A 55,623-nucleotide genomic window follows, 5' to 3' on the forward strand; every position below is an offset into this window, starting at 1 on the left:
ACCTCACCCTGGGCATCACCATGCTGGTCGGGCGCTTCCTGGTCATCGTGCCTGCGCTCGCTATCGCCGGCTCGCTCGCCGCGAAGAAGTCGGTGCCCGCCTCCGCCGGCACCTTCCCGACCGACGGCCCGCTCTTCGTCGGGCTCCTCGTCGGCGTCATCGTGATCGTCGGCGGCCTGACCTTCTTCCCGGCGCTGGCGGTCGGCCCGATCGTCGAGCATCTGGCGATGCTCGCCGGGCAGAGCTTCTGAGGAGGCCGCCATGTCGAGCTGTCTTCGCAATCTGCGCCGCGATGCCCTGCCGCCCCACCGTGCCGACGGCGCGGGAGCCGGCAAGGCCGGCCTACGTCCCTCCACCCTCATCCTCGCCGCCACGGCCGGGCTCGCGCTCTTCGTGCTGGTCGCCCGGGCGCTGGCCGCGCTGCTTGCCGGCGCCTGACCGGCAGCCCCCTTCTTCGCTGGAGTCTCTCATGAGCCAGTCCAAATCCGCGAGCCTGATCGACGCCCGCATCCTCGTGCCGGCGCTGGGCGACGCCCTCCGCAAGCTCGATCCGCGCAGCCTCGCCCGCAATCCGGTGATGTTCGTCGTCGCCGTGGTGTCGCTGCTCACCACCATCCTCTTCCTCCGGGACCTCGTCACCGGCGGCAGCCATCTCGGCTTCTCCTTCCAGATCGTGATCTGGCTGTGGTTCACCGTGCTCTTCGCCAATTTCGCGGAAGCGGTCGCGGAAGGGCGAGGCAAGGCGCAGGCGGATTCGCTGCGCAAGACCCGCGCGGAAACGCAGGCCAAGCTGCTTTCGGGCGAGGATCGCAGCCAGTTCCGGCTCGTGCCCGGCACCTCGCTCAAGGTCGGCGATGTCGTGCTGGTCGAGGCCGGCGACATCATCCCCTCGGATGGCGAGGTCATCGAGGGCGTCGCCTCGGTGAACGAGGCCGCGATCACCGGCGAATCCGCCCCCGTCATCCGCGAATCCGGCGGCGACCGCTCCGCCGTGACCGGCGGCACGCAGGTGCTCTCGGACTGGATCCGCGTGCGCATCACGGCGGCCGCCGGCTCGACCTTCATCGATCGCATGATCGCGCTGGTCGAGGGCGCCGAGCGCCAGAAGACGCCCAACGAGATCGCGCTCAACATCCTGCTCGCCGGCATGACGCTGATCTTCGTGCTCGCCACCGCGACGATCCCGAGCTTCGCCGCCTATGCCGGGGGCTATATCCCGGTCGTGGTGCTGGTCGCGCTGTTCGTGACGCTGATCCCGACCACCATCGGGGCGCTGCTCTCGGCCATCGGCATCGCCGRCATGGACCGGCTGGTGCGCTTCAACGTACTCGCCATGTCCGGCCGCGCCGTCGAGGCCGCCGGCGATGTCGATACGCTCCTGCTCGACAAGACCGGCACGATCACGCTCGGTAACCGCCAGGCGACGGAGTTCAAGCCGGTCTCCGGCGTCAGCGAGCAGGAGCTTGCGGACGCCGCCCAGATCGCCTCGCTCGCCGACGAGACGCCGGAGGGCCGCTCGATCGTCGTGCTCGCCAAGGAGAAATACGGCATCCGCGCCCGTGACATGGGCGCCCTCCATGCCAGCTTCGTGCCCTTCACCGCGCAGAGCCGGATGAGCGGCGTCGATCTCGAAGGCTCGCAGATCCGCAAGGGCGCCGTCGATGCCGTGCTGAACCATGTCGAGGCCGGCGCCATCGGGRCACGCCCCGCGGCCGGCGTGGTGCGCGAGGTCCAGGCCAGTGCCGCCGAGATCGCCAAGGCCGGCGGCACGCCGCTCGCCGTGGCGAAGGATGGGCGCCTGCTCGGCGTCATCCACCTCAAGGACATCGTCAAGGGCGGCGTCCGCGAGCGCTTCGCGGAACTGCGCCGCATGGGCATCCGCACCGTGATGATCACCGGCGACAACCCGATGACCGCCGCCGCCATCGCGGCCGAGGCCGGCGTCGACGACTTCCTTGCCCAGGCCACGCCGGAGAACAAGCTCACTTTGATCCGCGAGGAGCAGGCCAAGGGCAAGCTTGTCGCCATGTGCGGTGACGGCACCAACGATGCGCCGGCGCTGGCGCAGGCCGATGTCGGCGTCGCCATGAACACCGGCACGGTCGCGGCGCGCGAGGCTGGCAACATGGTCGATCTCGACTCGGACCCGACCAAGCTCATCGAGATCGTCGAGATCGGCAAGCAGCTCCTGATGACGCGCGGCGCGCTGACCACCTTCTCGATCGCCAACGACGTCGCCAAGTACTTCGCCATCATCCCGGCGATGTTCCTGGCCTTCTAYCCRCAGCTYGGCGCGCTCAACATCATGGGTTTGCAGACGCCGCAGAGCGCCATCCTGTCGGCCATCATCTTCAACGCGCTGATCATCGTCGCGCTGATCCCGCTCGCGCTGAAGGGCGTGAAGTACCGGGCCGTCGGCGCCGGCGCTTTGCTTAGCCGCAACCTGCTCGTCTACGGGCTCGGCGGGCTCGTCGTGCCCTTCATCGGTATCAAGGCCATCGACATGGCCGTGACCGCGCTGCACCTCGTCTAAGGAGCCGCCACCATGCTCAAGCAGATCCGCCCCGCTCTGGTGATGATCCTCGCCCTCACGGCGATCACCGGCCTCGTCTACCCGCTGGCGATGACCGGCATTGCCCAGATCGTCTTCCCACGCCAGGCCAATGGCAGCCTGATCGAGAAGGACGGCAARATCGTCGGCTCCAGCCTGATCGGCCAGAATTTCACCGGCGAGCGCTATTTCCACGGCCGCCCCTCGGCGACGGTCGCGACCGATCCGAACGACAGCACGAAGACCATCGACGCGCCCTACAATGCCGCGAGCTCCGGCGGTTCCAATCTCGGCCCGACCAGCCAGAAGCTGATCGAGCGCATCAAGGCCGATGCCGAGAAGCTCAAGGCCGAGAATCCCGGCGCCCCGGTGCCGATGGATCTGGTGACGACCTCGGGCAGCGGGCTCGACCCGCATATCTCGCCGGAAGCCGCCTATTTCCAGGTCGCCCGCGTCGCCAAGGCGCGCAATGCCGACCCTGCGGGCATCAAGGCGCTGGTCRACGCCCATGTCGAACCGCGCAAGCTCGGCTTCCTCGGCGAGCCCGTCGTCAACGTGCTCGCGCTCAACCTCGCCCTCGACGGCGCCGCTTCGCGCTGACACAAAGGCAATGGCGGCTCCCGATCCGCCATTGCCCCGCGATACCGACATGCCAACCGCCGAGAATCATCGCGAGATCAGGGCCAGGCCCTCGCCCGAGGCGCTGCTCGAAAGCGCCCGGCGGGAGGGGCGCGGCCGCCTGAAGATCTTCCTCGGCGCGGCGCCGGGCGTCGGCAAGACCTATGAGATGCTGACCTCCGGCAGGGCCCGGAAGGCCGAGGGCATCGATGTCGTCATCGGCATCGTCGAAACCCATGGCCGCAAGGAGACGCAAGGGCTGGTCGACGGCTTCGAGATCGTCCCGCGCCGGAGCGTCGACTACAAGGGGCGCGCGCTCGAGGAGATGGATCTCGATGCCATCCTGGCCCGGCGGCCGGCGCTCGTGCTGGTCGACGAGCTCGCACACACCAATGTGCCCGGCAGCCGCCATCCGAAGCGCCATCTCGATGTCGAGGAACTGCTCTCGCAAGGCATCGACGTCTACACCACGCTGAACATCCAGCATGTCGAGAGCCTGAACGACGTGGTCGCGCAGATCACCCGCATCCGGGTGCGCGAAACCGTGCCGGATTCTGTTCTCGACCGCGCTGACGATATCGAGGTCATCGACCTGACCCCGGCCGACCTGATCAGGCGGCTCCAGGAGGGCAAGGTCTATCTCGGCAACACGGCCCGGCGCGCCATCGAGAACTACTTCTCGCCCGGCAACCTGACGGCCCTGCGCGAGCTGGCGCTACGCCGCACGGCGCAGCGGGTCGACGAGCAACTGCTCAGCCATATGCAGAGGCACGCGATCCCCGGGCCCTGGGCGGCGGGGGACCGCATCCTCGTCTGCATCGATGACGGTGCCGGCTCCGCTGCCCTGGTCCGCCTCGCCAAGCGCCAGGCCGACCGGCTGCGCGCGCCCTGGAGCGCGCTCTATGTCGAGACGCCGCGCGCCGCCGCGCTGACGGAGGCGGCCAAGACGCGTGTGGCCGGCGCGTTGCGGCTCGCCGAGCAGCTCGGCGGCGAGGCGGTCACCCTGCCGGGACAGGACGTCGCCGGCGAGATCATTCGCCATGCGGCGGCGAACAACGTCACGCAGATCGTCGTCGGCAAGCCGGCCAAGCCGCGCTGGCGCGAGCTGTTCAGCGGCTCGGTCTCGCATGACCTGATCCGCCGCGCCGGCGACATCAGCGTGCATGTCGTCTCGGTCGCGGAAGGCGAGAAGGACGCCCGCCCGCTCGCAGCCGACGGCCCGCGCCCGTTCAGCCTGCGGCCCTATCTCGGCGTGCTCGTCTCGGTCGCGATCGCGCTCGGCGTCGCCGAACTGCTCAGCCAGGTCATGGACCTTCGCAATATCGCGCTGGTCTTCTTGATGAGCGTGCTGATCTCGGCCGTCACCGGCGGCTTCTGGCCGGCGCTCCTCGCTTCGGTCCTGAGCGCGCTGGCGCTGAATTTCTTCTTCATCCCCCCGCTCTACACCCTGACGATCAACGACCCGGAGAACGCGGTCGCGCTGGCCTTCTTCCTGCTCGTCGCCGTCATCGCGAGCAATCTCACCGCGCGCGTCCAGCGCCAGGCCGATGCCGCCCGCCAGCGCGCCCGCACCACGGAGGATCTCTATCTCTTCTCCAAGAAGCTCGCCGGCACGGGCACGCTCGACGACGTGCTCTGGGCGAGCGCCTTCCAGATCGCCTCCATGCTGCGGGTGCGCGTCGTGATCCTCATGCCCGAGGAGGGCTCTCTCGCGGTCCGCGCCGGCTATCCGCCTGACGACACGCTGGTCGATGCCGATATCGCCGCGGCGCGCTGGGCCTGGGAGCATAACCGTCCGGCCGGGCGCGGCGCCGATACGCTGCCCGGCGCGAAGCGCTTCTATCTGCCGTTGCGCACGGGGCGGACCGCTGTCGGCGTGATCGGCCTCGACGACGACCGGGAAGGCCCGCTGCTGACGCCCGAGCAGCAGCGCCTGCTCGATGCGCTGGCCGATCAGGCAGCCGTCGCCATCGAGCGCATCCAGCTCGTCGCCGATGTCGACCGGGCCAGGCTCGCAGCCGAGGCCGACCGCCTGCGCTCGGCGCTGCTGACCTCGATCTCGCACGATCTCAAGACGCCGCTGGCCTCGATCATGGGCGCCGCCGGCACCTTGCGCGACTATCGCAACGCCTTGCCGGAGGACGACCACGCGGCCCTGCTCGCGACCGTGATCGACGAGTCCGAACGTCTCAACCGCTTCATCGCCAATCTGCTCGACATGACCAAGATCGAATCCGGCGCGATGGAGCCGAATGCGGCGCCGGTGGATGTGGCGGAGGTGGTCGGCAGCGCGCTGCGCCGCGCCGCGAAGATCACCGCCGGCCATCGCGTCGAGACCGGGCTTCCCGAAGATTTGCCGATGCTCAGGCTCGATCCCGTGCTGTTCGAGCAGGTGCTGTTCAACCTCGTCGACAACGCCGCCAAATACGCGCCGGCCGGCAGCACGATCGCGATCAGCGCCCGGCAGGATGACGGCGCGGTCGCCATCGAGGTCGCCGATGAGGGCCCGGGCCTGCCGCCCTCCGATCTGGAGCGCGTCTTCGACAGCTTCTACCGGGTCAGGAAGGGCGATCAGGTTCGCGCCGGCACCGGGCTCGGCCTCTCCATCTGCCGCGGTTTCGTCGAGGCGATGGGCGGCACGATCAAGGCCGGCAACCGGCAGGACCGCATGGGCGCGGTCTTCACGATCCGGATGCCCAGCGAGGCGCGGCAGGACAGGTTGGAGCCGCTGACATGACGACATCGGATATCGAGGTTCTGGTCGTCGACGACGAGCCGGCGATCCGCCGCCTGCTGCGCGTCGGCCTCTCGACCGAGGGCTATGCCATTCGCGAGGCCGCCACGGCGCGCGAGGCGATCGAGCGGATCGCGGAGCAATTGCCCGATCTCGTCATCCTCGATCTCGGCCTGCCGGACATGCCCGGCCAGGAGCTGCTGCGGAGATGGCGGGAGGAGGCGCTGGCGCTGCCGATCGTGATCCTGTCGAGCCGCACCGACGAGGCCGGCATCGTCGAGGCGCTCGAGAACGGCGCCGACGACTACGTCACCAAGCCTTTCGGCATGAAGGAGCTCGCGGCGCGGTTGCGGGTCGCGCTGCGTCACAAGCTGCAGCAGCAGGGCGAGAAGCCGATCTTCCAGACCGGCGAGCTCTCGGTCGATCTGGTCAAGCGCATCGTCAGGCTGGGCGACAGGGAGGTGAAGCTCTCGCCGAAGGAATACGATATCCTGCGCATCCTCGTGCAGCATGCCGGCAAGGTGCTGACCCACCAATATCTGATGAAGCAGGTCTGGGGCGCTTCGGCCGACGTGCAGTATCTGCGGGTCTATGTCCGGCAGCTCAGACAGAAGATCGAGCGCGTCCCCGACCAGCCGCAATACATCACCACCGAAACCGGCGTCGGCTATCGCCTGCGCGAGGCGGAGTGAGCCGGCCTCCGGCCCGCCCGAACGTGACGAAGACCAAAGCATGACCCCGTCCGACATCATCCTCCCACGCTCCATCATCGCGCTTTCGGCGCGCTCGAAGGGCGCGCTGCTGCAGGCGCTCGCGCGAACGGCCGCCGAACGGCTCGCGCTGCCGCAGGCCGCCATTCTCGATGCGCTGATCCGGCGCGAGGCTCTCGGATCGACCGGGGTCGGCGGCGGGGTCGCCATGCCGCATGCGCCCGTTCCCGGGCTGGAGAAGCCTTTCGGCCTGCTGGCGCGTCTCGAACGGCCGGTCGCCTATGAGGCGATCGACGGCAGGCCGGTCGATCTCGTCTGCCTCGTGCTGACGCCCGAGAACGGCGGCAAGGGGCGGATCGACGCGCTCGCCTGCATCGCGCGGCGGCTGCGCTCGCCGGAGGCTTGCGATCGGATTCGCGGCGCCGCGAGCAGCGAAGACATCTATGCCATGCTGCTGGAGGGAAGCTGACGGAAAGGCGCGGCGGCGCCGTTACGAGGCCGCGCTCTGCGGCGGCTCCGGCACGTCGTAGCCTTCGGCGGCGTAGAGGTTGATCTTGTTGCGCAAGGTGCGAATGGCGATGCCGAGCAGATTCGCGGCATGGGTCCTGTTCCCATCCGTTTCCCGCAAGGTCGCCAGAATCAGATCCCTTTCCACCTCCGCAACCGGCAAGCCGACAAGTTGGTCCATGACGGCCTGCTCATGTTCGAGGTCGTGCATTTGATCGTCCTTTCCGAGCCCCCAGAAGCCCCGCCGGACAGGTCAAGGGGAGGACGACGTGGTTAAGAAACCGTAAATCCATGCCGTGACGGGGCCTCAGCCCCGATGGCGCCGTGCCTTCCGGGGCTCCGCGGATGGGGTCTCCACGCATCGATTTGTCGGCATGGGATCGAAATGCCCACTCGCGCGTTGAGTCGTCGGCGCTGCTACCGGCGCGCGGAATAGGACGATGACGATGATCAGACAGACAGCAGTTTCCTTGGCCGCCATGATGATGCTGGCCACGCCGGCACTGGCGCAGCAGCGCAATCTCGGTCCCTCGACCGGCACGGTGCGGATCGAGCAGGTGCAGGCCGGCTTCATCGCCGGCGGCGAGGCCGGTGGCGGCACGCTGCGCTATCATGGCCCGCTTGGCGCCGACGGTGTCCTGATCGGCTTCAAGCAGTAGAGCCCGTTGATTTGGACGGAGCCACGCGGTGGTCATCCCGGGCTTGACCCGGGATCCATGCCGGAGCGCTTCCGATCAAGGCTCAGACATGGATTCCGGATCTCCGCTTCGCTGCGTCCGGGATGACGCTGCTTTCTGTGAAAACACGGCACGTTCCAGCAAGGGTACTGCGCGATAGCCTCTAGGTTTTTGGGCCGCCTCGATTATGGTGCGGCCACCTTGGCTATCGTGCTCGTCCCCTTCGCGATCTCTGTCGCCGCCGCGTTCGCGGCGGCGCTGTTCTGCGTGCTGCTGCGTCCGCTGCTGCAACGCTACGCGCTGGCGCGCCCCAACGCCCGTTCGAGCCACACGGTGCCGACACCGCAGGGCGGCGGCATTGCCGTGCTCGCCGGCGCTTTCCTGGCCATCGCGCTGGCCTTCGGCCTGAGCCCCGTCGAGGCCGAAGCCGGGCGCGCGCTGCTCGTCGTCGCGATGGGAGCGACGGTGCTCGCCCTGGTCGGTGCCTGGGACGATATCCGTCCTCTGCCGGCGAGCCTGCGATTGGCGCTGCAGGCGGCCTGCGTCGGATTCGTGCTGTTTCGGGCCGCGCCGGAATTGCGGTTGTTTCCCGAGTTCCTTCCGCTTGCCGCCGAGCGGGCCTTGGCGCTCGTCGCCGGCATCTGGTTCGTCAATCTCGTCAACTTCATGGATGGGCTCGACTGGATCACCGTCGCCGGCATCGTGCCGCTTGCGGCGGCCCTCGCATTGGCCGGCAATGCGGGCGTGATCGATCCGGCGACGGGCTGGCTCGCGGCTGCCCTCTGCGGCGGGCTCATCGGCTTCGCGCCCTTCAACCGGCCGGTGGCGAAGCTCTTTCTCGGGGACGTCGGCTCGCTGCCGATCGGCTTGCTGACCGCTGCCTTCGCGACGCCACGGGCTGGCCATGGCTGAGGGAACCGTCCTCCTCACCGGTGCCAGCGGCTTTGTCGGGCCGCATGTCGTGGCGGCGCTGACGGGTGCGGGCTGGCGCCTGCGGCTCGCATTGCGGCGACCGGTTCCGCTGCCTGCCGGCGTCGAGACGGTTAAGATCGGCGATCTCGCCCAACCGCTGGATTGGAGCGAGGCGCTGCGCGGCGTCGACCATGTCGTGCATATGGCGGGTCTCGCCCATGCAGGGCCGGGGCTCGACGAGGCGCTCTACGGCCGTGTCAACACGCAGGCGACGCTGGAGCTGGCACAGGCGGCGGTTACGGCGGGGGTGCGCCGCTTCGTCTATCTCTCGTCGATCAAGGCGCTGTCGGGTGCCTTCGACGGGCCTCCGCTGACCGAGGATGCGGCGCCCGCTCCCGACGATGCCTATGGCCGCTCCAAGCTGGCTGCGGAGCAGGGCCTCGCGGCGCTCGCTCTCGACTGGGTCGCCTTGCGCCCGGTGCTGATCTACGGGCCGGGCGTCAAGGCCAATATGGCGGCCCTGCTGAAGCTGGCGAAGCTGCCGCTGCCCCTGCCGCTCGGCGGGCTTCAGGCGCCGCGCTCGCTGCTCGCCGTCGAGAACCTCGCTGAGGCCATCCGCTTCGCCCTGACACCGGCTTGCCCGCCCCGGCGGAACTACATCGTCGCCGATCCGGAGCCGGTCAGCGTCGCCGGGATGCTCACGGCCTTGCGCAGCGGCCTCGGCCGTGGATCCGGCTTGCTGCCGGTGCCGGAAGGCTGGCTGCGGCTGGCGGCGCGGCTGGCGGGGCGGGAGGAGACCTTCCTCAAGCTCGCGGGCAGCCTCGTGGCGCGCCCCGAAGGCCTGCTCAGCGCTGGATGGCGGCCGCCGGTAGAGACCGGGGCGGCGCTGGCGCGGCTGGCGGGCTCTGCTCGCGCCGGCTGAAATCCGGGATCGCCTCGTCGAGCACGGCGTTGGCGGCGGCGCGGTCATTCGCCTTGATGGCTTCGTCCAGTTGCGCGAGCCAGCTCTGGATCTTCGCCCGCCCGGCGAAGCTGGGCTTGGCGGCCATCACCCCGTCGAGGCCGGTCTCGGCCATGGGCTCGTCGCGGGCGAAGAGGATCTCGTTGAGCCGCTCGCCCGGCCGCACGCCGCTGACGACGATCTCGATATCCTCGCCGGGCTCGTAGCCCGCCAGCCGGATCATCCGCTCGGCCAGGTCCATGATCCGCACGGGCTGGCCCATCTTGAGCACATACACGGCGGCCCGCTCGGAATCGGTATCCTCGGCCCCGGTATGGGACGCTGCCGTCAGCACGAGATCGCAGGCTTCGCGGATCGTCATGAAATAGCGGATCATGTCGGGGCTGGTGACCGTGACGGGCCCGCCGCGCGCGATCTGCGCCTTGAACTTCGGCACGACCGAGCCGGCCGAGCCGAGCACATTGCCGAAGCGCACCGCGACCAGGCGCACGCCCGAGGCGGCCGCGACGAACTCGGCATCGCGCGACTGCGCATACATCTCGGCGAAGCGCTTCGTCGCCCCCAGCATCGAGACGGGCTCGATCGCCTTGTCGGTCGAGATCATCACGAAGGTCTTCGCCCCGGCGGCGATCGCCGCGTCGGCGACGTTCACCGAGCCGAAGATATTGGTCTTGATGCCCTCGCTCCAGTCGGCCTCGAGATAGGGYACRTGCTTCAGCGCGGCGGCATGGACGACGATGTCGGGTTGGAAACCGGCGAAGAGCGGCATGATGCGCTCGCGGTCGCGGACATCGGCGAGCACGCCGGAGACGACCGTGTCGCGCTCCTGCACGGCGAGCAGCTCGGTGATCTGGAACAGGGCGGGCTCGGAGCTCTCGACCACCAGCAGCTCGGCGGCGCCGAAGGCGGCGCAGCGCAGGCAGATCTCGGAGCCGATCGAGCCGCCGCCGCCGGTGACGATGACGCGCTTGCCTTTCAGGAAGGCGCCGAGGCGCCCACGGTCGATGGTCACCGTCGAGCGCACCAGCAGATCCTCGATCTCCAGCGGCGCGACGTCGGTGTCGCGCGTGCCTTCGCCGGAGGCGTCGATCCGGGAGATCGGCACGGCGAGCCGGCGCGTCTGGCTGAGCCATTTCTCCGGATGGGCCTCGGGCACCAATGCGGAGGGCGTCGCGACGATGCGGCGATAGCCCTCGCCACGGTCCGCCGCCTCGCCCGCGACCGTCCCGATCTCCGAGAGCAGGCCGAGCACCGGCACGCCACGGATCGACTGGCCGAGATCGTCGTGACGCGGCGAGAGGATGCCGGCGGGGCGCAGCCGGCGCATCGTCCCGGCTTCCATGGCCCGGATCACCATCTCGACCTCGACGCCGCGGCCGAGCAGCAGGGCCGGCAGCACCGCCTCGCGCTCGGCATTGGTCCGGCCGCGGGCATATTTGAAGTAGCGATAGGCCAGGCGCGGGCCGCCGAGCAGGGCGATCTGGACCAGCCAGTAGAGCGCGATCGAGATCTTGCCGAAATAGAAGGCGCCGTAGAAATCCGGGGCGACGAGGAGATAATCGACCGCAAGCAGCGTCACCGTCAGGACCGAGACGGCCTTCACGATGTTGGAGAGGTCCGGCAGCGAGGCGAAGCGCCATTTCGAGCGGTACAGCGAGAAGAACCAGTAGACCAGTCCGGCATAGGCGACGAAGAAGGGCAGGAAGCGCGGCAGATAGCGCAGATGCTCGGTGAGCTGGCGGCCCTCGAAGCGCACGACGAAGACGAGCCAGATCGCCAGCGCCGTCATCACCAGATCGTGCAGGACGATGGCGGACTTCTTCAGGTTCTGTTTGGGCAGGATGGCCATGTCAGCGGGGGTATCCCGCTCCCTCGGCGGCTTGTCAACGCGCGAGCCGGTCTAAAACGGGTCAGGCTCGTGGCGGTCGGGCTTCGAGCCCGCTCAAGACGAAGGAGATCATCTCGTCGGCCGAGGGGCCCGGCAGACATTCGAACTGGTTGATGAGCAGCGGGTGCATGAAGCGGGTCATCGCCGTGCGGATGCAGCCGGTCGCCTGGACCGGGTCGATGTCGCGGAACTCACCGTTGGCGATGCCATCCACCACCACGCGGCGCAGCACGGCATCGAAGCGCTCGATATGGGCGATGATCGCGTCCCAGCTTTCCTCCATCGCGGCGCAGACCATCTCCTGCATCCGCACATGGCCGGCGAAGCGAGCGACATTGAGCCGGAACGAGGTCTCCAAGATATCGCGCAACCTGTCAGCCGCCGGCCGGTCCTGACCGGCGATGACGATCATCGCCTCTTCCTGCTCGCGCTTGTAGCGCTCCAGCACCGCCTCGTTGATCGACTTCTTGGAGTCGAAGAAGCGGTAGACATTGGCAGGACTCATCCGCAGGGACTTGGCGATGTCCGCAACGGTCGTCTTCTGGTAGCCGATGTCGCGAAAGAAGCGCTCGGCGGTGTCGACGATGGTCTGCCTGGTATCGCGTTCGGCGTGGGTCACGGCGCGGCCGCTTTGTTTGCTTTCTAGTGTAGGCGGTGAGTATTGATCGCTATGACGAATTTCGTCATTCGTCAACGCTATGGCGAATAAAAGTTTTTCTCCCATGTGGCAACAATCGCGCGCGGCTCGATAAGTTCCGCGCGGCGCGCGGGACGTACGATTTCGGCGGGATGGGAGCTTCTCCTCAACGGGGCAGGAACAGGATCCTCACTCAAATCGCAGCGCCCCGGTGCCGGCGCGCGATCTCCAGCAAGGCTTCGACATCGAGATGCCCCGCGAGATGGGCGGCGAGATCATCGAGGGTCTGCTCGACGAGCACGTCGAACCGGACATCCGAGCCTTGCGTGCCGCCGCCGATCGCGCCGAGCCAGGCCGCCCGCATCGCATCCGACGCGAAGGCGCCATGAAGATAGGTGCCGGCGACGCGGCCGTCCGGGCTGGCCGCACCCTCGGCCCGGCCATCGACCGCGAAGGGCGCGCGCCGGGTGTCGGGGCCTTCGGTCCGGCCGAGATGGATCTCGTAGGCGCGTCCCCGCGCAGCGCTGGCCGCATGGGTGAAGCGGGTCTCGCGCACCGTCTTGTCGGCGTCGAGCACCGTCTCGACATCGAGCAACCCGAGGCCGGGCGCCTCTCCGGCCGGCCCCTCGATGCCCGACGGGTCGCGGACGACGCGCCCCAGCATCTGGTAGCCGCCGCAGAGCCCGAGCACATGCCCGCCGCGACGGCGATGCGCCAGGATGTCGATGTCCCAGCCTTCGGCGCGCAGCGCGGCGAGGTCCCGCAGCGTCGTCTTGGAACCGGGCAGGATCACCACATCGGCGATCGGCAGGGGCTGTCCCGGTGGCACCAGCACCAGATCGACCTCCGCTTCGAGCTTGAGCGGATCGAGATCGTCGAAATTGGCGATGCCGGGCAGGATGGGCACGGCGATGCGGATGCGGGCACCGGGCTTGCGCTCGGAACGCAGATCGAGGCCGTCCTCGGCCGGCAGCCGGTGCGCCGCCGCGAACCAGGGCACCACGCCGAGGCAGTGCCAGCCGGTGGCTGTGGCGATGGTCTCGACGCCCGGCCGGAACAATTCGACCGCGCCGCGGAAACGATTGACGGCGAAACCGTGGATCATCGCCCGGTCGGCGGGGTCGAGCACCGCATGGCTGCCGACGAGGCTGGCGATCACGCCGCCGCGGTCGATGTCCCCGATCAGGATGGCAGGCACGTCCGCGGCGCGGGCGAAGCCCAGATTGGCGATGTCGCGGGCGCGCAGATTGGTTTCCGCGGCCGAGCCGGCGCCCTCGACGATGACGAGATCGGCATCGGCGCAGAGCCGCTCGTAGCTTTGCAGGACCTGCGGCAGGAAATCGCCGCGCCGGGCGAAGTCGCGCGAGGCGAGGCGGCCGGCGACGCGGCCTTGCAGGATGATCTGGCTGCCCTGCTCGCCCTCGGGCTTCAGCAGGACCGGGTTCATGTCCGGATGCGGCGCGACCCGCGCGGCCCGCGCCTGCAGCGCCTGCGCCCGGYCGATCTCGCCTTCGGCGGTGGCGGCGGCATTGTTGGACATGTTCTGCGGCTTGAACGGGCGCACCCGCATCCCGCGATCGGCGAAGAGCCGGCACAAGCCGGCGACGATCAGCGACTTGCCGACATTCGAGCCGGTGCCGAGAATCATGATGGCGGGCGTGCGGGCGCGGTCCATGCGCCTGCTTAGATCATCTGCGAGGGAAAGGGAGAGGCTTTGCGAACAAAGCAGGGCGTTTGCGCCGACGGGCCAGATGTCGCGAGGCCCCTGACATATTTCGCCGGCCTACTGCGGCATCCTGCTGCGCCAAAGGGGCGAAGTCGCAACGGGCGTCCGCCGTAGACCGGCTGAAAGTGAATAGACACTGACCGGTGATGAATGTCAACATTCATCATTCGATATTTTCAGGCGCCGGAACGACGACCCCGAACGGGGATGCACACGTTCCCACGGCATGGTAGAGCCGGGCCCAGCAAAAGCCTGCCGGACGCCGAAATCCCGATGAATCCGATCTTTTCCGCCCTTCAGACCAGTGTCTTCGAGGTCATGTCCCAGCTCGCGCGCGAGACCGGCGCGGTCAATCTCGGGCAGGGCTTTCCGGATGATCCCGGGCCGGAGGATGTCCGGCGCAAGGCGGCCGAGGCGGTGATCGATGGCTGGAATCAGTATCCGCCGATGATGGGCCTGCCGGAACTGCGGCAGGCGGTTGCGACCCATTACAAGCAYTGGCAGGGGCTCGATCTCGATCCCGACAGCGAGATCATGGTGACCTCCGGCGCGACCGAGGCCATCGCCGGGGCGCTGATGGCGYTGRTSACGCCSGGYGACGAGGTCGTGCTGTTCGAGCCGATGTACGACGCCTATGTGCCGCTGGTGCGCCGGGCCGGCGGCATCCCGAAATTCGTGACGCTGACGCCGCCGCATTTCGGCCTGACCGAGGAGGCGCTGGCGAAAGCCTTCTCGCCGAAGACGCGCGTCGTGCTGTTCAACAACCCGCTCAACCCGACGGCGACGATCTTCAGCGAGGCCGATCTCGACCTGCTCGCCTCCTTCTGCAACCGCTATGATGCGATCGCGGTCTGCGACGAGGTCTGGGAGCATGTCGTCTTCGACGGCCACCGCCATGTGCCGGTGCTGGGGCGGCCCGACATGCGCGAGCGCACCGTCAAGATCTCGTCGGCCGGCAAGATCTTCTCGCTAACGGGCTGGAAGGTCGGGCTGGTCATGGCGGCRCCCGCGATCATGCGSGTGCTSGCCAAGGCGCATCAATACATCACCTTCACCACCCCGCCGAACCTGCAGGCCGCGGTCGCCTACGGGCTTGGCAAGGAAGACGGCTATTTCGAAGGGATGCGGGCCGATTTCCAGCGCTCGCGCGACCGCTTCGCCACGGGGCTTCGCGACCTGGGATTCCAGGTTCTGCCGAGCGCCGGCACCTATTTCCTCAATCTCGATATCGCGCCGCTCGGCGAGAGCGACGATGTCGATTTCTGCCGCCGTCTCGTCATGGAGAACGGCGTCGCCGCCATCCCCGTCAGCGCCTTCTATGCGGAAGGCGCGGTGAAGAACGTGGTCCGTTTCTGCTTCGCCAAGCGCGATGCGACGCTCGACGCGGCGCTGGAGCGGCTCGCGGAGCGGCGCCCGCGCGGCTGATTCGGGACTATTCCGAGAGCAGGCGCGTCGCCAGCTCTCCGGCCGCGGCCAGGCGTTGCYGGAGACCCGCGGCGGCGCCGGGGTCGGCCTTGCACGCGGTTTCCACGGCCTCGACCAGCTGCGCCAGAGCTTTTTGGGCGAGGTCCTTGTCCTTGCCGCGGCGTGCGAGCTGCAGCATGGCCTCGGCCTGGGCCGCGCGCGTCTGGGCCCAGAGCAGCGGCACGGTCTCGCGTCGGCGCTCTTCCAGCGCGGCCGCAAATGTCGCAATGGCCTCTTCGATCACCACCGGTTCGGTGTAGCGTTCGGCCATGGCGCCGAGAACGCTGCCCATCTGGTCTTGAAGTTCGGCCCAGCGCAGCGGCTCCTTTTCGCGGTCGACGGCCGCGGCGACCCGGGTGAGGCTGTTGAAGGCGCGTTCCAGCAGGGCCAGATCGTTGCGGCGGCTGCCGAGCACCGCGCGTGCGCGCGCGATCATGTGCTCGGCCTCGAGCCAGCGCGTCTCGTCGCTGCTGCGGTCCCAGGCGGCAAGCACGGTCGCGAAGGCGGAAATCGCCTCTTCCAGCAGGGCCTCGTCCTGTTGTCTCTTGCCGAGAATGAGCGCGAGCCGGCCGAAGCGGAGCTTCAGCGCGCGCCAGAGCAGCGGAGCTTCATCGCGCTGGAGATGCTCCAGCGCGCGCCGGCAATGCGCCAGGGCCTCGCTGCGAAGCGACTTCTCATCCGTGACCTGCGCAAGCCCTTCGAGGGCGCCGGCCAGCGCTTCCTCGGCTTCGGCGAAGGCGGTGGTATCTTCCAGGCTGTCCAGCCCTTCGAGTTGGCGACGCAGCACTGCCGCGGCGGCGTCATAGCCCTCGCGGCCGCCGAAATCCTCGCTGATGCGGGCGAGCGCGCTGGCTTGGTCGAGCGCGGCCCGGCGGCTGTGTTCGATATCGACGAGCCCGATCAGCGCTGAAGCCTCGCCATAGCGCGCCGCTGCTTCGCGGTAGCTTTCCGGCGCGGCGCGCAGGAAGCTGAGTGCTGCGCGGTCGGCCCGGTTTTCGCCGATCCGCACCCGGCTTCCCGCCGACAGGGCGGTGAGGTCGGTGACTTTTCCGATCAGATGGAGTTCGGCCTTCGCCAGAGCCTTGTCGGCTTCGGCGAGCCGGCCGGCGGCGATGGCGGCCGCCGCTTCGGCGCGCAGCCGCCGGATCTCCGCATCGTCGAGCGGCGATGTCAGGCGACGGGCCAAGGTCAGAAAGTCCTGGGCCTTGCGGTCGAGCAGCGTCTCGTTCGGCAAGGCCTTGCCGGCATCGGTGAGCCAGTCGCCGACCATCGCGGCCAGCGCGACCGGCGGCAATCCGTGGCGTCCGGCGACCCGGGCCAGAAGCGGTGTGATCTCGTCCAAACGGCCGATAGCCGCCTCCCGCCAGGGCTACCGCCATGCTCCCGCTGGGCTCATGGCGGCGATGCATGTCCCCGGGCCGGAAGCGGCTTCCGCTGCCGGCCCGAGGCGTCCAATCTCACTTCGCGGCGATGACCGCGATCTCGACCGTGAACTGCGGCGCGGCGAGCTTGGCCTCGACCGTGGCGCGGCCCGGCGTGGCGCCCGCAACGACCCACTTGTCCCAGACGGCGTTCATCTCGGCGAAGGTCGACATGTCGGCGAGCCAGATATTGACCATCAGCAGCTTCGACTTGTCCGTGCCAGCCTCGGCCAGCAGGCCGTCGATGATGCCGAGGATGTCGGCCGTCTGCTCCGCCACGCTCTTGCCCGCTGCGGCGCCAGCGACCTGGCCGGCCAGATAGACGGTGTCGCCGTGCACGACGGCCTTGGACATGCGGGGACCGGGCTGGATACGCTGGATGCTCATCGTGTAATCTCCTTGAACGGATAGCTTCGCTGGTAGCCCGGCCGGCTCGGTTGCGCAATTGCCAAGGATGCAGGAGCGTTTTCTTCGTGCGAACCGGCATCCGTTTCGCGCCAAAACGCTTCAGGCGAGGCTCGTCCAGCCTGCCCAGAGCGCCGCATAGCGCGCCGCCTTGCCGATCAGCACCAGCAGGATGAAGCGCCCGAGCGGGAAGTTCAGCGTGCCCGCGACGAAGGTCAGCGGGTCGCCGACGACCGGCAGCCAGGCGAAGAGCAGCGAGGGCCAGCCGAAGCGCCCGAACCAGCCTTGTGCCTTGGCGAGGCGGGCCGGGTCGGGCCGCAGCCGCACCGGCAGCGCCTCGACGCCGCGTTGTGCGATGAGCCGGCCGAGCCACCAGTTGAGGAGCGAGCCGGCGGTATTCGCCAGGCTCGCCGTCAGGAAGAGTGCGAGCGGATCGACGCTCTTCGCCGCCAGCAGCCCGACGAAGACGGCTTCCGACTGCGCCGGCAGCAGGGTCGCGGCAATGAAGGCCGCGCTCGCCATGCCGGCGAGCGACCAGAAGGCTTCCATCAAGATGCGGAGCCGGAGAGGGCGGGCCGGGGCGGGAACGACATCGCGGCTGGATTCTACAGCCGCCGTAAGGCGACCTGCTGGATGCGGTGGCTCGCGCCCTTGGTCAGGATCAGGCTGGCGCGCTGGCGCGTCGGCAGGATGTTCTCCTGCAGGTTCGGCAGGTTGATGCCGGTCCAGAGCTTCTCGGCGATGGAGAGGGCTTCCTCCTCCGCGATCTCGGCATATTTGCGGAAGAAGGAGCGCGGATCGCGGAAGGCGGTGTGGCGCAGCGTCATGAAGCGGTTGACGTACCAGCGGTGCAGATCGTTCTCGTCGGCGTCGAGATAGACCGAGAAGTCGAAATAATCCGAGACGAAGGGGATCACCGTGCCGTCCTTCGGCATGCGGCTCGGCTGCAGCACGTTCAGCCCCTCGAGGATCAGGATGTCCGGCCGCTCGACCGTCACCGTCTCGCCCGGCACGACGTCGTAGACGAGGTGCGAATAGACCGGCGCCGACACTTGCGGCTTGCCCGCCTTCACATCGGAGAGGAAGCGCAGGATCGCCTGGCCGTCATAGCTCTCCGGGAAGCCCTTGCGCTGCATCAGCCCGCGCCGTTCCAGCTCGGCGTTGGGAAGCAGGAAGCCGTCGGTGGTGACGAGCTCGACCTTCGGCGTATTGGGCCAGCGCGAGAGCAGGGCCTTGAGCACGCGCGCCGTCGTCGACTTGCCGACCGCGACCGAGCCGGCGACCCCGATAATATAGGGCACCTTGGGCTCGGATTCGGCCAGCAGGAAGCGCTGTGTCGCCTTGAACAGCCCCTGCGTCGCCGCGACATAGAGCGAGAGCATGCGCGACAGCGGCAGGTAGATCGCGACAATCTCGTCGAGCGAGATCGGATCGTTGAGCGATTGCAGCTTGGTCAGGTCGTCGACCGAGAGTGTCAGCGGCTGATCGGCGCGCAGATGCGCCCACTCGTCGCGCGAGAAGATGCGATAGGGCGAGACGAGGTCGCGTTCCGGCGGGGTCGAGATGAGGCGCTGGTCCATGACGCGACCCGCAATCCAGGATTCGAGGTTCAAAGGGAGATCATCCTCGCCGGGTCTTCGACGCTACTCAACCGGATCTGGCCGCCTTCTCCGCCAGTCCGGACCGGGCCGTACGGGCTTCAAGCTGGCTCAAGACGTCTTGCAATGCAATATCGCGGCTCTTGAGCACGACCAAAAGATGATACAGCACGTCGGCGCTTTCGGCGATCARCTCTGCGCGATCGCCCTTCACGGCCGCGATGACGGCCTCGACCGCCTCCTCCCCGAACTTCTTGGCGGCACGCTCGGGACCGGCGGCGATGAGCTTTGCCGTCCAGGATTCCTCGGGCGAGGCGCTGGCGCGTTCGGCGATGCGGGCTTCGAGATCGGCGAGGGTGAAGCCGGTCATGTCAATCGAGCCTCATCCTGAGGCCCGCTTCCGCCATATGCGCCTTGGCCTGACCGATCGTGTAGGTGCCGAAATGGAAGATCGAGGCGGCGAGCACGGCTGAGGCATGGCCTTCGCTGACGCCGGCGACGAGATCGTCGAGGTCGCCGACACCGCCCGAGGCGATCACCGGAACCGAGACCGCATCCGCGATGGCGCAGGTCAGGCCGAGATCATAGCCGGACTTGGTGCCGTCCTTGTCCATCGAGGTCACCAGCAATTCGCCCGCACCCAGCGAGACGACCTCGCGCGCGAAGGCGACGGCCTCGATGCCGGTGGCGTTGCGCCCGCCATGGGTGAAGATCTCCCAGCGGCCGGGCGAGACCTGCTTGGCGTCGATCGCGACCGTGATGCACTGGGCGCCGAATTTCTCCGCCGCTTCCTTGACGAAGAGCCGGTTGGTGACGGCGGCGGTGTTGATCGAGACCTTGTCGGCGCCGGCCAGCAGCAGCGCGCGGATATCCTCGACCTTGCGCACCCCGCCGCCGACGGTGAGCGGCATGAAGCAGGCTTCAGCCGTGCGCGTCACCACGTCGAACAGGATGCCGCGATCCTCATGGCTTGCGGTGATGTCGAGGAAGCAGAGCTCGTCCGCGCCGGCCGCGTCATAGGCCTTGGCGGCCTCGACGGGATCGCCGGCATCGACCAGGTCGACGAACTTGACGCCCTTGACGACGCGGCCGTCCTTGACGTCGAGGCAGGGAATGATGCGGGTCTTCAAGGTCATCGTCGACAGGGCCCAGGCCGTTGGAAAAAGCCGCCGGAAACCGGCTCCTCTAAACCATTGCGGCGCCGGTTGACAGTCCGTCGCGCACGTTCCTTGCTTGGCCTGCGGTTTCGACAGCTCCGAGGTCATYCGATCATGCGCCTGTTCTCCCTTCTCCGCCCCGGCCTGCTGCTGCCGGCCTTGTCCTTCGGCCTGACGCTGGCCGGCGCCGTCCACGCGCAGACGCCCGCGAGCCTGCTCGACACCGTGCAGAGCCGAGGCAGCCTGCAAATCTGCACCACCGGCGACTACAAGCCCTTCACGCTGGCCAAGGACGGCAGCTTCGAGGGCATCGACATCGAGCTGGCGAAATCGCTCGCCAAGGCGCTCGGCGTCGAGGCCAAGTTCGTCCAGACGAAATGGGCCGATCTGCTGACCGACATGGGCTCGGGCAAATGCGACGTCGCGATGGGCGGCATCTCGGTGACGCTCGACCGGCAGAAGAAGGTGTTCTTCTCCGCGCCCTATCTCGTCAACGGCAAGGCGCCGATCGTGCGCTGCGCCGACAAGGACAAGTTCCAGACGGTCGCGGCCATCGACAAGCCGGAGACCCGCGTCATCGTCAATCCCGGCGGCACCAACGAGCGTTTCGTGCGCGCCAATTTCAAGCAGGCCAAGATCGAGGTCTTCCCCGACAACGTCACGATCTTCGACCAGATCCTCGCCGGCAAGGCCGATCTGATGATCGCCGAGTCGATCGAGGTGAAGGTGCAGGAGAAGGCCAAGCCCGGCCTCTGCGCCGTCAATCCGGACGAGCCGCTGCAATATGGCGAGATGGGCTACATGCTCCCGCGCGGCGACGTGACCTTCAAGGCCTTCGTCGACCAGTGGCTGCATCTCGCCAAAGCGACCGGCGAGTTCGCCAAGATCTACGACCAGTTCGTGCGCTGAGGATGTTCGTCGCGCTGCCGGGGCTGGAACCGGCGGCGCGGTGACGGGGCGACCCGGTCGGAGCTGACCGGCGGGGGCGAGCTCGATGTCCGCCCCGATAGTCATTCTTCATCACTTGCCGATACGGTGGCCGCGCAAGGCGGAAGCTCCGCCGGGCTTCCGGGGGGAATGCTGCCATGTGCGAGAATTGCGTCGCTCGTCATCTGTCGTCGCCTCCGTCGCGTCGCTCCCTCCTCGGCCTGGGCGCCGCGCTTGCGCTCGCGGGCGGGATGGCCGGCGGCGTCTCGATGGCCTCCCCACAGGCCGCGCGCCCGGCTGCGGATGTGCCGACCGGGGAAGAGGCGTTGAAGCGGCTGATGGCGGGCAATGCCCGCTACGTGGCCAACCAGCCCCGGCATCGGGATTTCTCGGCCGGACGGGCGGCCCGCGCCAGTTCGCAGCATCCCTTCGCCTCGATCGTCGGCTGTGYCGATTCGCGCCTTGCTCCCGAGCTGACCTTCGACCAGAGCGCCGGCGATCTCTTCGTCGTCCGGGTTGCGGGGAATTTCGTCAACGAGGATGGGCTGGCGAGCCTCGAATTCGGCGCGGCCGTCCTGCAGTCGCCCTTGATCCTGGTGCTCGGGCATACGCGCTGCGGCGCGATTTCCGCGACCATCGATGCAGTGAAGAACGGGACGCAATTGCCCGGCCACCTGCCCGCTCTGGTCAATGCGATCCGGCCTGCCGTCGTCGAGGCGCAGAAAGCCGGCGCCGCCGATATGCTGGAAGCGGCGACGGAGGCGAATGTCCGGCTCAATGTCGAGCGGCTGAAGACGGCAGCTCCGATCCTCGCCCAGCGCGTCGCCGAGAAGAAGCTGACGGTCGTCGGCGGCGTCTACGACCTCGCCACCGGCAAGGTGAAGCTGATCTGAGGCTCAGGCGGCCCGGGCCAGCCGGTCGAGTGCTGCCGTCGGATCGATCCGGCCGTCATAGAGGGCCCGGCCCGTGATCGCGCCTTCGAGGATCGCGGCGTCATCAGCGCAAAGGCGCTCGATATCGGCCATGGAGGCCAGGCCGCCCGAGGCGATCACCGGGATCGAAACCGCCTTCGCCAGCGCGATCGTGCCGTCCCAGTTGATGCCCTGGAGCATGCCGTCGCGGGCGATGTCGGTGTAGACGATCGCGGCCACGCCGGCATCCTCGAAGCGCTTGCCGAGATCGGCGGCCGCCAATGTCGAGGTCTCGGCCCAGCCTTCCACGGCCACGAAGCCGTCGCGCGCGTCGATTCCGACCGCGACCTGGCCCGGAAAGGCCTTCGCCGCCTCGCGCACGAAACCGGGATCGCGCACCGCCGCCGTGCCGATGATGACGCGCCTTATGCCCTTGTCGAGCCAGCCGGCGACCGTCTTCATGTCACGGATGCCGCCGCCGAGCTGCACGGGAAAGGCGACGCGCTTCAGGATGGCTTCGACCGCCGCCGCGTTCATCGGCTTGCCGGCGAAGGCGCCGTCGAGATCGACGACATGCAGCCACTGGAAGCCCTGGGCCTCGAAGGTCGCAGCCTGCGCGGCCGGATCGTCGTTGAAGATCGTGGCCTGCGCCATGTCGCCCTGCTTCAGGCGGACACAGCGGCCTTCCTTGAGATCGATCGCGGGAAAGAGGATCACGGCTTCCAGCTCAGGAAATTGGCGATGAGCTTGAGGCCGAGCGCCTGGCTYTTCTCGGGGTGGAACTGCGTGCCSGCGAYGTTGCCATGCGCAACCATTGCGGTCACCGGGCCGCCATGGTCGGTCAGTGCGACCACGTCCTSSGCCCGYTCCGGCGTCAGCGCRTAGGAATGSACGAAATAGGCATGCAGKCCSYSCGGGCCGGTCTCGATGCCGGCGAGCARCGGRTGCTCGTTCTGCCGGTGCAGCGTGTTCCAGCCCATATGCGGGATCTTGAGGCTCTCGTCGCGCGGCTTGATCAGGGCGACATCGCCCGGAATCCAGCCGAGCCCCTCGGTTATCGTGTATTCGAGCCCGCGCGAGGCGAGGAGCTGCATGCCGACGCARATGCCGAGGAAGGGTCGGCCCTTACCCCGCACCACCTCTTCCAGCGTCTCGACCATGCCGGGAACGGCGTCGAGCCCGCGCCGGCAATCGGCGAAGGCTCCGACGCCCGGCAGCACGATGCGGTCGGCCGCACGCACGACATCGGTGTTGCTGGTGACATGAATGGTCGAAGGAATGCCGGCCTCGGCCGCCGCCCGCTCGAACGCCTTGGCGGCCGAGTGCAGGTTGCCCGAGCCGTAGTCGATGATCGCGACGGATTGGCTCATCGCCCCTGCGCCTCCGGGAAGAGGCCGATGATCGGCAGCGCGCCGCTCGGTCGTGCTGCCGTGGCGGGCGTTGTGGTGACGATCCGCGGCGCGACGGGCTCATCGGCGAGCGCGCGTTCGAAATAACGGCGCTCGGCCTCGGCCAGCGAGCGCGCCTCGACGACATCCGCCAGGCGCCAGCCCTTGCGGGTGAGCTTGCGGATGACGAGGTTGCGCCCCTCGACGCCGAGGAAGAACGCGATCGTCCAGTAGATCAGCCCGAGCGCGGTCGGGTGGAAACCGAAGCGCGTCTGGAGAAAGAAGATCGCACCCCAGGCCAGCACGAGCAGCAGCGTCGCAAGCCAGAGCCGTTGGCCGAGCAGCCAGAGTCCGTGAAGCAGGAACGCGCCCCAGGAGAAACGGTCGGGAACGAGGCGTGCCCGCTCGACCGCTTCGCGCTCGCCGCCTTCGGCCGAGGGCGGCGTCATCACCGTGTAGAATGCCATCCTCGCCTCCTCAGAGCGCGCCCTTGGTCGAGGGCACGCGGCCGCCTTCGCGCGGATCGACCTCGAGCGCCTGCCTCAGCGCCCGCGCCAGCCCCTTGAAGCAGCTCTCGGCGATATGGTGGGCATTGTCGCCATAGAGCGTCTCGACATGCAGCGTGATGCCGGCATTCATCGCGAAGGCCTGGAAGAATTCGCGCACCAGCTCGGTGTCGAAGGTTCCGATTTTCTGCGCCTTGAACTCGGTGCGGAACACCAGGAACGGGCGGCCGGAGACATCGAGCGCGACGCGCGTCAGCGTCTCGTCCATCGGCAGTTGGACATCGGCATAGCGGCGGATGCCCTTCTTGTCGCCGAGCGCCTGCCTGAGAGCCTCGCCGAGCGCGATGCCSGCATCCTCGACCGARTGGTGRTCRTCGATATGGGTGTCGCCYTTCACCKTGACCTTGAGGTCGATCAGCGAATGGCGGGCGAACAGGTCGAGCATATGGTCGAAGAAGCCGACGCCGGTGGCGATCTCGGCCTTGCCGGTCCCGTCGATGGTGAGCGAGACCGCGATATCGGTCTCGTTGGTGCGACGCTTCACTTCGCCCGAACGCATGCTGGCCTCTCAGGGCAGGCTGGAAAACGGCTTCGCTTTAGCAGGGGCAAGCGGGGATGGCCACAGGCGCGGTGCCCCGGCTGTCACACGCGTCATGCTCGGCCTGACCCGAGCATCTCGTGACGGATGAGGCTCCCGCGCTGAGTCCTTCCAGAGATTCTCGGGTCTGCGCTGCGCTTCGCCCGAGAATGACGGCCGAAGCCTCAAACCTTCGCCAGCGCCTGCTCCAGATCGGCGATCAGATCGTCGGCATGCTCCAGCCCGATCGAGAGGCGGATCATGCCGTCGGTGACGCCCATATCGGCCCGGACTTCTGGGCTGAAGCGCTGGTGCGTCGTCGTCGCGGGATGGACGATCAGGCTCTTGGCGTCACCCAGATTGTTCGAGATGCGGATCAGCTTGCAGGCGTTGAGCAGGCGATAGGCGGCGTCCTTGCCGCCGGGCACCTCGAAGGCGATCAGCGTCGAGGGGCCGCTCATCTGGCGTGCGATGATCGCGGCCTGCGGATGGCTGTCATGGCCGCAGAAGATGACCTTTGAGGGCTTCGGGTGAGCGGCGAGCCAATCCGCGACCTTCGTCGCATTCTCCGCCTGCTTGGCAACGCGCAGCGGCAGCGTCTCCAGCGCCTTCAGCATCACCCAGGCGTTGAAAGGCGAGATCGCCGGGCCGGTCTGGCGCAGGAAGGTCTGGATATCGCCCTCGATCAGCGCCTTCGAGCCGACGATCAGGCCGCCGAGGCAGCGCCCCTGCCCGTCGATATGCTTGGTGGCGGAATAGACGACGAGATCCGCCCCGAGCTCGAGCGGGCGCTGGAAGAGCGGCGTGGCGAAGACGTTGTCAACGACGAGCGTCGCGCCCGCTGCCTTCGCGATCTCGGCGACGGCGGCGATGTCGATGATCTCCAGCGTCGGGTTCGAAGGGCTTTCGAGGAAGAGGACTTTGGTGTTCGGCCGGATCGCCTTGCGCCAGGCCGCGAGATCGGTGCCGTCGACCAGCGTCGACGCGACGCCGTAGCKCGGCAGATGGTCCTCGACGACGTAGCGACAGGAGCCGAAGAGCGCGCGCGCCGCCACGACATGGTCGCCGGCGCGCACCTGCGCCATCACGGCGGCGGTGACCGCGGCCATGCCGGTCGCGGTGGCACGGCAGGCCTCGGCGCCCTCGAAGGCCGCCATGCGGCCTTCCAGCATCGCGACGGTGGGATTGGAGAAGCGGGCATATTGGAAGCCCGGATCCTTGTTCAGGAAGCGCGCCTCGCATTGCTCGGCGCTGTCATAGACATGGCCCTGCGTCAGGAACAGCGCCTCGGAGGTCTCGCCGAACTGCGAGCGCATGGTGCCGGCATGGACCAGACGCGTCTCGGGATGCAGCTTCGCTGCGGCGTTGTCCGATGTCGACATGATCAGCCTCAATCCGTTCTTTATAACGGACAGAGCCAGTAGCAGCTTCCCTTCTGTTCGTAAAGAAGAACAGAAATTCCTTTTCGGGAAACGCGCGGCGCGGCAATCCTTCCGCCGGGTTCAGCTCCTGCGTTCGGCAGGCCGTCCGAGCGGCTTGAGGAAGCCGGCGAGATCCGTCGTGACATGGTGGACATGGCCGGCCTCGACCGCGACCTGCTCCCAGGCCTCGCGGAAGGGGTCGGGCGTCCGCGGCACGATCAGCACGGTCTTCATGCCGAGCGCGCTCGGGACGACGAGATTCTTCTCGATGTCCTCGAACATCGCCGCCCGCCCGGGATCGACGGAGTGCTTGGCCAGGAAATTCTCATAGGTCGCGCGTTCGGGCTTGGGCAGGAAGCCGGCCTGCACGATGTCGAAGATATCCTCGAAATGGTGGAGGATGCCGAGCTTGCCGGCGACGTTCTCGGCATGGCCGCGCGAGCCATTGGTCAGGATCAGCTTGCGGCCGGGCAGAGCGGCGATGGCCTCGCCCAGTTCCGGGTTGGGGTCGAGCAGCGACAGGTCGATCTGGTGGGCGAAGTCGAGGAAGTCGTCGGGATCGACGCCATGCTCCTCCATCAGCCCCTTCAGCGTCGTGCCGTAGCGCTGGTAGTAGTATTTCTGCAGGGCCCGTGACGAGAGGCCGTCGAGGCCGAACAGCTCGGCGAGGAACAGGGTGATGCGCTCGTCGACCTGCGGCCAGACCTTGGCCTCGTGCGAATAGAGCGTGTTGTCGAGGTCGAAGACCCAGTGATCGACATGCGCGAAGCCTTCCGCCGTCAGGGGCGGGGTCGCGACCGGGATGTCAGGAAGTGTTTTCATCGGACTCCGAGATGTGGCGAGCCGGAGTCTGCGCTGCAAGTCCTTGGCCAAGGCTTAATCGCGGGCGCGCTCGACACCCTCCAACCCGTCATTCCGGACAAGCCGCGGTAGCGGCGCTGATCCGGAATCCATCATAAGGCTCGGTGCTCTACGATGGATTCCGGGTCTCCGCTACGCTCCGCCCGGAATGACGGGCTGGAGTCGTGACGTCACCGCCGGATGATCGTGCCGGCGCCGGTGTCGGTGAAGAGCTCGATCAGTGCCGCATGCGGCACCTTGCCGTCGAGGATGACCACGGCCTCGACGCCCTTCTCCAGCGCGTAGATGCAGGTCTCGATCTTCGGGATCATGCCGCCCGAGATCGTGCCGTCCGCGATCAGATGGCGGCATTCCTCGACCGTCAGCTCCGGGATGAGCTGCTTGTCCTTGTTGAGGACGCCCGGCACGTCGGTGAGCAGCAGCAGGCGCTTGGCGTTGAGCGCTCCCGCAATGGCGCCGGCGAAGGTATCGGCGTTGACATTGTAGGTCTGCCCGTCGGCGGCGGCGCAGACCGGCGCCAGAACCGGGATCAGCTCGGCTTTCAGCACGGCGTCGAGCACGGTCGTGTTGACCTTCTCGGGCTCGCCGACGAAGCCGAGGTCGAGCACCTCCTCGATCTTGGAATCGGGATCGACGATGGTGCGGGTCACCTTGCGGGCGGTGACCATGTTGCCGTCCTTGCCGCAGAGCCCGATGGCGCGCCCGCCTTCGCGGGTGATGTAGCCGACGATCTCCTTGTTGACCGAGCCGGCCAAGACCATCTCGACGACCTCGACCGTGGCCTCGTCGGTGACGCGCAGGCCCTGCCTGAACTCGGACTGGATGCCGAGCTTCTTCAGCATCGCCGCGATCTGCGGCCCGCCGCCATGGCAGACGACGGGCTTCAGGCCGGACTGCTCGAGCAGCACGATGTCCTCGGCGAAATCCTCGGCGGTGGCCGCGTCGCCCATGGCGTTGCCGCCATATTTGATGACGATGACCTCCTGATCGTAGCGCTGCATATGCGGCAGCGCCTGCACGAGCAGCTCGGCGGATTGCGACGGCGTCAGAAGGGGGTGGTCGGTCATTCGGGCAGGCTCCGCACGGCCGCGAGGAAGGTGCGGCGCGCTTCTACCCGAAGTTTCCCGGCGGCGGAAGGATGCTTGACGTCGTTCAGTCGCGCTTCGCCATCACGGTCGCGACGGCAAGCCCGAGCCAGCCGCCCAGCATGAACCAGCCGCCGATCGGCGCGGCGCGCGGGAACAGCGCCTCGTTGGCGAAGCCGCGGCGCGCCAGATCGGCCGCGAAGAGAGTGGCGCCCAGGATCAAGGCCGACAGCGCGATCCGGGCGAGCGCGTCATGGAGATAGCCGCCCTTGCGGGCAACCGTCGCTCCGAACACGATGGGAGCGTGGAACAGCAGGATCTGCCCGGCGGTCTGGACATTGGCCGTGCCGGTGATGTGCGCCGCGGCGGCGAGCAGTGCCACGCCGGAGACCCCCATCAGGGCGGCGAGGAAGAGGTGAATGCGCGTGGCGGTCATCGGGACTCGCTGTCGTCGGTTCGCTCGGTTGCTGTCATGGCGCATCGGCCGGCAGCGATCCATCGGCTTTGGCTCCGATGCCGCGCGACATGGTGAAGCGCTGCGACCCGTCCGTCAGCTCTGCGCGCGCAAGGTCCTGATGAATTCCGCCAGCGGGTGGATGCTCGGCGTTTCCGGCAGCAGGGGCTCGAGCGCATCGGCAATGGCCGGATAATCCTCCGGCGAGAGTGTCCGCAAGCTGGAGGAGACTTTGTTGTAGCTTGCCGAGCCGCGGCTCGCGATCGAGCGATCGATGACGAAGGTCTCCACCGCCCCGTCCAGCCGTTCGACGAAAAGGGCGAGCGAGCCGCCATCGGCGGCTGCGGCGCTGTCCGAAACGGATGTGAACATCGACCCTCCGGCGGCTTCTTCTGCGGAGCGCGGCCCGGCCTATGTCCGCTCGGACAGCACGCGCGCGATGGTGGCGCGCAAATCGGGGATGCCGAGTCCCTTTTCGCTCGAGGTCAGCAGCACCTCGGGATAGGCGGCGGGGCGGCGCTTGATCTCGTCATAGGTCGCTTCCGCCATGAACTGCTGCTCGGCGGGCTTCAGCGCATCGCCCTTGGTCAGCACGACCTGATAGGACACGGCGGCCTTGTCGAGCGTCTCCAGCACGGCGCCGTCGACATCCTTGATGCCGTGGCGGGCGTCGATCAGCACATAGACGCGCATCAGATTGGAGCGTCCGCGCAGGTAATCGTGGATCAGCCGGGTCCAGGCCGCGACCTTCTCCTTGCCGACGGCGGCATAGCCATAGCCGGGCATGTCGACGATGGTCAGCCGCTCGTCATGATCGACCTGGCGGAAGAAGTTGAGCTGCTGCGTCCGGCCCGGCGTATGCGAGGTGCGCGCCAGCGCGTTGCGCCGCGTCAGCGCGTTGATCAGGCTCGATTTGCCGACATTGGAGCGGCCGGCGAAGGCGATCTCCTGCCCCACCATCGGCGGCAGGTCGTCGATCTTGGTCGAGGCCCAGACGAAGTCCCACGGCCCCTCGAAGAGCTTGCGGGCGGATTCGATCTCGTCCTCGGTGAACGGCTTGGTCGTGCTGGATGTCATGGCCCCTGCCTACACGGCCGCGCGCAGCGCGTCGATGTCCGCGCCCTGGATCGCGTCGACGTTGCGGCCGATCTTCGCCGCATCCCAGTCCCACCAGCGGATCGTCAGCAGTTCCGCGACGATCTCGGGCGGAAAGCGCATCTTGACGATTCCTGCGGGATTGCCGGCGACGACCGCATAATCAGGCACGTCCTTCGTCACCTGCGCCCGCGTGCCGATGATCGCGCCGTCGCCGATCGTCACACCCGGCATGATCACGGCCTCGCGCCCGATCCAGACATCGTTGCCGATCACCATGTCGCCGCGATTGTTAGGGCCGGGCCGCTTCAGCGCCGCGGGATCGCCGAGGCCGAACATCTGGAAGGGGAAGGTCGAGAAGCCGCCGAGCGGATGGTTGGCGCCGTTCATGATGAACTGCGCGGCCTGAGCGATGGCCACGAATTTCCCGATGATCAGCCGGTCGCCGATGAAGTCGAAATGGTAGCGCACGCAGCGCGCGACGAAATGCTCCGGCCCGCGCGAGTCGTCGTAATAGCTGTAGTCGCCGACCGCGATCAGCGGATGGTCGACGATCGCCTTCAGGAAGGCCGTGTCCTTCCAGCCGGGAATGGGATGGCGCGTGGTCGGATCGGGCAAAGGCATCGCGCGGGCTCGCCGAAAAAGGCGAAGGGCGGGAAACCCGCCCTTCGCTGTCTCACTTCTTGTTGCCGTTGGCGGGCTTTGGCGGTGCGGGCACGGCGGGTGTGGTCGCCGGCTTCTTGCCGAACATGCCCTTGAGGTTGTCGAATAACTCGATCTTCACCCCGTTCTTGCGCATGATGAAGCCCTGCTGGGTCACCGAGAGCAGGTTGTTCCAGCTCCAGTAGATCACCAGGCCGGCCGGGAACGAGCCGAGCAGGAAGGTGAAGAACACCGGCATCCAGGTGAACATCATCTTCTGCACCGGGTCCGGCGGCTCCGGGTTCATCTTCATCTGGATGAACATCGTGATGCCCATGATGATCGGCCACAGGCCGAGATGCAGCATGGCGGGCGGCGTGAACGGCAGGGCGCCGAACAGGTTGAACAGGTTGGTCGGGTCCGGCGCCGCGAGGTCGTGGATCCAGCCGAAGAACGGCGCGTGCCGCATCTCGATGGTGATGAACAGGATCTTGTAGAGCGCGAAGAACACCGGGATCTGCAGCAGCACCGGCCAGCAGCCGGCGACCGGGTTGATCTTCTGCGTCTTGTAGAGCTCCATCAGAGCCTGCTGCTGCTTCATCTTGTCGTCCGCGTAGCGTTCGCGGATCGCCGTCATCTCCGGCTGCATCGCCTTCATCTTCGCCATCGAGGCGTAGGACTTGTTGGCGAGCGGGAAGAACAGSGTCTTGAGCAGCACGGTGACGATCAGGATCGCCACGCCGAAATTGCCGACATGCTTGTAGATCCAGTCGAGCACGACGAAGAGCGGCTTGGTGAAGAAATAGAACCAGCCCCAGTCGATCAGCAGGTCGAAGCGCTTGATCTGCTGGCTTTCCTCATAGCCGTTGATCGCCGCGACCTCCTTGGCGCCGGCGAAGAGCCGGGACTGCGAGGCGGTCGAGGCGCCGGGGGCGACAGTGACGCCTTCGCCGAGGAAATCGGCCTGATAGGTCCGTTCCGTGCCGGTCTGGACCGAGGAGAAGCGGCCTTCATATTTGCGCTGCTGGTCCGGGATGACGGTCGCGGCCCAGTATTTGTCGGTGATGCCGACCCAGCCGCCGACAGCATCCTTCCAGGTCCGGCCGACGGTGCCGGGCGCCAGCGCCGGCTCCTTGTCGAGCTTGTCGTAGGTCCATTCCTGCAGGCCGTTCTGCTCGCCGAGATAGCCGACGAGGCCCTCATGCAGCACGTAATAGCCGAGCGTGTGCGGCTTGCCCTGCCGGACGACCTGTCCGTAGGGAAAGAGGGTGGCTGCCGCCGAACCCTTGTTCTCGACCTCGTCGCGGATCGTGAAAATGGCGTTGTCGTCGACGCTGAGGATGCGCTTGAAGGTCAGGCCCTGGCCGTTGTCCCAGGAGAGCGTCACCGGCTTGGCCGGGGTCAGCGTCTGGTTGTCGGCCGTCCAGACGGTCTTGGCATTCGGGACAGCGACAGTGCTGCCGGGCGCCGCGACCCAGCCGAAATCCGAATAATAGGCGTCGGGGCCGCCGGCCGGCGAGAGCAGGACGATGATCGGGCTCTTGGGGTCGACCGTCTCGTGATAGGCCTTGAGCGAAACGTCGTCGATGCGTCCGCCCGCGAGCGAAATCGAACCGGCGATCTTCGGCGTGTCGATCTTGATGCGCGGGCTCGCGGCCAGGGCCTGCTCGCGCGTGCCGGCGACCTGCGTTCCGGCGGTGCCGGGCACCGTGCCGGGAGCGGCCGAGCTGGCGGCCGAACCGGGTGGGGCAGCGGTCGCGGCGGGATTGGCGGCGCCGGCCGGAGCGGACTGGCTCTGCGCCTGCTGGTTCTGCCGGGCAATCTCCTGCTGCTTGTCCATCTGCGGCTTGGCATAGAAGAACTGCCAGCCAAGCAGGATGACCACGGACAGGACGATCGCGAGAAGCAGATTGCGGTTGTCTTCTTTCATCATGAYCGGAAACGGRTCTCGCTCGGGTCCGGCTGGTTCAGGCGGAAGAAACGGAAGACGAAGGCGGCGTGCCGCGCGCAGTGCCTGCACGGCGCCGGTCGGCCTGCGGCTTTTGCGGCCTTGCCCTGTCGATGGCAATAGAAAGATCGGCGACCAGATGCCCGAAATCGGCGCCGAGCACCTCGGCGCGGGCGATAATCACGACATCGCAGGGGCGGTCGGTCTGCGCGGCGAGCGCTTTTGCCGCAGCTGCGCGCAGGCGGCGGCGGATCCGGTTGCGCTTCACGGCATTGCCGGTCTTGCGCGAGGCGGTGAGGCCGAGGCGCAGGCCGCGGGCCGCTTTGCCGTCCCGTCCATCCTCAGCCGCGGCGTCGCGCACCTGCACGGTGAAGACGGACGAACGAAAACGGCGGCCGTGCTCGGCCGCCGCGAGAAATTCCTTGCGTTGCGTCAGACGGGCGAGGCGCATGGCGGTTGGCCAGTCTTCCGGAACGGGCGCGTGATCGTCACGCGCCGCTGTCGTCAGGCCGACAGGCGCTTGCGGCCATGCGCGCGGCGGGCGGCGATGACCTTGCGGCCACCCTTGGTCGCCATGCGGGCGCGATAGCCGTGGCGGCGCTTGCGAACCAGCTTGCTGGGTTGATAGGTTCTCTTCACGGTCCGTCTCCGGGGGCCTTGGTCAGCGCGACGACTGCGGCTTTCCGGGGAAAGCGTGGCCGATCGAGCCTGTCATGCAATAGGGTTCGGCGCCGCCCTGAGGCTGCGCAGGTCGCGGGCTTATGACGGATGGGCGACACCGAGTCAATGCCGAATGATCCGTGAAACGGCTGTCTGCGAGCTTCACGGATCATTCAATGGGGTTTGCGCCTCGCGCCCTGCCGGACGCTGAACGCCAGGATCACGATCGAGCCCGCCGTCAGCACCGCGGCGATCCCGGACGCGGGGCCGTGCAGGCCGAACGCCAGCACGGTGCAGAACGCGACCAGCGCGAGAATGGCGAGCGCAAGCCGCCCGTCATCGACGAACAGCGCGGCAATTTCGCGCAGGATCATGGCGATGGTTTTCATGCCGTCATCTCCACGGAGCGCTTGCGAAAGGCCGCGACGAGGGTGAGCGCGCTGGCAAGCAGCAGCGCCGCCAGCGCGAGGATTGCCAGATCGGCGCCGGGCCAGCTCACGCCGAGGCCCTCGCCCGTCCAATAGATGCCGAAGGCCGAGATCATCACGCCAACCGCGAATTTCAGGGTGTTCTCGGGAACGCGGGCGAGCGGCTTGCGCAGGATGAGGCCGAGCGCCAGCACGAGCGCGCAGGCCGCCAGGGCTCCGAGGCTGGCGGGCCAGAGCAGACCCCGGCCGGCGCCGACGGCCAAGACGATGAAGACGACCTCAATGCCTTCGAGCATCACCGCCTTGAAGGCGGTGAGCCCGGCCAGCCAGTCGCGGCGGCTCGCCGTTCCGCTGTCGCCGGCTTGCAAGGCCCCGGTTTCCTTGGCGAAAGCCGCCTCCTCGTCATGGAGCGCGATGAAGCCGGCGGCCCGCAGGATGGCCTTTCTGAGCCAGCGCAGGCCGAACATCATCAGCAGCACGCCGATGACGAGCTGCAGGGCTTGCAGCGGGATCAGCGTCAGGGCCGGGCCGAGCAGCAATACCAGCAGGGCGAGGGCCCCGAGCGCGCAGCCCGTGCCGATCAGCGCCGGCCGCCAGCCGCGCACGGTGCCGACGGCGAGAACGATGGTGAAAGCCTCGACGACCTCGACCAGCGAGGCGAGGAAGGCGGCGGAGAGAGCCGGAGCGGCCATGGTCCAGGTCACGGGAAACCTCGCGTGAACGATCGAGCTTGCAGGCGACAGCGACAGCTTTTGCTGTCACGATGGCAGCAGCATCAAACGACTTTGATGCTATCATATTTGTAACGATGGTAACATTCAAGGAGTTCCATGGCGTCGCTCGAATGGTTGCTGCTGACCTACAAGGTTCCGGCCGAGCCGGCGCGCAAGCGCGTCTCGATCTGGCGCAAGCTCAAGGGGATGGGCGCGGTCTATCTGCAGGGCGGTGTCTGCCTGCTGCCCAAGACGGACGACCATCTGCGGCGGCTCAAGATGCTCGAGAACGAGATCGCCGAGGCCGAAGGCGAGGCACTGCTGCTGGCGACGGTCGGCCTCGACCAGAAGCAGCAGGAGAAGGTCGTCGCGCGCTTCAACGCCGACCGTGACGACGAGTACAAGGAGTTCATCGAGAAATGCCTCGCCTTCGAGGCCGAGATCGACGACGAGACGCGCAATGCGCATTTCACCTTCGCCGAGCTCGAGGAGAACGAGCAGGAGCTGATGAAATTCCGCAACTGGATCGAGAAGATCCGCAAGCTCGATTTCTACGGCGCCCCCCGTGCCGGGGAGGCGGCCGAGCGCCTTCAACGCTCGGAAGCGATTCTCGACGCCTATGCGCATAACGTCTTCGCGGCGCAGGAGGAGAATCGCCCGCCCGAGGCGGCGAAGCGGTCCTGAGGTCGCGGATCTCTCGCCGGCAGGCTTGCGCTTCGCACGGACATCCCCGATATAGCGCCCGGGAGGTTGGCGAGGGACGTCTCACTCGCCAACCGGGTCAGGTCCGGAAGGAAGCAGCCCTAACGAGACCGAACGGGTCTTCGTCCAGCCTCCCACCTCATGCGAGTCGCGTGTAACCGGGCCTTCTGGCCCGCGGCGGCATTGACCCTCGCCTTCCGATTGGCGAAACCAGTTTTCATGACCGACGAGATCGACGCCGCCACCGCAGACGAGCCGGGCTTCGCCGGCTTCGACCCCGCGCCTGTGCCGGCCGTCGCGGCGCCGACGCCCTATCGCGTGCTGGCCCGCAAATACCGCCCGGCCCATTTCGGCGATTTGATCGGCCAGGATGCGATGGTGCGCACCCTGACCAATGCCTTCGCGGCGGGGCGCATTCCGCAGGCCTGGATGCTGACCGGGGTGCGCGGCGTCGGCAAGACCACGACCGCCCGCATCCTCGCCCGCGCCCTCAACTTCCAGACGGCCGATGGCGGCGGCGCGCCGACCACCGATCTGCGCGAGTTCGGCATCCATTGCCGCGACATCATCGAGGGCCGGCACATCGACGTGATGGAGCTCGATGCCGCCTCGAACAACGGCGTCGAGAATGTCCGCCAGCTCATCGAGGGCATCCAGTACGCGCCGGTCTCCGGCCGCTACAAGGTCTACATCATCGACGAAGTCCATATGATGTCGACGGCCGCCTTCAACGCGCTGCTCAAGACGCTGGAGGAGCCGCCGGCCCACGCGAAATTCATCTTCGCAACCACCGAGATCCGCAAGGTGCCGATCACGGTGCTGTCGCGCTGCCAGCGCTTCGATCTGCGCCGCGTCGAATCCGACGTACTGGTGAACCATCTCTCCGGCATCTGCCGCACTGAGAGTGTCGAGGCCGAGGACGAGGCGCTTGCCGCCGTCGCCCGCGCCGCCGAGGGCTCGGTGCGCGATTCGCTCTCGATCCTCGACCAGGCCATCGCCCATGCGGCGGGCCGGATCACGCTCGACGACATCCGCTCCATGCTCGGCCTCGCCGATCGGGCGCGCGTCATCGACCTGTTCGAGTCGGTGATGAAGGGCGACATCGCCGCTGCGCTCGGCGAATTGCGCGCGCAATACGATGCCGGCGCCGACCCGGTCGTGGTGTTGAACGACCTCGCCGAATTCACCCATCTCGTCACCCGTCTCAAGCTCGTGCCGGACGCCGTGAAGGACGCGACGCTCGCCCAGGCCGAGCGCGTGCGCGGCGGCGACTTCGCCCAGCGCCTCTCGCTGCGCGTGCTCGCCCGCACCTGGCAGATGCTGCTCAAGGGCATTGCCGAGGTGAAGCAGGCCGACCGGCCGGTAATGGCGGCGGAAATGGTGCTGGTGCGCCTCGCCCATGCCGCCGACCTGCCGACGCCGGACGAAGCCTTGAAGATGCTGCGCGACGGCGCGGGCGCCATCCCCGGCGGCAATGGCCAAGGAAACGGCCATGGTGGCGGCGCGCCGCGTCCGCCCTCCGGCGGCGGCAACACCGCGCTGGCCGCACGCCCGATCCTCGCCAGCGCCAATCCGGCGCCTGTCGCCGCACCGCGCGCCGTGGCGGCCCCGCAGGCGATCGTCGCCTCGATCGAGGATGTGGTGGCGCTGGCCTCCCAGCATCGCGAGATCACCCTGAAGATCGCGCTCGAGCGCGATATCCGCCCGGTGCGGTTCGAGCCCGGCCGCATCGAGTTCTCGCTGGTCGAGGGCGCCTCGCGCACGCTGGCGCAGGATCTGTCGCGCAAGCTCAAGGAATGGACCGGCCAGACCTGGATGGTCGCGGTCGTCAACGCCGAGGGCGGCGCGACGATGCGCGAGCAGGCCATCGCCGCCAAGGATCAGCGCGAGAGCGATGCCGCCGCGCATCCCTCCGTCAAGGCGGTGCTGGAGCGCTTTCCCGGCGCGCGCATCGTCGATGTCCGCGATCCGCGCGCCGTCGAGGCGGCCGAGAATGCCGCAGCGCCGGCCGGCGACGAATACCTGCCCGATGCCGAACCGCTCTTCGACGATGCAGAGCCGGATTTCGACGGCATCGACTTCTGATCACGATCGTTTGCAGTTTCCCGAGGAGGATTTCCGATGCGCGACATGATGGGTCTGATGAAGCAGGCTCAGCAGATGCAGCAGAAGATGGCCGACATGCAGGCCGAGCTCGAGACCATCGAGGTCGAGGGCGCTGCGGGTGGCGGCATGGTCACGGTGACGATGACGGCCAAGGGCGCGCTCAGGAGCGTGAAGATCGACCCCAGCCTGATGGTGCCGGACGAGCGCGAGATCCTGGAGGATTTGATCGTCGCGGCAGCCGGCGATGCCCGCGGCCGCGCCGAGCGCGTCATGCAGGAGCGCATGGCCGAGGTCACCAAGGGCCTGCCGATCCCGCCGGGCATGAAGCTGTTCTGATTTCATATCCGCACGGGTCATCCCGGCCGAAGCGAAACGCAGAGCCGGGATCCATGCCTGAACCGTTCCGGCATGGATCCCGGGTCTCCCTGCGGTCGCCCGGGATGACGCCTCCCTTCTTCTGAGAAGCAGCATGTCCCGCGCCATTGCCGGTCCCGAGATCGAAAGGCTGATCCAGCTTCTGGCCAAGCTGCCGGGGCTCGGGCCGCGCTCGGCCCGGCGCGCGGCGCTGCATCTGGTCAAGAAGCGCGAGCAATTGCTCGGCCCGCTCTCCGAGGCGATGGCGGTGGCGCGCGAACGCATCGTCGTCTGCTCGACCTGCGGCAATGTCGATACCAGGGACCCTTGCGGGCTCTGCAGCGATCCGCGCCGCGACGACAGCCTGATCGTCGTCGTCGCCGATATCTCGGACCTCTGGGCGCTGGAGCGCTCGGGCGCCGTCTCGGGCCGCTACCATGTGCTGGGCGGCGTGCTTTCGGCGCTCGATGGCGTCCGGCCGGAGCATCTCTCGCTCGACGCCCTGGTGGCGCGGGCCTCCGATCCGGCGGTGAAGGAGGTCATCCTCGCGCTCAACGCCACGGTCGACGGCCAGACCACGGCGCATTTCATCACCGATCTCATGGCGCATCTGCCGGTCAAGGTGACGAAGCTCGCCCATGGCGTGCCGGTCGGCGGCGAGCTCGACTATCTCGACGACGGGACATTGGCCGCCGCCATCCGCCAGCGCACGGGGTTTTGAGGAAGCGCTTGCGCCTTCCGGTCATTCTCGGGCGGAGCGTAGCACAGGCCTGAGAATCTCGGGCCGAAAGAGGCGCAAGAGCCTCCATGTCGCGAGCTGCTCGGGTCGAGCCTGAGCATAGCGGCGCAGGCAAGCCTCAGAACTTGTAGGCGATGCTGGCGCGGGCGCTGTGCGTGGTCAGCTCCTGCTCGCCGCTCAGGCCGGGCAAGGCGCCCGAGGTCGCGAAGCGGTTCTTGCCGAAATCGGTGTAGCGGTATTCGGCGCCGAGGATCAGGTTGTCGGTGAAGGCGAAGTTCACGCCGGCGCCGACATTCCAGCCGGTCCGCGTGCTGCTCAGCCGCTCTCCGAAGCCGGCCGGGTCGAAGACGCGGCGTTCGAATTCGCTGAAGGAGGCGCCGCCGGTGGCGTAGATCATCAGCCGGTCGAAGGCATAGCCGATGCGGGCCCGCGCCGAGCCCTGCCAGTTCTGGTCGATCCGCGCGGCGATGCCGACGCCGTCGAAGCGGCTGCGGCTGTTGAGCGCCTCGATGTCGCCCTCGATGCCGAGCACGACGCTGCCGAACTGGTAGTTGAAGCCGGCATGGGCGCCGCCGAAGGCGGAATCATCGTCGGTCCGGAAGCTCGTCGGCGCGAAGGGGCCGACGGGCCCGCCGATGCGGACGCGGTTGCTGCCCCAGGAATAGCCGCCCTGCAGGCCGGCATAGAGGCCGGTCCAGGAATAGAAGGCCGGCAGCTCCGGCGCCGGCGGCAGCGCGACGCCACGCAGATCGGCCGCGCCGGCCGCTCCCGAGAGCAGGATCGCGAGGCTCGTCAGGCCGGCTTTGAGCAGCTTCGTCATCGGGCTTCCGTTGAATCGCAAGCGCCGGCCCATCGAGGGCGGCGCCGGCCGATAACGAAGCATTAAGGTTAACAATCGGCTAAGGCGGCCTTCTCGCCCGACCTTCTGGGAACAATTGCGGGCCGGGCCTGTTGCCCGCAAGCTGGGCCCGGAGCATTTTCGGCGAAGCGGACACCGGTTCGCGTGAAGACGATGCGGCAGGACAGAAGACTCTTCGTAACGGAGACCGGACCCCGAGATGGCTTTCCTGAAGCGGATCACCGGCGCGGCGGGCATCGGCGTCGCGCTCGGCTATCTCTCGGGGGTCATCTCCAGCCGTCGCGTCCGCCGCAGGCGGGAGGCGGCGCGCGGCCGGCTGGCGCGGACACCGCTGCAGATGACCTGGCTCGGCTGGAAGGATGTGCTGCTGCGCTTCGTCGGCAATGTCGGCGACAACCGGCTGACCTCGCTGGCCGGCGCCGTCGCCTTCTTCACCCTGCTCTCGCTGGTGCCGGCGCTCTCGCTGCTGGTCACGATCTATCGCTATTTCACCGACCCGGCGACGATCGCCGGCCAGCTCGACGCGATCACGGCCATGTTTCCGCAAGCCGCGCGCGAGCTCATTCACGAGCAGGCGATGCGGCTTTCGGGCCAGTCCGGCTTTTCGCTCTCGCTGACCTTCGTGATCAGCTTTCTGGTCGCGACCTGGTCGGCAAATGCGGCGGTGAAGGCGATCTTCGACGCGCTCAACATCATCTATCGCGAGCAGGAGAAGCGCAGCTTCCTCAAGCTCAACGCCGTCTCGCTTTTCACCACGGTGAGCGGCATCGTCCTGCTCGCCTCGGTGCTGGTCATCATCGCGAGCTTGCCGGTGGTCACCGCGCTCTTCCCGTTCCATTCCGAGCTGGAGCGGCTGATCCGGCTGGTGCGCTGGCCCATCTTCCTCGTCGTCGCGATTCTCTCGATCGCCTGCCTGTACTGGATCGGTCCGAGCCGCGAGCGCATGCGCTTCGTCTGGGTGATGCCGGGCGCCGTCGCTGCCGCGCTGCTCTGGGCCGCGGCCTCCTATGCCTTCTCCTGGTATGTCAGCACGCTCGGCAACTACACAGCGGCCTATGGTTCGCTCGCGACCGTCGTCGTCTTCATGACCTGGCTCTGGCTCTCGGCGACGATCGTGCTGGCCGGCGCCGAGCTCAACGCCGAGCTGGAACACCAGACCGCACATGACACCACCGCAGGGCGGGCGAAGCCGCTCGGTGAGCGCGGCGCGACGATGGCCGACCGGGTCGGCCCGCCACGGGCCGGCTGAGGGATGCTCGATCCGGAAACGACCCGCCATGAGGATCTGCGCAGTGGCACCGGCCCCTGGCGCCCGGCCTTGCAGCGCCCGCAGGGGCGCCCGCTCGAGCGTGACATGCGCTGCGACGTCGCCATCGTCGGTGCCGGCATCACCGGCGCCTTCCTCGCCGAGCATCTCACCGCGATCGGGCTCGATGTCGTGGTGATCGATCGGGAGCGCGGAGGGTTCGGCAGCACGGCGGCGTCGACGGCGATGCTGCAATGGGAAATCGATCTGTCCCTGCGCGAGCTCGCCGCGCTCTATGGCTTCGAGCGGGCGGCCGAGATCTATCAGTTGAGCTTCAGGGCCGTGGCGGGACTGGGGGGCCTCGTCGAGAGGCTGGCCCTGCCCTGCAGCTTCGCCCGGCGCGATTCGATCTATCTGGCGGCAGGCAATGTCGGGCCGCGCGAGCTGCGCGATGAAGCCACTCTGCGCGAGAGGGCCGGGTTGCCGGGCAGCTTCGTCGAGCATGCGGCGCTGCTGAACGCGTTCGGCTTCGACCGCGCCGCCGCGATCGTATCGCCCGGTTCGGCCGAGGCCGACCCGCTTTGCCTCTGCCATGGTCTGCTCGCGGCGGCGGCGCGGGCCGGTGCGCGCATGATCCGCGACGAGGCCGTTGCTTACGACGATGCCGGCCGGTCGGTGGCGATCTCGCTCTCCGGCGGCGCCACCGTGGAGGCCGCCCATGTCGTGCTCGCAACGGGTTACGTCATGCCCGCTTGCGTGAACGACGATCTGCACTGCACGGCCTCGAGCTGGGCGATCGCAACGGTTCCRCAGTCGCCGCAGGCGCTCTGGCCGGGGCCGGCTCTCGTCTGGGAGGCTTCGGAAGATTATTCCTACTGCCGCACGACCCTGGAGGGACGCATCGTCTTCGGTGGAGAGGATGAGGACTTCGCCGATCCCGACCGCCGCGAAAAGCTCGACCCGGCCAAGACCGAGGCCCTTCGCGCCCGCCTTCATGCCTTGCTGCCGCAGGCGCGGCTCGATGTGGACTTTGCCTGGTCCGGCGCCTTCGGGCAGACGGCGGACGGCTTGCCGCTGATCGGGCGCGTGCCCGGCCGGCCACGCCTGTTCGCCGCCTATGGCTATGGCGGCAACGGCATCACCTTCAGCTTCCTCGCTTCGAGGCTGCTCGGCGGATTGCTGCGCGGCGGGGAGGAACGCTGGTTTCGCCATTTTGCCATCGACCGCCCACGCCCGGCCTGAGATCCGCATTCTCACCGGTCTCGTCATTGCGATGGTGCAATCCCGCATTTGCCGACCGGAATGGCGACAAATGCGCCGCGAAGGACCATCTTCCCTGGAAGCGTGGCCTGGCCGCGCAAGGAAGGACAACGACATGCTCGCAGTTCAGGACAAGGCGGGAGCGGCCACGCGGCTCGAAGCTCACGACGCACCCTATCACATCGGCGCGGTGACCTTGCGGGCCCGCGATCTGACGAAGCTCACGGCTTATTATCGCGATGCCATCGGGCTGAAGCTCCTGCGGGACGCTCCCGGCCTCGCCGAACTCGGCGCTGGCGGAGCCGTTCTGGTCCGCCTCATCGAAGGCGCCGCGCAGCCGACCTCGGCGGCCGGGCTCTTCCATCTCGCGATCCTGCTGCCGTCGCGGCGCGATCTCGCCAACTGGCTGCGCCATGCCGCCACGACCGGCATCCGGCTCGAAGGCGCCTCCGACCATCTCGTCAGCGAAGCGCTCTATCTCTCCGACCCGGAAGGCAACGGCATCGAGATCTATCGCGACCGCCAGCGCCAGGAATGGCCGCGCAAGCCGGATGGCGGCATCGCCATGGCGACCGAGCGGCTCGATCTCGACCGCTTGCTGGCCGAGGCGGCAACCGGCGCCTATGCCGGCATGCCGGAGGGGACGGGCATGGGGCACATCCATCTGCGCGTCGGCGACACGGCCGCCGCCGAGGCGTTCTATCACGGCCTGCTCGGCTTCGATGTGATGGTGCATTATCCGGGCGCGAGCTTCCTCGCCAGCGGCGGCTACCACCATCACATCGCCGGCAATATCTGGGGCAGCCGTGGCGCCGGCCTTCGCGGCGCCGGCGAGGCCGGGCTCGACCGTTTCGAGATCGTGGCGCGCGACACGGCCGATTTCGCGGCCATGCGGGAGCGCATCATCGCGGCCGGTGGCAAAGAGGCTGACGGGGTGCCGTCCATCGCCGACCCCTGGGGCAATCGGCTCGTGCTGACGCGCTGAGCCGGCTCAGCGCGTCAGGAGATGCGAGCGGCGCGTGCCGCCGTTATCGGGCGTGAAGCCGTTCGCTTCCCAGAAGGCCGCGGCGCGTGGATCGGCCGCCCGCAGCGAAAGCCGCGGTGCCAGCTCCAGCCCCTGCTGGATCAGGGCCGTGGCGAGCTCCCGGCCGACGCCGGCCGCGCGATGYAGCGGCCGGACATAGACATGTCGCACCCGCAGCAGATCGGGCGCCGGGTCGTAAGGGTCCGGCGTCACCGCGCCGATACCGGCGAGCTCTCCCTCGCGGTAAGCCGCGAAGGCGGCGAAGCGGTCGTCATCGCCGCCATATTGCCCGGACAGCCACTCCGCGCGCAGCCCCTCGATGAAAGCGARGCTCTCGGCGCTCGCCTCGCTGCGCAGCGCCTCGAACTCGTCCGGCAGGCTTTCCGCCAGCCGGACGATATGGACGCTGCCTTCGCTCACAGACCCTCGAACAGGGCGCTGGAGATGTAGCGCTCGGCGAAGGAGGGGATGATCACGACGATGGTCTTGCCGGCATTCTCCGGCCGCGCCCCGACTTCCAGCGCCGCCGCGACCGCCGCACCCGACGAGATGCCGGCCGGGATGCCCTCGCTCTTGGCGAGCGCGCGGGCCGTCTCGAAGGCCGTCTGGTTGCCGACGGTGACGACCTCGTCGATCACGGCGCGGTCGAGCACGCCGGGCACGAAGCCGGCGCCGATGCCCTGGATCTTGTGCGGACCGGGCTGGCCGCCGGAGAGGACGGGCGAATCCTCGGGCTCGACCGCGACCATCTTCACGCCCGGCTTGCGCGCCTTGAGCACCTGGCCGACGCCGGTGATGGTGCCGCCGGTGCCGACGCCGGAAATGACGATGTCGACCTGGCCGTTCGTGTCGTTCCAGATCTCCTCGGCCGTCGTCTTGCGGTGGATCTCGGGGTTGTGCGGGTTCTCGAACTGCTGCGGGATGATCGAGCCCGGAATCTCGCTCTTCAGCTCCTCGGCCTTGGCGACGGCGCCGCGCATGCCGCCGGGGCCGGGCGTCAGGACGAGCTCGGCGCCGAGCAGGGCGAGCATCTTGCGYCGCTCCAGCGACATCGTCTCGGGCATGACGAGGATGAGCCGATAACCGCGCGCGGCGGCGACGAAGGCGAGCGCGATGCCGGTATTGCCGGAGGTCGGCTCGATCAGCGTGCCGCCGGGCTTGAGCGCGCCGGAGGCTTCCAGCGCATCGATCATGTTGACGCCGATGCGGTCCTTCACGCTCGAGATCGGGTTGAAGAATTCGAGCTTGGCCAGGATCGTCGCCTTGACGCCACGCTCGGCCGGAAGCCGGTTCAGCTTGACGAGCGGCGTGTCGCCGATGGTGTCGGTGATCGAGTTGTAGATCCGGCCGCGACCGGGGGCCTTGGCGGGGGGCGTCGAGGATTTCTGCGCTGCTTCAGCCATGGGAGACTCCTTGGGTCGGGCCGTTTTGGGATCGGGCCGTTTGGCCGGTGAAGCTAACGTAATTCACACGTTCTGTCGAAGAAAGAGATAAATCACATCTTTATATTGTGAAATCGGGGTGGGACCTGCCATCCGCGGCCGCCGCCCGGTCCAAAGCGCGCCGGCAGAACTCTTCCACAGTGACCTCCTCCAGTGACGACAGGAAGGCGGCTGAGGCGGCCTCGACCTGGGGCGCGATCACATCGTCGATCAGGGCCGAATGCGGCATCGGGCCGAGCGCATCCTCGCCATCGTCCTCCATCGCGGCGCGCACGATGTCTCCGGCCGTGATCCTGCGGCGCTCGCGTGCCAGCTCGTAGCCGCCGCGCGGGCCGCGCACGCCTTTGAGGATTCCGGCGCGCACCAGTGCCTGCAGCAGCGTCTCGAGATGGCGCGGCGGCAAGGCGTGCCGCGCGGCGAGCAGCTTCGCCGCCACCGGCGAGGGCCGCGCATGCAGCGCGATGTCGACCACCGCGGCGATGGCGAGAAGGCTGCGACGGGAGAGGAGCATCATGACCGGCCTCCCGGAGCCTCGCCGCCGGCGATGCCCGTCGAGCCGAAGCCGCCGCCCCCTCTTTTCGTGGAAGCCGAGAAGGCTTCGACGACTTTGAAGGTCGGCCGCAGGATGGGCAGGAAGACGAGCTGCGCGATTCTGTCGCCGGGGGTTATTCGAAGTGGCGCGCTCCCCGGCGGCGTTCTCAGCCAGGCGCTGATGAAGATCTGGTTCTGGTAATCCGCGTCGATCGTCCCGACGCTTTGGCCGAGGATGAGGCCCTTCTTGTGGCCCAGCCCAGACCTCGCGAGCAGGAAGGCGGCGACGTTGGGATCATTCATCTGGATCGCGATGCCCGATGGGATCAGGACCGCGTCGGCTTGCGGCTGAAGATCGAGCGGTTCGTCGATGCAGGCGAAAAGGTCGATGCCGGCCGACATGTCCGTTTGATATGTCGGGAGGCCCCAATCGAAGATCCGGTCGTCGAGGACCATCATTTCGAAGCGGGGGCTGTCGTGCAGTGTGCTCAAGATGACCCCTCGCGTCGCGGACGCCCCGTTCTAGGCCGCATGCAGGGCGCTGTTCAACTCCCATTCCGGCCGCTGCCTGAGCTCCCGACATGCCTGCGCCCGACCCATCTGCAGGCCGGGGAATGGGGCCGCTGCGGAGGCGCCTTGACGGGGCTGCCCGGAATCGGGCTCGTGCCCGAACGAGGAGAGGGGACCGGCCGTGCGCGGCCCGGCCCCGGCGTTCCTCGGGGAGGATATCGATCGATGAAGCGCATCGAAGCGTTGGAAGCGACCATCGGCTCGCCGCGGGACTGGCTGGCGCAGGTTCTGATCCCCAGCTGGATCGAGCGGGTCCTGCAGCCCGGCCGGCCGGGCTTCGTCGAGCATTTCGATCCGGCGCAGGCCAGGCACGATGCCGGTGCGGTCAGGACGACGCTGGTCACGGCCCGGCTGACCTATGTGTTCAGCCATGCGCATCTGCTCGACCCTTCCGGTCCGGCGCTCGCCGCAGCGCAGCACGGCTTTGCGTTCCTGCGCGATCGCTGCCGCGACGGGCAGGGCCGGTTCCGCCATGTCATCGGCGAGGACGGCACGCCGGTCGACGCCCGCACCGATCTCTACGACCTGGCTTTCGTCCTCTTCGCCATGGCCTGGTTCCATCGGGCGACGCGGGACGGGCAGGCGCTCGCGATCGCAGACGAGGTCATCGGCTTCATCGAGCGCGAGATGTCGCATCCGGAGGGCGGCTTCGCCGAGGACACGCTCGGCACGCTGCCCCGCCGGCAGAACCCGCATATGCATCTGCTCGAAGCCTTCCACGCGCTTGCCGAGGCCACGGGCGAGAAGCGCTGGCTCGATCGTGCCGGCGATATCGTCCGGCTGGCGCGCGAGCGCATGGTCGACACCAAGACCGGCTCGCTGGGCGAATATTTCACGCAGGACTGGCAACCGGTCCCCGGCGCCGCCGGCGCCTTGCGCGAGCCGGGGCATCATTTCGAATGGACCTGGCTGCTGCTGCATCACTGGCGGCTCACCGGCGATGTGGCGGCGCGCGACCTCGCGGACAGGCTCTACGCCTTCGCCATCCGTCACGGCCTGGATGATGGCGTTGCGGGGCCCGTCGCGGCCTTCGACGGTGTCGACCGGACTGGAAAGCTCGTCGCGCCGACGAAGCTGCTCTGGCCGCAGACCGAGGCGATCAAGGCGTTTCTGGCCCGGATCGAATTGCTCGGCGATGACGATGCGGCCCGGCGCCTCGAACCCCATCTCGACGGTCTGTTCCGCACTTTCGTTGCGCCCGATACGGGGCTCTGGTTCAATCAGGTCACAAGAAGCGGGGCGCCCGCGCAGACCGTGATCCCGGTGCGCGTGCTGTATCATCTCGTGCTGGCCCTGGCGGAATGGGACCGTGTCGGCCGCGGAGCTGCGCCGGGTTGACCGGCGCTATGCCCTCGCATCGACGGGCTGGCGGATGAAATGGCCGGGAGCGACCTCCACCAACGCCGTCGGCACCGCCTGCCAGTCGAGCTTGCGGATCGGGCTCGGCAACTCGTCGACCGCGAGTTCACGGCGTAGCGCGCGGCGGCGCGGATCGGGAACGGGGACCGCTGCCAGCAGCTTGCGCGTATAAGGGTGGCGCGGGTCAGAGAACACCGCCTCGCGCGGGCCGATCTCGACGATCTCGCCGAGATACATCACCGCGACGCGGTGGCTGACGCGTTCAACCACCGCCATGTCGTGCGAGATGAAGAGATAGGCGAGGCCGAGCTCGGACTGGAGATCGAGCATCAGGTTCAGCACCTGTGCCTTCACCGAGACGTCGAGCGCCGAGACCGCCTCGTCCGCCACCACGAGCTTGGGCGAGAGCGCCAGCGCCCGGGCGATCGCGATGCGCTGGCGCTGGCCGCCGGAGAACTCGTGCGGAAAACGCACATGCATCTCGGGGGCGAGCCCGACCTTGCGCAAGAGTTCGGCGACGCGCTCGCGGGCTTCGTTTCCCTTGGCGAGCCCGTGCACCAGGATCGGCTCGGCCAAGGCGCTGCCGACGCTCTTGCGTGGATTGAGGCTGGCGAAAGGATCCTGGAAGATCATCTGCATCTCGCGGCGGACATCGCGCAATTCGCTCTTGACGAGCCCGGTGACGTCGCGCCCGCCGAAGCGGAYGCTGCCGAAGGAGGGCTCGACCAGCCTCAGGATCGAGCGCCCCGTCGTCGACTTGCCGCAGCCGGATTCGCCGACCAGCGCCAGTGTCTCGCCGCGCCGCAGGCTGAAACTGACGTCCTCGACGGCATGGACTTGGCCCCGCAAGCGGCCGAGCAGGCCGCCGCGGATGCCGAAGCGGGTCGTCAGCCCCGCGACTTCGAGCAAAGGCGGCTCGGCCGCCGCGACCGTGTCGGGCTGCTCGATCGGCTTGCCCTCGACCTTGCCGTTATCGGGATCGATGCGCGGGAAACGCAGGGGCCGGGCGTGGCCCTCCATGTCGCCGAGCTTGGGCACTGCCGCCAGCAGCGCCTTGGTGTAGCCGTGGACGGGATTATTGAAGACCTGTGCTGCCGGGGCATCCTCTAGCTTCCTGCCTTTCCACATCACCACGACGCGGTCGGCGATYTCGGCGACGACGCCCATGTCRTGGGTGATGAAGAGSACGGACATSCSCTCCTCGTCCTGYAGCGTCTTGATCAGCTCCAGGATCTGCGCCTGGATCGTCACGTCGAGCGCCGTCGTCGGTTCGTCGGCGATCAGGAGCTTGGGTTTGCAGGCGAGCGCGGTCGCGATCATCACGCGCTGGCGCATGCCGCCGGAGAGCTGGTGCGGGTGGTTGTCGAAACGGCTCTTCGCCGAGGGGATGCGCACCTTGTCGAGCATGCGCAGCGCCTCGGCCTTGGCCGCGCCGGCATCGAGGCCGCGATGGTAGCGCAGCGCCTCGGCGATCTGSWMGCCGACGGTSAGCACSGGGTTCAGGCTCGTCATCGGCTCCTGGAAGATCATCGCGACGTCGTTGCCGCGGACCTTGCGCATCTCTTCCTCGCTGAGCGCGAGCAGGTCGCGGCCTTCGAGCGCGACCCGGCCCTGGATGCGGCCATTGGCCGATGAGACCAGCCGCATCACCGAGAGCGCAGTCACGCTCTTGCCCGAGCCGGATTCGCCGACGATGGCGACGGTCTCGCCGGGGGCTACGTCGAAGCTCAGGTCCTCGACGGCCCAGCGCCATTGCCCGCCGACGCGGAAGGCGGTCTGGAGGTTCTCGACGGAGAGGACGGGGCCGCTCATCGCTCGCCCTTCAGCTTCGGGTCGATCGCGTCGCGCAGGCCGTCGCCGAGGACATTGAGCGCGAAGACCACGACGAGGATCGCGAGCGAGGGCGCCAGAACCAGCCAGTAGCTGTCGAGGATGTTCTCGAAGCCCTCGCGGATCATGCCGCCCCAGGTCGCGATCGGCGGCTTCACGCCGAGGCCGATGAAGGCGAGCGAGGCTTCCGTGCGGATGGCGTTGGCGAGCCAAAGTGAGGCCATCACCAGGATTTCCGGGAAGATGTTCGGCAGGATATGGCCTGCCATGATGCGCGCGTCGGAGAAGGCCAGCGCCCGGCCCGCGCCGATATAGTCGCGCTCCTTGACGGTGATCGTCGGGGCGCGGGCGATGCGGGCGAAGGAGGGGATCGAGGTCAGCGCGATCGCGATGGTGATGTTCTCCATCGAGGGGCCGAGCATCGCGACCAGAATCAGGCCGAGGATTAGCGAGGGGAAGGCCAGCAGGATGTCCATCGCCTGCATCACGACGACGTCGAAGCGCCCGCCATAGTAGCCGGCAAGCAAACCGATCAGCGATCCCACGACCATCGCGATGACGGTCGAGGCGATGCCGATCACCAGCGAGATCCGGGCGCCGTAGAGCAGCCGCGAGAGGATGTCGCGGCCGAAATAATCGGTGCCGAGATAGAAATCGTCATGCGGCGGCTGGAGCCGCGACAGGATGTTCTGCTCGAGCGGATCATGCGGGGCGATGACGGGCGCCAGCACGGCCGCGAGGATCACCGCGACGACGATGGCGAGCCCGACCCAGGAGGTCTTGTTGGCATTGAAGGCGCCGATCGTCGCCTTCAGCCAGCGCAAGCGCGGCGGGGCGACGGGGGCTGCATCATGGACGGAGGTGCTCATGACAGCTTCACCCGGGGATCGACGAGGGCGTACGTGATGTCGGTCGCGATGTTCACGAGCACGACGATCAGCGTGTAGATCACCATCATGCCCTGCAGCATGGTGTAGTCGCGCTGGTTCAGCGCACCGACGATCAGCTTGCCGAGGCCCGGCCGGTTGAAGACGATCTCGGTCAGCACCGAATTGCCGATGAGGATGCCGAGATAGAGGCCGACGATGGTGATGATCGGGATCAGCGCGTTGCGCAGCGCATGCCGCCAGACCACGACGCGCCAGGGCACGCCCTTGGCCCGGGCGCTGCGGACATAGTCCTCCTGCATCACCTCCAGCATGGCCGAGCGGGCGACGCGGGTGATGTAGGCCGCCATGATCAGCCCGAGATTGAGCGCTGGCAGCGCCATCGACTGGAACCAGGCCGAGGCCGAGCCGCTGCCGGCCGAGATCACCGGGAACCAGCGCAGCATGATGGCGAAGACGATCAAAAGGATGATCGCCGAGACGAAGGGCGGGAAGGAGAGACCGAGCAGCGAGGCGATGCGGGTGACATAGTCCGGCATGCGGTTGCGGTTGACGGCGGCCCAGACGCCGAGCGGCACGCCAATGACGATGCCGATCGCCAGCGAGACGATAGTGAGTTCGATCGTCCAAGGCAGGACGGCGAGCACCTCCTGGATCACCGGCCGGCCGGTGACGAGCGACACACCCCAGTCGCCGCGCACCGCGCCGGCGAGGAAGCTGACATACTGTTCGCCCATCGAGGCATCGAGGCCGAGCCGCGTGCGCATCGCGGCGATGGCCGCGGCATCGGCCTGGTCGCCGAGGATCACCTGCGCGGGATCGCCGGGCACGATSCKMACGACGACGAAGACSAGSGASAGCACYGCCCATAATGTGACGATGGCGAAGCCGAGGCGTTTGACGAGGAAGGCGCTCATGATGCCGCCGGGTTGGAGGAGGGAGCTGCAGCGGCTGGCCGCCGCGCCGAACCGATTTCCACCTCACACCGTCATCCCGGATCGGCGCGGCTGGCGCCGCTTGTCCGGGATGACGCCGCTGGGTCGTCAGCTCACTTCGTGAAGTGTGTCGTCTCCAGCACCGGCGGGCCGAGATTGAGCGAGGCCTTGAGCTCGTAGCCGAGGTCGAGATTGTCCTTGTAGGCCCAGAGCTGCATCATCTCGTTGACCGGTATGGCGCAGACATCGGCGATGATCTTCTCCTGCGCCGTCCTCCAGAGCGCGAGCTGCTTGGCCTTGTCGGTCTCGGAGCGCGCGGCGTCGATCTCGGCATCGGCGACCTTGCAATGCGAGAAATTGGTCACCGCCGTCGGCGTCTTCACGATCGCGCGCGAATGGAAGAACTGCGAGAGATAGACATCCGCCACCGGGAAGCGCGCCGCCTGGAAATGCACGACCTGCGAGAGGGCCTGCCGGATCTGCTGGTGGAAGGTCGCGTGTTCCACCGGCTGGATCTCCAGGGTGATGTTCGCCTTCTTCAGCAGCGCCTGCACCGCCTCGGTGAAGCTCAGCATCGAGGGCAGGGTGGTGTTGATCGCCTTGATGGTGACGCCATTGGGAAAGCCGGCCTCCGCCAGCAGCGCCTTCGATTTGGCGAGGTCGAAGGGCAGGAGCGGGGCCTTCTCGTCTGTGCCGAGATAGCCCGAGGGCACGACGGAGACGGCCGGGCGCGAGATGTTCTTGCCGCGGAACTGCCAGATTGCGTTGCGGTCGATGGCATAGGCGATGGCCTGCCGGACCTTGATGTTGTCGAGCGGCGGCTGGCTCATGTTGAGATGCAGCACCGACATCTCGGCCGGGCCCATCGCCACGACCTTGACGCCGGGCAGTGCCGTCATGCGGTCGACCCAGGCCTGTTCCTGCCGTCCCAGCATCATGTCGAGCTCGCCGGACTGGAAGGCGAGATCGCGCGAGGAATCCGAGGGGATGAAGCGGTAGAGGATCTCGGTCAGCTTCGGCTTGCCGCGGAAATAGTTCGGGTTGGCGACGAGCTTGGCGTATTGCTGCGGCACATATTCCTGGAACATGAACGGGCCGGTGCCGATCGGCTTCTTGGCGAAGCCGTCCTTGCCCAGTTCCTCGGCGGCCTTCTTACAGACCATGTTGCCGCCATGATAGTTCATGACGATGCCGAGCAGGCTCGGGATCGGCTCCTTCAGCGCAATCTTGACGGTGTACTTGTCCGGCGCCTCGATCGACTGCACCGCGCTGTAGTCCGACGAGAAGGCGGAGCTGTCCTTGGAGGAGGCCCGCTTCAGCGAATAGACCGCATCCTCCGCGGTGAACTCGCCATAGCCGTGATGGCACTGCACGCCCTGGCGCAGCTTGAAGGTCCATTCCTTGCCGTCTGCCGAGGACGTCCAGCTCTCGGCGAGGTCCGGCTCCATGAATTCGGGCGAAAGCTCGCCGGGCTTGATGCGAACGAGCCCGTTGAACATCCATTGCAGCATCGCCTTGCCGGGCGTGCCGGAATTCAGGTGCGGGTCGAGCACTCCGGCATCCGAGCTCTGCATGCCGACAGTGAGCACGGTCTTCTGCGCCAGGGCCGGACTGGCCATCAGCGCGCCGGCCAACACGGCGGCGAGGATCGAAACGGGTCTCTTCATGATTTTCCCCTGCTTTTGTCGTTGAATACGGGTCTTCGTGATCCGGCATCGGCCTGTCCGGGGGAGCGATCTCCACCCCGGTTCCGGCCCGAGCCGCTTAAAGCGTGTCCTCCAGCCTGCAGTTGACGAGCAATTCCGCGACGGTCGCATTGTTGGGCAGTGCCAGCACGGTGGCAACAAGTTCGGCGAGATCGGCCGGCTGGGTCATCGCCTCCGGCGGCAACGCCGTGCTCGACGCGGTCATGTCGGTGCGCACRAAGGAGGGGCARAGCGCGGTYGCSCGMACGCCCTTGTCCCAGGCGATGCGYCGCGCYGCATGGTTSAGMGCGATCATCGCATGCTTGGTCATGTTGTAGGCGACATGGTCGTTGCGCACGCGCTTGCCCGACATCGAGGCGACATTGACGATGCGGCCGGTGCCGCTGGTCTCGAGATGCGGCAGCGCGCAATGGATCAGGTTGAGCGGCCCCTTGCAGTTCGCCGCCCAGATCGCGTCGAGCGCGGCTTCGTCGGGCGCGCGCAGGGTCATKGCGCTGTGCATGCCGGCATTGTTGACGAGCCCGTCTATGCGGCCGAAGCGGGCCGCCGCGGCATCGACCCAGGCGCGATGGCTCGCCCAGTCGCCGGCATCGTAACGAGCGACATGGACCCGCGACGGGTCCCAATCGGCGCTCATCGCCCGCAGTGAGGCGAGATCGCGTCCACCCATGCTCAGGCTGTAGCCTTCCCCATGCAGAAGCTCGGCGACGGCGCGACCGATGCCGCGATTGGCCCCGGAAATCAGGATGACGCGTCCCTCGGGAGCAAGCATGGCGGGCGATGTCCTATCCGTGCAGGGAGAGTTCGGCGGTGCTGTTCCGGCCGTCCGCGAAACGGTTCAGCCGGAAGGGAGAGAGATCGAAGCGCGGTCGGCGCGACAAGGCGAGGTCGGCCAGGATCTCGCCGGTGACAGGGCCGATGCCGAAGCCATGCCCGGAAAACCCTGCGGCGACGACGAGCCCGTCGATGCCCGTTTCGCCGTCGATCGCCGGCAGGGCGTCGGGCGTGAGGTCGATCAGCCCGCCCCAGAGCCGGGCGATGCCGGCCTCCGCCAACGCGGGCAGGATTTGCGTCGTGCGCGCGATCAACGCTGCGACATCGCGGCTGCGCGGGGCGAGCAGCGCCTCCGTCCAGCCGCGTGGATCATGCGGCCAATCGCCGATGCCGGTGGTGACGCGCAGGCGCCCGTCGATCTCCTGCCGCCCGGCTGCATCGGCATTGGCGACGCCGAAGACCGGCGCGAGCAGCGGCGGCAGCGGCACGCTCTGCACGACGCAGACCAGCCTGATGGTCAGCGGCAGGGAGAGGCCGAGCGGCGCCAGCAGTTCGGGCGCATGGATGCCCGTGGCCAGGATGACGCGACCGGCGGCGATGGTCTCGCGATCTTGCGTTTCGACGCCGGTGACGCGGTCGCCTTCGCGGATCAGCGCCCGGATCGGCACGCCTTCACGGATGATCGCGCCATGCCGGCGGGCGGCCTCGGCATAGGCACGCACGGCCGGAACCGGATCGGCATGGCCATCGCCAGGGCAGAAGGAGGCTGCGAGGATGTCCGGTCCGATCGCGGGAGCCTTGTCCCGCACGGAGGTGTTGTCGGGCAGGTATTCGATGGTCAGGCCGAGCTTGCTCTGCTGCTCTACCAATTCCCTGATGGTCCCGACTTCCACTTCCGTCCGCGCCAGCCGCAGATTGCCGTGGCGGCGATAGCCGGTCGGCGCGCCGAGCTCCGCGTCGAGACCGCCCCAGCGTTCGACCGCGGCCTGGGCGAGCGGGAGTTCCGCCGGATCGCGGCCGGATTGGCGCACGCCGCCGAGCGTCCAGCCTGACGCCATCGCCGCGAGCCCACGCGCCTCAAACAGCGTCACGGAATGGCCAGCCCGCGCGATCTCGTAGGCGGCTGAGACGCCGCTGATCCCACCTCCGACGATGACGACATCCGGCATGGCCGCGCTGCCTTCAGGAGAGGTCGACGTCGATGCGCTGCTCCGCCTCGTCCGGATTGCGGCGCCTGTAGGCGGTGACCTCGAACTCGACCTTGAGCTCGGGCTGGCCGAGCGGCGTGCAGGTCGTGGTGTTGGCGGGGTCGATGCCTCTGAACCTGGCGCCGACCACCTCGTTGACCGCGTCCATATCGGCGATATCCGGCACGAAGACCTTCACCGCCACGACATCCCTGAGCGAGGCGCCGACAGCGGCAAGCGCTCCCTCGATATTGCGGAAGGCCTGCTCGGCCTGGCCCTTGGCGTCGGGCGCGATGGCGCGGGTCTTGTAGTTCCGTCCGGCGGTGTTCGAGACGAAGATCATGTCCCCGGCGACGACGACGCGCGAATAGCTGTTCAGCGTCTCGTATTTGCTGCCGGATTTGACTTTGACGATCTCGCTCATGGCAGTCTCCGGAGGCGCGGCCTGCGTTGCCGGGCGTCCCGACCGGCAGCATCCCCTTGCAGGAATTGGTGTATACCATTCGAGTTGTTTTGGGCTGTCAAGGATGGGGATACCCGGCGAAAGCGATGCCATGGAGGTGGCCGACGGAGAACGATCTTCCTGACAATAGGTCGCCCGCGCAAAAAAGATACCGGGATACGCTGCTTGCGGGAGTGATCCAGGCTGTTCGCGCCCTGCGTGTCTTATGCCTTGTCGCGTCTTTCGGCGCCGGGTCGAGTCACATTGACAAGCTGGTATATACCAAATCATTCTGCGCTTTCGGCTGATCAAGCCGCCAGAACAGAGAGGGGTATGCGATGGTCTCGATCTCTCGCCGCAATCTGCTCGCCGCCGGTGCCGCCTTGCCTCTTCTGGGATTGCGAGCCCATGCCCAGGCTGCCGGCAAGGTGCTGCGCTTCGGCCTGTCGAGCTTTCCGCCCAGCCTGCAGCCCTGGCTCCATACCGGCACGGCGGCGCTCACGGTCAAGCTGCTGATCTTCCGCGGGCTGACCGGCTTCGACGAGAAGGGCGAGGTGCGGCCCGAGCTGGCGGAAAGCTGGGAGCGCGAGGGCGAGACCGGCTGGGYCTTCAAGCTGCGCCAGGCGAGCTTCCAGAACGGCAAGCCGGTCACCTCCGAGGATGTGAAATGGACGCTGGAGCAGATCGCGGCGCCCAATTCGACGGCCTTCATGAAGGCCGAGTTCGGCGGCGTCGAGCGCATCGAGACGCCCGATGCCCGCACCGTCCGCATCGTCATGAAGCAGCCGACCGTGACGCTGCCGATCTGGCTCGCCAGCCCCCATGTGCCGATCATCGCCAAGGATTCGATCGAGGGGCGCGCGGGTCTCGGCGTCGGCGCGGGGCCCTTCATGATCAAGGCACAGGAGCGTGGCGCTTCGATCGAGGTCGTGAAGTTCGACAAATACTACAAGCCCGGCCAGCCGAAGCTCGATGGCATCAAGCTCGTCGCCTATGCCGACGAGAACCTGCGGGTCGCGGCGTTGCAGGCCGGCGATATCGACCTCATCGAATATGTGCCCTGGCAGTCCATGGGGACGATCGAGAAGGATTCGCGCCTGCGGCTCGTCGCCGTCGACGGTCCTTTCATGGGGCTGAACTTCAACGGCGGCGCCGGCCCGTTCAAGGATGTGCGGCTGCGCCAGGCGGTCGCCCATGCCATCCGCCGCGAGGATATCGTCCAGGCCGCCTTTTTCGGCCGGGGCAGCAAGCTCGAGGGCATTCCGATCCCGTCGAGCAGCCCCTATTTCGACAAGGCCCGCTCGGAATACTGGAACTACGACCCGACCAAGGCGAAGAGGCTGATGGCCGAGGCCGGGGTGCCGAACGGCTTTTCCTGCACGCTGCTCTCGACGGCGCAATATGGCATGCACAAATCGACGGCCGAGGTCGTGCAGGCCAATCTCGCCGAGATCGGCATTCAGGCGACTCTGAACCTGCCGGATTGGGCGGCGCGCGTCGATCTCGCCGGCAAAGGCCGCTACGATTTCATGGTGCAGGGCACGACGGCGGACAACAACGACCCGGACGGTCTCGCGCCATTGATCGACGGCGATTTGCCGGCCAACATGGCGCGGAGCTGGCAGATCCCGACCCCCGAGATCCACGCTCTCTTCGCCAAGGGACGCGCCGAGTTCGATCCCGCCAAGCGCAAGGCGATCTATGCCGAGCTGGAGAAGTCCGCCCTGGAACAGGCGCCGCTCGTCGGCCTCGCTTGGCGCTCGCAGGGCTATGCGATGGTGAAGGGCCTCAGCGGTTTCAAATGCTATCCCGGCGGAACGAATTTCTTCTCCGCCTATTCGCTCGACGAGGCCGCGCTGGCGTGAGGCGCTGCGGCGCACCGCATTTCAATGGAAACACGCCGTCATTCCGGGTCGGCGCCGCTGGCGCGACTTGTCCGGAATGACGCCGCGTTTCCATCAAGACGCTGCATGCCGGGCGCCCGACGCCTTCACCCCGCCCGCGTCGTCCGCTCCAGCCTGGCGAAGCGCTCCAGCCGGAACGGTTTTGGATCGATCATCGGCGTGTGGCCGCTGACGAGATCGGCGA

Annotated in this window: 61 protein-coding genes and 1 other RNA gene (1 of these 62 only partly in view); 23 read left to right on the plus strand and 39 right to left on the minus strand. The window is 67.6% G+C overall.

The annotated features are described in order from the left end of the window. The 7 genes from AB4Y99_RS00770 to AB4Y99_RS00800 all read left to right on the plus strand — a co-directional run. The coding region (locus AB4Y99_RS00770; protein ID WP_441522033.1) for a potassium-transporting ATPase subunit KdpA at positions 1-251 on the plus strand (251 nt) is incomplete at its 5' end. Positions 252-261: 10 nt separating this feature from the next. Beyond that, a complete protein-coding gene (locus tag AB4Y99_RS00775) occupies positions 262-438 on the plus strand; it encodes a hypothetical protein (protein ID WP_162720006.1) in 177 nt (58 codons plus the stop codon). A gap of 31 nt (positions 439-469) precedes the next feature. Continuing rightward, positions 470-2,533: a potassium-transporting ATPase subunit KdpB gene (gene kdpB / locus AB4Y99_RS00780; protein ID WP_441522034.1), complete on the plus strand. Its 2,064-nt coding sequence runs from the start codon at positions 470-472 to the stop codon at positions 2,531-2,533. A gap of 12 nt (positions 2,534-2,545) precedes the next feature. After that, on the plus strand, positions 2,546-3,151 hold the full coding sequence (locus AB4Y99_RS00785; RefSeq protein WP_441522035.1) for a K(+)-transporting ATPase subunit C: 606 nt from the start codon (positions 2,546-2,548) through the stop codon (positions 3,149-3,151). Positions 3,152-3,200: 49 nt separating this feature from the next. Beyond that, on the plus strand, positions 3,201-5,906 hold the full coding sequence (locus AB4Y99_RS00790; RefSeq protein ID WP_441522036.1) for a DUF4118 domain-containing protein: 2,706 nt from the start codon (positions 3,201-3,203) through the stop codon (positions 5,904-5,906). Then, on the plus strand, positions 5,903-6,595 hold the full coding sequence (locus AB4Y99_RS00795; protein WP_441522037.1) for a response regulator transcription factor: 693 nt from the start codon (positions 5,903-5,905) through the stop codon (positions 6,593-6,595). Before AB4Y99_RS00790 ends, AB4Y99_RS00795 begins: the two co-directional genes overlap by 4 nt. 40 nt (positions 6,596-6,635) lie before the next feature. Beyond that, positions 6,636-7,082, plus strand: a complete 447-nt coding sequence (locus tag AB4Y99_RS00800) for a PTS sugar transporter subunit IIA (protein ID WP_441522038.1) — start codon at positions 6,636-6,638, stop codon at positions 7,080-7,082. A 21-nt stretch (positions 7,083-7,103) separates the two neighbouring features. On the opposite strand, the gene AB4Y99_RS00805 is transcribed toward AB4Y99_RS00800, so the two are convergent. Then, a complete protein-coding gene (locus AB4Y99_RS00805) occupies positions 7,104-7,331 on the minus strand; it encodes a helix-turn-helix domain-containing protein (protein ID WP_142022389.1) in 228 nt (75 codons plus the stop codon). A gap of 229 nt (positions 7,332-7,560) precedes the next feature. Between AB4Y99_RS00805 and AB4Y99_RS00810 the strand changes: the two genes are divergently transcribed. The 3 genes from AB4Y99_RS00810 (at position 7,561) to AB4Y99_RS00820 (ending at position 9,631) form a co-directional block, all read left to right on the plus strand. After that, positions 7,561-7,779: a hypothetical protein gene (locus AB4Y99_RS00810; RefSeq protein ID WP_441522039.1), complete on the plus strand. Its 219-nt coding sequence runs from the start codon at positions 7,561-7,563 to the stop codon at positions 7,777-7,779. A 228-nt stretch (positions 7,780-8,007) separates the two neighbouring features. Next, a complete protein-coding gene (locus AB4Y99_RS00815) occupies positions 8,008-8,709 on the plus strand; it encodes an MraY family glycosyltransferase (RefSeq protein ID WP_441522074.1) in 702 nt (233 codons plus the stop codon). Further along, complete coding sequence (locus AB4Y99_RS00820; protein WP_441522040.1) at positions 8,702-9,631, plus strand: NAD-dependent epimerase/dehydratase family protein; 930 nt, start codon at positions 8,702-8,704, stop codon at positions 9,629-9,631. Before AB4Y99_RS00815 ends, AB4Y99_RS00820 begins: the two co-directional genes overlap by 8 nt. Here AB4Y99_RS00820 and AB4Y99_RS00825 read toward each other — a convergent pair. From AB4Y99_RS00825 to AB4Y99_RS00835, 3 genes are all read right to left on the minus strand, one after another. After that, a complete protein-coding gene (locus AB4Y99_RS00825) occupies positions 9,555-11,510 on the minus strand; it encodes an SDR family NAD(P)-dependent oxidoreductase (protein ID WP_038365225.1) in 1,956 nt (651 codons plus the stop codon). The two genes, AB4Y99_RS00820 and AB4Y99_RS00825, sit on opposite strands and share 77 nt — an antisense overlap. A gap of 70 nt (positions 11,511-11,580) precedes the next feature. After that, complete coding sequence (locus tag AB4Y99_RS00830) at positions 11,581-12,177, minus strand: TetR/AcrR family transcriptional regulator (protein ID WP_318652225.1); 597 nt, start codon at positions 12,175-12,177, stop codon at positions 11,581-11,583. Positions 12,178-12,388: 211 nt separating this feature from the next. Next, on the minus strand, positions 12,389-13,870 hold the full coding sequence (locus AB4Y99_RS00835) for a cobyric acid synthase (RefSeq protein ID WP_441522041.1): 1,482 nt from the start codon (positions 13,868-13,870) through the stop codon (positions 12,389-12,391). Positions 13,871-14,194: 324 nt separating this feature from the next. Between AB4Y99_RS00835 and AB4Y99_RS00840 the strand changes: the two genes are divergently transcribed. After that, on the plus strand, positions 14,195-15,346 hold the full coding sequence (locus tag AB4Y99_RS00840; protein ID WP_441522042.1) for an aminotransferase: 1,152 nt from the start codon (positions 14,195-14,197) through the stop codon (positions 15,344-15,346). A 7-nt stretch (positions 15,347-15,353) separates the two neighbouring features. Here AB4Y99_RS00840 and AB4Y99_RS00845 read toward each other — a convergent pair whose 3' ends face one another. The 6 genes from AB4Y99_RS00845 to hisF all read right to left on the minus strand — a co-directional run bounded on the left by AB4Y99_RS00845 (position 15,354) and on the right by hisF (position 19,945). Next, a complete protein-coding gene (locus tag AB4Y99_RS00845; RefSeq protein ID WP_441522043.1) occupies positions 15,354-16,727 on the minus strand; it encodes a hypothetical protein in 1,374 nt (457 codons plus the stop codon). Between the two features lie 115 nt (positions 16,728-16,842). Continuing rightward, a complete protein-coding gene (locus AB4Y99_RS00850; protein ID WP_038364814.1) occupies positions 16,843-17,193 on the minus strand; it encodes a RidA family protein in 351 nt (116 codons plus the stop codon). A gap of 120 nt (positions 17,194-17,313) precedes the next feature. Beyond that, positions 17,314-17,760 carry a YqaA family protein gene (locus AB4Y99_RS00855; protein WP_185747987.1) on the minus strand — a complete coding sequence of 149 codons (447 nt, stop codon included), beginning with the start codon at positions 17,758-17,760 and terminating at the stop codon, positions 17,314-17,316. 56 nt (positions 17,761-17,816) lie between these two features. Beyond that, complete coding sequence (coaA, locus tag AB4Y99_RS00860) at positions 17,817-18,791, minus strand: type I pantothenate kinase (protein ID WP_051988265.1); 975 nt, start codon at positions 18,789-18,791, stop codon at positions 17,817-17,819. A gap of 67 nt (positions 18,792-18,858) precedes the next feature. Then, positions 18,859-19,179, minus strand: a complete 321-nt coding sequence (locus AB4Y99_RS00865) for a phosphoribosyl-ATP diphosphatase (protein ID WP_038364811.1) — start codon at positions 19,177-19,179, stop codon at positions 18,859-18,861. Position 19,180: 1 nt separating this feature from the next. Further along, complete coding sequence (gene hisF, locus AB4Y99_RS00870) at positions 19,181-19,945, minus strand: imidazole glycerol phosphate synthase subunit HisF (protein ID WP_441522044.1); 765 nt, start codon at positions 19,943-19,945, stop codon at positions 19,181-19,183. 135 nt (positions 19,946-20,080) lie between these two features. On the opposite strand from hisF, the gene AB4Y99_RS00875 reads away from it, so the two are divergent. Together AB4Y99_RS00875 and AB4Y99_RS00880 are read left to right on the plus strand one after the other, a co-directional pair. Continuing rightward, on the plus strand, positions 20,081-20,875 hold the full coding sequence (locus AB4Y99_RS00875) for a transporter substrate-binding domain-containing protein (RefSeq protein WP_441522045.1): 795 nt from the start codon (positions 20,081-20,083) through the stop codon (positions 20,873-20,875). A gap of 176 nt (positions 20,876-21,051) precedes the next feature. Beyond that, positions 21,052-21,786 carry a carbonic anhydrase gene (locus AB4Y99_RS00880; protein WP_441522046.1) on the plus strand — a complete coding sequence of 245 codons (735 nt, stop codon included), beginning with the start codon at positions 21,052-21,054 and terminating at the stop codon, positions 21,784-21,786. Positions 21,787-21,789: 3 nt separating this feature from the next. Here AB4Y99_RS00880 and hisA read toward each other — a convergent pair whose 3' ends face one another. The 16 genes from hisA to AB4Y99_RS00960 all read right to left on the minus strand — a co-directional run bounded on the left by hisA (position 21,790) and on the right by AB4Y99_RS00960 (position 33,561). Further along, positions 21,790-22,530: a 1-(5-phosphoribosyl)-5-[(5-phosphoribosylamino)methylideneamino]imidazole-4-carboxamide isomerase gene (gene hisA, locus AB4Y99_RS00885; protein ID WP_441522075.1), complete on the minus strand. Its 741-nt coding sequence runs from the start codon at positions 22,528-22,530 to the stop codon at positions 21,790-21,792. Then, on the minus strand, positions 22,518-23,174 hold the full coding sequence (gene hisH / locus AB4Y99_RS00890) for an imidazole glycerol phosphate synthase subunit HisH (RefSeq protein ID WP_441522047.1): 657 nt from the start codon (positions 23,172-23,174) through the stop codon (positions 22,518-22,520). The genes hisA and hisH overlap by 13 nt, the downstream gene beginning before the upstream one ends. Next, positions 23,171-23,659 (minus strand): DUF2628 domain-containing protein, encoded by a 489-nt coding sequence (locus tag AB4Y99_RS00895; RefSeq protein WP_441522048.1) that lies wholly within the window; start codon positions 23,657-23,659, stop codon positions 23,171-23,173. The genes hisH and AB4Y99_RS00895 overlap by 4 nt, the downstream gene beginning before the upstream one ends. A 10-nt stretch (positions 23,660-23,669) precedes the next feature. Continuing rightward, positions 23,670-24,257, minus strand: coding sequence for an imidazoleglycerol-phosphate dehydratase HisB (gene hisB, locus AB4Y99_RS00900; RefSeq protein ID WP_441522049.1), 588 nt, complete (start codon positions 24,255-24,257; stop codon positions 23,670-23,672). A gap of 203 nt (positions 24,258-24,460) precedes the next feature. Further along, the gene (locus AB4Y99_RS00905) at positions 24,461-25,657 is read right to left on the minus strand and encodes an O-succinylhomoserine sulfhydrylase (RefSeq protein WP_441522050.1); all 1,197 of its coding nucleotides are present in this window, start codon (positions 25,655-25,657) and stop codon (positions 24,461-24,463) included. 120 nt (positions 25,658-25,777) lie between these two features. Continuing rightward, entirely contained in the window at positions 25,778-26,518 is a 741-nt protein-coding gene (locus AB4Y99_RS00910) for a pyrimidine 5'-nucleotidase (protein WP_038364797.1), read from the minus strand. 209 nt (positions 26,519-26,727) lie between these two features. After that, a complete protein-coding gene (gene argB / locus AB4Y99_RS00915) occupies positions 26,728-27,624 on the minus strand; it encodes an acetylglutamate kinase (RefSeq protein ID WP_038364795.1) in 897 nt (298 codons plus the stop codon). Between the two features lie 85 nt (positions 27,625-27,709). Then, on the minus strand, positions 27,710-28,078 hold the full coding sequence (locus AB4Y99_RS00920) for a DUF423 domain-containing protein (protein WP_441522051.1): 369 nt from the start codon (positions 28,076-28,078) through the stop codon (positions 27,710-27,712). Positions 28,079-28,192: 114 nt separating this feature from the next. Further along, positions 28,193-28,468 (minus strand): hypothetical protein, encoded by a 276-nt coding sequence (locus tag AB4Y99_RS00925; RefSeq protein ID WP_441522052.1) that lies wholly within the window; start codon positions 28,466-28,468, stop codon positions 28,193-28,195. 39 nt (positions 28,469-28,507) lie between these two features. After that, positions 28,508-29,173, minus strand: coding sequence for a ribosome biogenesis GTP-binding protein YihA/YsxC (yihA, locus tag AB4Y99_RS00930; protein WP_441522053.1), 666 nt, complete (start codon positions 29,171-29,173; stop codon positions 28,508-28,510). A gap of 9 nt (positions 29,174-29,182) precedes the next feature. Next, entirely contained in the window at positions 29,183-29,815 is a 633-nt protein-coding gene (locus AB4Y99_RS00935; RefSeq protein WP_441522054.1) for a CatB-related O-acetyltransferase, read from the minus strand. A 52-nt stretch (positions 29,816-29,867) separates the two neighbouring features. Next, the gene (gene yidC, locus AB4Y99_RS00940) at positions 29,868-31,763 is read right to left on the minus strand and encodes a membrane protein insertase YidC (RefSeq protein WP_441522076.1); all 1,896 of its coding nucleotides are present in this window, start codon (positions 31,761-31,763) and stop codon (positions 29,868-29,870) included. Positions 31,764-31,800: 37 nt separating this feature from the next. Then, on the minus strand, positions 31,801-32,232 hold the full coding sequence (rnpA, locus tag AB4Y99_RS00945; RefSeq protein WP_038364781.1) for a ribonuclease P protein component: 432 nt from the start codon (positions 32,230-32,232) through the stop codon (positions 31,801-31,803). Between the two features lie 53 nt (positions 32,233-32,285). Continuing rightward, a complete protein-coding gene (rpmH, locus tag AB4Y99_RS00950) occupies positions 32,286-32,420 on the minus strand; it encodes a 50S ribosomal protein L34 (protein WP_038364779.1) in 135 nt (44 codons plus the stop codon). 194 nt (positions 32,421-32,614) lie between these two features. Further along, entirely contained in the window at positions 32,615-32,830 is a 216-nt protein-coding gene (locus tag AB4Y99_RS00955) for a hypothetical protein (protein WP_429068240.1), read from the minus strand. Beyond that, positions 32,827-33,561, minus strand: a complete 735-nt coding sequence (locus AB4Y99_RS00960) for a COG4280 domain-containing protein (protein WP_038364775.1) — start codon at positions 33,559-33,561, stop codon at positions 32,827-32,829. Before AB4Y99_RS00960 ends, AB4Y99_RS00955 begins: the two co-directional genes overlap by 4 nt. 138 nt (positions 33,562-33,699) lie before the next feature. Between AB4Y99_RS00960 and AB4Y99_RS00965 the strand changes: the two genes are divergently transcribed. From AB4Y99_RS00965 to recR, 5 genes are all read left to right on the plus strand, one after another. Then, the gene (locus AB4Y99_RS00965) at positions 33,700-34,266 is read left to right on the plus strand and encodes a Chromate resistance protein ChrB (RefSeq protein ID WP_038364773.1); all 567 of its coding nucleotides are present in this window, start codon (positions 33,700-33,702) and stop codon (positions 34,264-34,266) included. A 60-nt stretch (positions 34,267-34,326) separates the two neighbouring features. Beyond that, an RNA gene (ffs, locus tag AB4Y99_RS00970) (signal recognition particle sRNA small type) lies at positions 34,327-34,423 on the plus strand. Between the two features lie 80 nt (positions 34,424-34,503). Continuing rightward, positions 34,504-36,369, plus strand: a complete 1,866-nt coding sequence (locus AB4Y99_RS00975; protein ID WP_133560425.1) for a DNA polymerase III subunit gamma/tau — start codon at positions 34,504-34,506, stop codon at positions 36,367-36,369. Between the two features lie 36 nt (positions 36,370-36,405). Next, the gene (locus tag AB4Y99_RS00980) at positions 36,406-36,726 is read left to right on the plus strand and encodes a YbaB/EbfC family nucleoid-associated protein (protein ID WP_038364769.1); all 321 of its coding nucleotides are present in this window, start codon (positions 36,406-36,408) and stop codon (positions 36,724-36,726) included. Between the two features lie 133 nt (positions 36,727-36,859). Then, on the plus strand, positions 36,860-37,465 hold the full coding sequence (gene recR, locus AB4Y99_RS00985) for a recombination mediator RecR (protein WP_038364767.1): 606 nt from the start codon (positions 36,860-36,862) through the stop codon (positions 37,463-37,465). Positions 37,466-37,601: 136 nt separating this feature from the next. Here recR and AB4Y99_RS00990 read toward each other — a convergent pair whose 3' ends face one another. Further along, on the minus strand, positions 37,602-38,303 hold the full coding sequence (locus AB4Y99_RS00990) for an outer membrane protein (protein WP_441522055.1): 702 nt from the start codon (positions 38,301-38,303) through the stop codon (positions 37,602-37,604). Between the two features lie 238 nt (positions 38,304-38,541). Here AB4Y99_RS00990 and AB4Y99_RS00995 point away from each other — a divergent pair, with 238 nt between their 5' ends. From AB4Y99_RS00995 to AB4Y99_RS01005, 3 genes are all read left to right on the plus strand, one after another. Further along, entirely contained in the window at positions 38,542-39,591 is a 1,050-nt protein-coding gene (locus tag AB4Y99_RS00995) for a YihY/virulence factor BrkB family protein (protein ID WP_441522056.1), read from the plus strand. 3 nt (positions 39,592-39,594) lie between these two features. Continuing rightward, entirely contained in the window at positions 39,595-40,830 is a 1,236-nt protein-coding gene (locus tag AB4Y99_RS01000; RefSeq protein WP_441522057.1) for an NAD(P)/FAD-dependent oxidoreductase, read from the plus strand. A 133-nt stretch (positions 40,831-40,963) separates the two neighbouring features. Further along, on the plus strand, positions 40,964-41,833 hold the full coding sequence (locus AB4Y99_RS01005) for a VOC family protein (protein ID WP_441522058.1): 870 nt from the start codon (positions 40,964-40,966) through the stop codon (positions 41,831-41,833). 6 nt (positions 41,834-41,839) lie between these two features. Here AB4Y99_RS01005 and AB4Y99_RS01010 read toward each other — a convergent pair whose 3' ends face one another. The 4 genes from AB4Y99_RS01010 to dut all read right to left on the minus strand — a co-directional run bounded on the left by AB4Y99_RS01010 (position 41,840) and on the right by dut (position 44,301). Next, positions 41,840-42,292: a GNAT family N-acetyltransferase gene (locus AB4Y99_RS01010; RefSeq protein ID WP_441522059.1), complete on the minus strand. Its 453-nt coding sequence runs from the start codon at positions 42,290-42,292 to the stop codon at positions 41,840-41,842. Beyond that, the gene (gene cysK / locus AB4Y99_RS01015) at positions 42,289-43,275 is read right to left on the minus strand and encodes a cysteine synthase A (protein ID WP_038364757.1); all 987 of its coding nucleotides are present in this window, start codon (positions 43,273-43,275) and stop codon (positions 42,289-42,291) included. The genes AB4Y99_RS01010 and cysK overlap by 4 nt, the downstream gene beginning before the upstream one ends. A gap of 100 nt (positions 43,276-43,375) precedes the next feature. Then, positions 43,376-43,828: an RrF2 family transcriptional regulator gene (locus AB4Y99_RS01020; RefSeq protein WP_038364754.1), complete on the minus strand. Its 453-nt coding sequence runs from the start codon at positions 43,826-43,828 to the stop codon at positions 43,376-43,378. Then, a complete protein-coding gene (dut, locus tag AB4Y99_RS01025) occupies positions 43,825-44,301 on the minus strand; it encodes a dUTP diphosphatase (RefSeq protein WP_441522060.1) in 477 nt (158 codons plus the stop codon). The genes AB4Y99_RS01020 and dut overlap by 4 nt, the downstream gene beginning before the upstream one ends. A gap of 279 nt (positions 44,302-44,580) precedes the next feature. Between dut and AB4Y99_RS01030 the strand changes: the two genes are divergently transcribed. After that, complete coding sequence (locus AB4Y99_RS01030; RefSeq protein ID WP_441522061.1) at positions 44,581-45,753, plus strand: AGE family epimerase/isomerase; 1,173 nt, start codon at positions 44,581-44,583, stop codon at positions 45,751-45,753. A 6-nt stretch (positions 45,754-45,759) separates the two neighbouring features. Here AB4Y99_RS01030 and AB4Y99_RS01035 read toward each other — a convergent pair whose 3' ends face one another. From AB4Y99_RS01035 to AB4Y99_RS01065, 7 genes are all read right to left on the minus strand, one after another. Further along, complete coding sequence (locus AB4Y99_RS01035; protein WP_441522062.1) at positions 45,760-47,586, minus strand: ABC transporter ATP-binding protein; 1,827 nt, start codon at positions 47,584-47,586, stop codon at positions 45,760-45,762. Further along, complete coding sequence (locus AB4Y99_RS01040) at positions 47,583-48,473, minus strand: ABC transporter permease (RefSeq protein WP_112762517.1); 891 nt, start codon at positions 48,471-48,473, stop codon at positions 47,583-47,585. The genes AB4Y99_RS01035 and AB4Y99_RS01040 overlap by 4 nt, the downstream gene beginning before the upstream one ends. Beyond that, entirely contained in the window at positions 48,470-49,408 is a 939-nt protein-coding gene (locus AB4Y99_RS01045) for an ABC transporter permease (RefSeq protein WP_441522063.1), read from the minus strand. Before AB4Y99_RS01045 ends, AB4Y99_RS01040 begins: the two co-directional genes overlap by 4 nt. 131 nt (positions 49,409-49,539) lie before the next feature. Next, the gene (locus AB4Y99_RS01050; protein WP_441522064.1) at positions 49,540-51,093 is read right to left on the minus strand and encodes an ABC transporter substrate-binding protein; all 1,554 of its coding nucleotides are present in this window, start codon (positions 51,091-51,093) and stop codon (positions 49,540-49,542) included. Positions 51,094-51,190: 97 nt separating this feature from the next. Then, positions 51,191-51,904: an SDR family NAD(P)-dependent oxidoreductase gene (locus AB4Y99_RS01055; protein ID WP_441522065.1), complete on the minus strand. Its 714-nt coding sequence runs from the start codon at positions 51,902-51,904 to the stop codon at positions 51,191-51,193. 13 nt (positions 51,905-51,917) lie between these two features. Beyond that, the gene (locus tag AB4Y99_RS01060; protein WP_441522066.1) at positions 51,918-53,075 is read right to left on the minus strand and encodes an NAD(P)/FAD-dependent oxidoreductase; all 1,158 of its coding nucleotides are present in this window, start codon (positions 53,073-53,075) and stop codon (positions 51,918-51,920) included. 13 nt (positions 53,076-53,088) lie between these two features. Beyond that, positions 53,089-53,517: a RidA family protein gene (locus tag AB4Y99_RS01065; RefSeq protein WP_113253558.1), complete on the minus strand. Its 429-nt coding sequence runs from the start codon at positions 53,515-53,517 to the stop codon at positions 53,089-53,091. Positions 53,518-53,873: 356 nt separating this feature from the next. Here AB4Y99_RS01065 and AB4Y99_RS01070 point away from each other — a divergent pair, with 356 nt between their 5' ends. Next, positions 53,874-55,400, plus strand: a complete 1,527-nt coding sequence (locus AB4Y99_RS01070; RefSeq protein WP_441522067.1) for an ABC transporter substrate-binding protein — start codon at positions 53,874-53,876, stop codon at positions 55,398-55,400. Positions 55,401-55,525: 125 nt separating this feature from the next. Here the strand turns inward: AB4Y99_RS01070 and AB4Y99_RS01075 are convergent, their stop codons facing one another. After that, positions 55,526-55,623 carry the 3' portion of an NAD(P)/FAD-dependent oxidoreductase gene (locus AB4Y99_RS01075; RefSeq protein WP_441522068.1) on the minus strand. Its footprint extends 1,228 nt past the window's final position, so the window shows 98 of its 1,326 coding nt (coding positions 1,229-1,326); its start codon lies off the right edge, out of view — the gene reads right to left on this strand; it ends in the stop codon at positions 55,526-55,528.

Source organism: Allobosea sp. TAB14 (assembly GCF_052113865.1).
GTDB lineage: Bacteria > Pseudomonadota > Alphaproteobacteria > Rhizobiales > Beijerinckiaceae > Allobosea > Allobosea spartocytisi.

Coding starts and splice junctions, on each gene's coding strand:
- dut (WP_441522060.1), bottom strand. CDS start 44,301: ATGGTCCTCGACGACCGGATCTTCGATTGGGGCCTCCCGACATATCAA.
- AB4Y99_RS00895 (WP_441522048.1), bottom strand. CDS start 23,659: ATGGCATTCTACACGGTGATGACGCCGCCCTCGGCCGAAGGCGGCGAG.
- AB4Y99_RS01050 (WP_441522064.1), bottom strand. CDS start 51,093: ATGAAGAGACCCGTTTCGATCCTCGCCGCCGTGTTGGCCGGCGCGCTG.
- AB4Y99_RS00975 (WP_133560425.1), top strand. CDS start 34,504: ATGACCGACGAGATCGACGCCGCCACCGCAGACGAGCCGGGCTTCGCC.
- AB4Y99_RS01040 (WP_112762517.1), bottom strand. CDS start 48,473: ATGAGCACCTCCGTCCATGATGCAGCCCCCGTCGCCCCGCCGCGCTTG.
- AB4Y99_RS01065 (WP_113253558.1), bottom strand. CDS start 53,517: ATGAGCGAGATCGTCAAAGTCAAATCCGGCAGCAAATACGAGACGCTG.
- rnpA (WP_038364781.1), bottom strand. CDS start 32,232: ATGCGCCTCGCCCGTCTGACGCAACGCAAGGAATTTCTCGCGGCGGCC.
- AB4Y99_RS00850 (WP_038364814.1), bottom strand. CDS start 17,193: ATGAGCATCCAGCGTATCCAGCCCGGTCCCCGCATGTCCAAGGCCGTC.
- AB4Y99_RS00990 (WP_441522055.1), bottom strand. CDS start 38,303: ATGACGAAGCTGCTCAAAGCCGGCCTGACGAGCCTCGCGATCCTGCTC.
- hisF (WP_441522044.1), bottom strand. CDS start 19,945: ATGACCTTGAAGACCCGCATCATTCCCTGCCTCGACGTCAAGGACGGC.
- AB4Y99_RS00805 (WP_142022389.1), bottom strand. CDS start 7,331: ATGCACGACCTCGAACATGAGCAGGCCGTCATGGACCAACTTGTCGGC.
- AB4Y99_RS00810 (WP_441522039.1), top strand. CDS start 7,561: ATGACGATGATCAGACAGACAGCAGTTTCCTTGGCCGCCATGATGATG.
- AB4Y99_RS00925 (WP_441522052.1), bottom strand. CDS start 28,468: ATGTTCACATCCGTTTCGGACAGCGCCGCAGCCGCCGATGGCGGCTCG.
- AB4Y99_RS00955 (WP_429068240.1), bottom strand. CDS start 32,830: ATGAAAACCATCGCCATGATCCTGCGCGAAATTGCCGCGCTGTTCGTC.
- AB4Y99_RS00790 (WP_441522036.1), top strand. CDS start 3,201: ATGCCAACCGCCGAGAATCATCGCGAGATCAGGGCCAGGCCCTCGCCC.
- AB4Y99_RS00980 (WP_038364769.1), top strand. CDS start 36,406: ATGCGCGACATGATGGGTCTGATGAAGCAGGCTCAGCAGATGCAGCAG.
- AB4Y99_RS00795 (WP_441522037.1), top strand. CDS start 5,903: ATGACGACATCGGATATCGAGGTTCTGGTCGTCGACGACGAGCCGGCG.
- AB4Y99_RS01060 (WP_441522066.1), bottom strand. CDS start 53,075: ATGCCGGATGTCGTCATCGTCGGAGGTGGGATCAGCGGCGTCTCAGCC.
- AB4Y99_RS00910 (WP_038364797.1), bottom strand. CDS start 26,518: ATGAAAACACTTCCTGACATCCCGGTCGCGACCCCGCCCCTGACGGCG.
- AB4Y99_RS00855 (WP_185747987.1), bottom strand. CDS start 17,760: ATGGAAGCCTTCTGGTCGCTCGCCGGCATGGCGAGCGCGGCCTTCATT.
- AB4Y99_RS00995 (WP_441522056.1), top strand. CDS start 38,542: ATGGCTTTCCTGAAGCGGATCACCGGCGCGGCGGGCATCGGCGTCGCG.
- recR (WP_038364767.1), top strand. CDS start 36,860: ATGTCCCGCGCCATTGCCGGTCCCGAGATCGAAAGGCTGATCCAGCTT.
- AB4Y99_RS00920 (WP_441522051.1), bottom strand. CDS start 28,078: ATGACCGCCACGCGCATTCACCTCTTCCTCGCCGCCCTGATGGGGGTC.
- AB4Y99_RS01005 (WP_441522058.1), top strand. CDS start 40,964: ATGCTCGCAGTTCAGGACAAGGCGGGAGCGGCCACGCGGCTCGAAGCT.
- AB4Y99_RS01030 (WP_441522061.1), top strand. CDS start 44,581: ATGAAGCGCATCGAAGCGTTGGAAGCGACCATCGGCTCGCCGCGGGAC.
- yihA (WP_441522053.1), bottom strand. CDS start 29,173: ATGACATCCAGCACGACCAAGCCGTTCACCGAGGACGAGATCGAATCC.
- AB4Y99_RS00800 (WP_441522038.1), top strand. CDS start 6,636: ATGACCCCGTCCGACATCATCCTCCCACGCTCCATCATCGCGCTTTCG.
- AB4Y99_RS00875 (WP_441522045.1), top strand. CDS start 20,081: ATGCGCCTGTTCTCCCTTCTCCGCCCCGGCCTGCTGCTGCCGGCCTTG.
- AB4Y99_RS00775 (WP_162720006.1), top strand. CDS start 262: ATGTCGAGCTGTCTTCGCAATCTGCGCCGCGATGCCCTGCCGCCCCAC.
- AB4Y99_RS00960 (WP_038364775.1), bottom strand. CDS start 33,561: ATGGCCGCTCCGGCTCTCTCCGCCGCCTTCCTCGCCTCGCTGGTCGAG.
- AB4Y99_RS01020 (WP_038364754.1), bottom strand. CDS start 43,828: ATGATGCTCCTCTCCCGTCGCAGCCTTCTCGCCATCGCCGCGGTGGTC.
- AB4Y99_RS00965 (WP_038364773.1), top strand. CDS start 33,700: ATGGCGTCGCTCGAATGGTTGCTGCTGACCTACAAGGTTCCGGCCGAG.
- AB4Y99_RS00820 (WP_441522040.1), top strand. CDS start 8,702: ATGGCTGAGGGAACCGTCCTCCTCACCGGTGCCAGCGGCTTTGTCGGG.
- AB4Y99_RS00935 (WP_441522054.1), bottom strand. CDS start 29,815: ATGCCTTTGCCCGATCCGACCACGCGCCATCCCATTCCCGGCTGGAAG.
- coaA (WP_051988265.1), bottom strand. CDS start 18,791: ATGGACCAGCGCCTCATCTCGACCCCGCCGGAACGCGACCTCGTCTCG.
- argB (WP_038364795.1), bottom strand. CDS start 27,624: ATGACCGACCACCCCCTTCTGACGCCGTCGCAATCCGCCGAGCTGCTC.